The organism is Micromonospora sp. NPDC005205 (assembly GCF_040608275.1).
GTDB lineage: Bacteria > Actinomycetota > Actinomycetes > Mycobacteriales > Micromonosporaceae > Micromonospora.
This window is the reverse complement of record NZ_JBEXHV010000019.1, coordinates 55,596-111,956: the sequence shown is the minus strand read 5'-3', so window position 1 is coordinate 111,956 and position 56,361 is coordinate 55,596. Positions and strand designations below refer to the sequence as shown.

The following is a 56,361-nucleotide window of genomic DNA, read 5'->3' as shown; positions in this document are numbered from 1 at the left end:
GGGCGCGTACGTGAAGCGGACGCCCGACTCGCGCAACCGCTCGTACGCCGCCTCGATGTCGCTCACCTCAAGGTTGACGTGCACGAGCCGGCGGCTGATGGGCGCCGCCCCGGTCACCTCGCGCAGGACGATCCGGGTCGCCCCGGAGGCCAGGACGGCGTTGTGGGCACCCTGGTCGACCTCGCTGAAGCCGAGCACGTCGCGGTAGAAGTTGAGCGACCGCTGCAGGTCGGTGACCAGCAGGGTGAGGCCCACCCCGCTGATCGGTGCGGCCGGGTCCGCCCCCGAGCCGGCGTCGAATCCGAAGATCGCCTGGTCCAGTTCCTCATCCGTCACTGTGGTGCGTGCGGCCCCGGCCGGCGGGGGATCGTCCAGCGGAAGATCGAGTGGGTCCAGCGGGTCGGGAGTGCCCGGGCCGGAGCGCTGCGCTGGCGGCGGGTCGAAGCGCTGCGCGCTGGGCGGGTCGACGGGTTCCTCGGCGGGCGGGGCGCTCGCGCCGCTCGCCTGCGAAGCGTCGAACCGGTCGGCGGCGGGCTCGTCGAAGCGCTCCTCGGCGGGCGGGCGCGGCGCCGGAGTGGTTGCCCGTCGGGGCAGCCCGCCGGCCTGCGGCTCGACGACCACGCCCTCCAACACCACCGGGCCACCCGGGCTCTGGTGCATCACCACGGGCTCGCGCTCCTCGGGCACGACGCCCGGGTCGTCGCGCCGGAGGTCGTCGCGCGAAGGGTCGGTGCGCAGCGGGTCACCAAGCGGGTCGCGGAACGGGTCACCGGACGGGTCCCGGAACGGGTCACCGACCGGGTCGCGGAAGTCGTCGTCGGGTGCGCGGTCGGCCCACGGCGGCGCGTCCTGCTGGATCAACAGCTCGTCCACCGGCTCCGCGTCGGCGAACTCCGGCGGAAGATCGGCGACGGCAGCGGCGGTCTCGGCATGGGTGAGCACCTCGTCCCAGAGGACCTTGACGTGCCGCTGGTCGTCCAACGCGACCCGGATCGGCAGGGTCTGGCCCAGCGACGGCCACTTGGAGACCGGCACCCTCGGCTCAATGATCTTCTTGGACCGCGGCGGCAGACCAGGGGCGTCGATCACCAGTTGGAGTTCGCAGCGGCCGAACGCGTACTGGGTGGGTGGTTCGGAGGCGCTGTGCACGTGCCCGACGCCGACGACCCACGTGCGACCGCCGCCGCGTACGGTCGCCAGCGCGATCGCCAGCACCAGCAGGGCGACCCCCAGAGCCACGATGGCCCAACTCGTCATGCCGAGCCCGAACAGGACGACGAACGTGGCAACGGTGCCCAGCACCGCGCCGATCAGCTTGCGTACCGGCGCGATGGGTCGGTTCCCGCCATTCGCCACAGTGGACCTCCCGGGGTCAGGACCAGGCTAGGCCGGATCGGCCACCGGGGGAAAGACCGGCCGCCGCGCCGGTGCCGGGACCGGGTCGCTAGGCTGACCGTACCGATCCCAAGCGTTCATCGCGTACAGGAGGAACCCAGCGTGTCCAGCAACAGCCCGGATGAGCGCAGCCTCGTTCTGATCAAGCCCGACGCGGTCCGCCGCGGCCTGGTCGGCGAGGTCCTCTCCCGCTTCGAGCGCAAGGGGCTGCGGATCGACGCGATGGCGCACCGGACGATGGATGCCGCGCTCGCCGACGAGCACTACGCCGAGCACGTCGACAAGGCGTTCTACCCGCCGCTGAAGGACTTCATGACCGGCGGCCCGCTGGTCGCCCTGGTGCTCTCCGGCGACCAGGTCATCGACGTGGTCCGCGGGCTGGTCGGCGCCACCGACGGACGCAAGGCCGCCGCCGGCACCATCCGGGGTGACCTGTCGCTGTCCAACCGGGAGAACCTGGTGCACGCCTCCGACTCGACTGACAGCGCCAAGCGCGAGATCGCGCTCTGGTTCCCCGAGCTGGGCTGACGCCCACCGGCCCGGGGTCGACCGACGACGCCCGGGTTCAGCCGACCGCCGGCACCTTCGCCGGGTTGCCGACCACGTAGATCCCGGTGATCCGTCCGTCGGCCGCGGCGATGGTCAGCGTGTACCGACTGCCGTCCGCGCGGGTGATCAACATCGCCGGTTCCCCGTTGAGCTCCACCGGATCCATCGCCACTCGGTGACGCGGGCCGTAGACCCCGGCGTAGAACCGGGCGATCCGGTCGGCGCCGCTGACCGGGTTGAGGGCGGCCCGCACCCGACCGCCGCCGTCGTTCCAGGCGGTGGCGTCGGCGGCCACCAGGTCGGTGAGCCTCGCCAGGTCACCGTCGCGGGCCGCGGCGAGGAACGCGTCCAGCAGCCGCTCCCGCTCCGGGCGGCTGGCGGTGAACCGACGCTGCTCCTGCCGTACCCGCGCGGTCGCCCGGTGGTACAGCTGCCGACAGTCGGCGACGGACCGCTCCAGGATCTCGGCGATCTCCGCGTACGGCAGGTCGAAGGCCGTGTGCAGGACGTACACCGCCCGCTCCGGCGGGGTGAGCCGCTCCAGGACGTGCAGCAACGCGGTGGAGAGCGAGTCGCGTAGCTCCACCCGGTCCAACGGCCCGAACGGCGAGGGCGCGGTCGGCACCGGCTCGGGCAGCCACGTCCCGACGTACGTCTCGCGGGCCGCCTGCCGCGCGCGCAGCCGGTCCAGTGCCAACCGGGTGACCACCCTGGACAGGTATCGGCGCGGCTCCTCGACCCGGGCCCGGTCCACACCGAGCCAGCGCAGGTACGCCTCCTGGAGCACGTCCTCCGCGTCGTGCCGGCTGCCGAGCAGGCGGTACGCGAGACCGAGCAGCATCGGCCGGTGCGCCTCGAGCGCACCGCCCGCCTCCGCTGCCGCCTCGGTGGTCACGCCTGGGCTGGAGGCTCCAGCCGCATCGTCACCCCGATCCGATTCCACACGTTGATTGTGGCAATCGCGATGACGAGGTCGGCCAGTTCCTTCTCGGACCAGACCTTCGCGGCGTCATCCCACACCTCGTCCGGCACCCCGTTCTCGCCGAGCCGGGTGACCGCGTCGGTGAGGGCCAACGCGGCCCGCTCCCGCTCGTCGAAGAAGGGAGCCTCCCGCCAGGCGGCTACCGCGAACAGCCGGCGGCTCGACTCGCCGTCGGCGAGCGCGTCCCGGCTGTGCATGTCCACGCAGTACGCGCACCCGTTGATCATCGACGCCCGCAGTTTCACCAGCTCCAGCACTGTGCGGTCGACGTTCGTCTGAACGTACTTCTCCAACCCCAAGACGGCCTTGTACGCCTGCGGTGCGACCTCGGCCGGGTTCATCCGTTGCACGACTACCTCCTGATCGGTCCGACACCGTTACGACGGCCGGACCGGGCCGGGTCGTGACAACCAAGACTGTGATCCCGCGCACGGGCCGTCCCCGACCCCCGGTCGATCATGGAGTTGTTGCCACGACACGCCGTCGAGCGAGGCAACAACTCCATGATCAACGTGGGGTTGGGTCGGGGATGGGGCCCGCCAGCGCCGTCTGGCCCCGGCAGGCCGAACAGCTCCCCGTTGCCGACCGTCAGGTCGACGCCGCGGTCTGCCCGGACCTTCCGACGCTCGTGATCAGCAGGCTAGAAGTGACGGGTACGGGTGGGAAACGGATTCGGATCGAGCCGAATGCTCAGGCCGAGGCGCTCGTCGGCTCGTCACCGACGAGCTGCACCAGTGCCAGACCGGCCGGTTCCAGGCCGTACAACACCCGCCGACCCACCCGGCGCCGGTGTACCACGCCCGCGGCCAGCAGCGCGGAGAGCTGCTCCGACACGGTGCTCGGAGCCAGCCCCAACGTGGCCGCGAGGCCCGCGGTGGTGGCTGGCCTCGCCAGCGCCCGCAGCACCTGGGCGCGACCCCGACCGACCAGCACCGCCAGCCGGTCCGTGGCCGGTGTCGTCCGGGCCGCCGAGACCGGCCCACTCTCGGCGAGCACTGCCGCCCCGCGCGCCTGGTAGGAGACGGCGATGATCTCCGGATGGTCGGTGGCGCAGACGAGTGCCCCCTCCGAGAAGATCAAGGGAAGCAGCAGCAGTCGCTGGTTCACCGCCGTGAACTGCTGCTCCGACGGCTTCACCAGGGTCAGCACCGGCTTGTTCCAGCGCACCCGTTCGTGCAGGTCGGCCAGGAGCGCGTCCGGGCCGTACGCGGCGAGCGCACGGGCCCGATGCAGCACCTCCTCGTCCAGCGCCGCCTGCATCGCCGGCCACCACGGCGCGATGGCCGCGTCCCAGTACGCCTGGATGCCGTCGGCGAGCCGGTCCAGGGCGGCCCGCCGGTCCTTGACGAACGGGCGGAGCCACTCCGGCAGGTCGTCCGGGTGGTAGTAGTGGGGGATCTGCTCGGTGATCACCTCGGCCGGCGTCGCGCGCAGCTCGGCGAGCTGGTCGGCCAGGGTCGGCGCGGCCAACGTGGGGATCGGGCTGAGGAAGTCCGGTGCGGGTAGGCCGCTGGTCAGCAGCCGGGCCGGCGCGGTCGCCGGCACGCCGTCGAGCACCCGCCGTGCGTGCCGCGCCCAGGCGGTGTACGGCCAGGGCGCCTCAATCGGATTGCGGTGCAGCAGTAACAGACTGGTCAGCACCTCCCAGAGCGGGCTGGTGGCGATCCGGGTCCGGAGCAGCGTCGGCTCGTCCAACTCGATCCGGATCACCCGGTGAGCCTAGGGTGCCGGCGCGGGCGTTCACTCGGCGGCGGGGCGGTCGGCGGGTCGAGTATCGTTGAGCACTGTAAGGCGATGACCCGGCCATCACCGGTGAGCCTCCGGAAGAACAGCCGGGCAACCGGCTCAGTAGAACCGGACGGATGCGGCCCGTCACAGCCGACAATGAGCGGGCGGTCGATCCTGACCGCCAAGCGGGGTGGTACCGCGGGCCACCCGGGAGCGCCGTTCCAGGCGTACCCGGAGGTTCGTCCTCGCAGACCCACGTTGAGTGAGCTGCATGAGGAGAGCGACCCCCGATGGCCTATCCGTTGCACGACGCGACCGCCGCCGGTGTTCCGGCGAGCCCGGACCTGCCCGCGGTCGAGCGCCGCGTGCTGGAGCACTGGACGGCTGACAAGACCTTCGAGGCCAGCATCGAGGCCCGCCCCGCCGGCACCGACGGCAAGAACGAGTACGTCTTCTACGACGGCCCGCCGTTCGCCAACGGCCTGCCGCACTACGGTCACCTCTTCACCGGCTACGTCAAGGACGTGGTGCCGCGCTACCAGACCATGCGCGGCCGGCACGTCGAGCGGCGTTTCGGGTGGGACTGTCACGGCCTGCCCGCCGAGGTGGTGGCCGAGAAGCAGCTCGGCATCACCAGCAAGGCGGAGATCATCGACCTGGGCGTGGACCGGTTCAACGAGGCCTGCCGTGCCTCGGTGCTGGAGTTCACCCAGGACTGGGAGCGGTACATCAACCGGCAGGCCCGCTGGGTCGACTTCACCAACGACTACAAGACCCTCGACCTGGACTACATGGAAAGCGTCATGTGGGCCTTCAAGACCCTGCACGACAAGGGTCTGATCTACGAGGGCTTCCGGGTGCTGGCGTACTGCTGGCGCTGTGAGACGCCGCTGTCTAACACCGAGACCCGGATGGACGACGTCTACCGGGACCGGCACGACCCCACGCTGTCGGTGTGGTTCGAGCTGACCGCCGACGAGTCCGCACCGGAGCTGCTGCGCGGGCCGGTCAAGCTGGGCGTCTGGACCACCACGCCGTGGACCCTGCCGTCGAACCTGGCGCTCGCCGTCGGGCCCGACATCGAGTACGCGGTGCTCGAACGCGACGGCGACCGCTACCTGGTGGGGGCGGCGCGGCTGGCCGCGTACGCCAAGGAGCTGGAGGGCTACGAGCAGGTCGGCTCGGTGTACGGCCGGGACCTGGTCGGACGCCGCTACACGCCGCTGTTCGACTTCCTCGTCGAGCAGGCAGGGGAGAACGCCTACCAGGTGCTCGGCGCGGAGTTCGTCACCACCGAGGACGGCACCGGGATCGTGCACCTGGCCCCGGCCTTCGGTGAGGACGACCAGAACGTCTGCAACGCCGCCGGCATCCCCACCATCGTCACTGTCGACGACCACACCCGGTTCACCGCGCTGGTCCCGCCGTACCAGGGTGAGCAGGTCTTCGACGTCAACAAGCCGGTGATCCGGGAGCTGAAGGACCGGGGGGTGGTGCTCAGGCAGGACACCTACACCCACTCGTACCCGCACTGCTGGCGTTGCGACACCCCGCTGGTCTACAAGGCGGTGTCGTCGTGGTTCGTCGCGGTGACGCAGTTCCGGGACCGGATGGTCGAGCTGAACCAGGAGATCAACTGGACGCCGGGCCACATCAAGGACGGCTCGTTCGGCAAGTGGCTGGCCAACGCCCGGGACTGGTCGATCAGCCGGAACCGGTTCTGGGGCTCGCCGATCCCGGCGTGGAAGTCCGACGACCCGAACTACCCGCGCCTGGACGTCTACGGTTCGCTGGCCGACATCGAGCGGGACTTCGGCGTACGCCTGACCGACCTGCACCGGCCGGCGGTGGACGACCTGGTCCGCCCCAACCCGGACGACCCTACGGGTGCGTCGATGATGCGCCGGGTGCCGGAGGTGCTGGACTGCTGGTTCGAGTCCGGGTCGATGCCGTTCGCCCAGGTGCACTACCCGTTCGAGAACGCCGACTGGTTCGAGCACCACTACCCGGGTGACTTCATCGTCGAGTACATCGGGCAGACCCGTGGTTGGTTCTACACGATGCACGTGCTGGCCACCGCGCTGTTCGACCGGCCGGCGTTCCGTAACTGCCTGAGCCACGGCATCCTGCTCGGCTCGGACGGGCGCAAGATGTCCAAGAGCCTGCGCAACTACCCGGACGTCTACCACGTCTTCGACGCGTACGGCTCGGACGCGATGCGCTGGATGCTCATGTCCTCGCCGGTGCTGCGCGGTGGGGACATGGCGGTCACCGAGGCGGGCATCCGCGACGCCGTCCGGCAGGTGCTGCTGCCGCTGTGGAACGTGTACTACTTCTTCACGCTCTACGCCAACGCCGACGGGTATCAGGCCCGGCGACGTACCGACTCCACCCACCTGCTCGACCGGTACGTGCTGGCGAAGACGAACGAGCTGGTGTCCACTGTCGGCGCGCAGATGGACGCGTACGACATCTCCGGTGCCTGCGCCACCGTCCGGTCCTACCTTGACGCGCTGACCAACTGGTACGTGCGCCGGTCCCGGGACCGGTTCTGGTCCGGTGACGCCAACGCCTTCGACACCCTGTCGACGGTGCTGGAGACGCTCTGTCGGGTGGTGGCGCCGCTCGCGCCGCTGACCGCGGAGGAGATCTGGCGTGGCCTGACCGGGGAGCGTTCGGTGCACCTGACCGACTGGCCCTCGGCGGAGGCGTTCCCGGCCGACCACGATCTGGTCCGCGCGATGGACAACGTTCGGGCGGTCGCCTCGGCGGCGCTGTCGCTGCGCAAGGCCAAGGGGCTGCGGGTGCGACTGCCGCTGTCGACGCTGACAGTGGCCTCGCCGGCCGCGGAGCAGCTGCGGCCGTTCGCCGACCTGGTCGCCGACGAGGTCAACGTGAAGACCGTGGAGTTCAGCGCGGAGCTGTCCGCGTACTGCGAGCAGGTGTTGACTGTGGTTCCCCGGGCGCTCGGCCCACGCGTCGGCAAGCAGGTGCAACAGGTGATCAAGGCGGTCAAGGCGGGCGAGTGGGAGCTGGTCGACGGCGCCCCGGTGGCCGCCGGCGTCACCCTCGCCGAGGGCGAGTACGAGTTGCGCCTGGTCGCCGCCGACGCCGAGCACTCCGCGCCGCTGCCCGGCGGCGAGGGCGTGGTGGTGCTGGACACCGACGTCACACCGGAACTGGCCGCCGAAGGGCTGGCCCGCGACGTGGTGCGGGTGGTGCAGCAGGCCCGCCGTGACGCCGACCTGGACGTCTCGGACCGGATCGTGGTGTCGGTGTCGGCGTCCGACGAGGTACGCGCGGCGGTGTCGGCGTACGTCGACTTCGTCTCCGCGGAGGTGCTGGCCGACTCGGTCGACTTCGTCGAGGGCCCGGACGGCTCCGTCGTCGAGGGTCGGGACGGCTCCGTCGTCGAAGGGCTGGAGGGCTTCGCCGGCGAGGTCGGCGATGGTGAGCGGGTAACGGTGGTCGTCCGCCGGGTGTAACGGACCATCGCCAGGGTGCGGGCGCCTCACCACCTCCGTCGGGGAGGTGTGGAGGCGTCCGCTACCGTGACACCGCCTGCTCGCATTTCATCTGCCGGAGGACCAGTGCCGCTGCTCTACACCATCGGCAAGCTGACCGTGGGCCCCACGCTGCGGGTGGCGTTCCGCCCGACCGTGGAGGGTCTGGAACACGTGCCGGAGACCGGCGGCGCGATCTTCGCCGGCAACCACCTCTCGGTGGCCGACGAGTTGTTCCTCGGCACGGTCGTGCCCCGGCACCTGGCTTTCTGGGCCAAGTCGGAATATTTCAACGGCACCGGCGTGAAGGGTGCGATCTCCAAGTTCGTCCTCACCGGCCTGGGTGCGATCCCGGTCGAGCGGGCCGGTGGCCGGGCGGCGCTGTCCGCGTTCGACGCGGCGATCCCGGCGCTCAAGGGCGGTGACCTGGTGGTGGTCTACCCGGAGGGCACCCGCTCGCCGGACGGCAAGCTCTACCGGGGGCGGACCGGCGCGGCCCGGCTGGCGATCTCGGCCGGCGTGCCGATCATCCCGGTGGGCATGATCGGCACGGACAAGGCGCAGCCGATCGGCGCCCGGGTGCCCCGGCCGGGCACTGCCAAGATCACGGTTCGATTCGGCAAGCCGCTGGACTTCACCGGCCGACCGGACGACCGCGCCTCGCTGCGGCAGATGACCGACGAGTTGATGAGCGAGATCCAGAAGCTCACCGGCCAGGAGTACGTGCCCCGCTACGCCCCGCCGCGCGCCCACCCGGACCCGACCCGCGACGCCTGACCCCGCCGGCCGCACCCCGGCCGGCGAGGGTGCGGCATCAGCCCCGCTCGGGTTGGACGATCTGGGCGCGCAGGGTGCCCAACAGGTCGGAACTGTCGGCGACGGAGAGTCGGGTGAACACCCCGGTGGCGATGCTGCCGTGGTCGACCGACGTGCAGACGACCACGGCGCCGCCGTCGGCGCTGCCCACCGCGCACCGTTCGTGCCGGCCCCGTACACCGGTGTCCACGCTCTCCGGGGCACCCAACGCGTACCGATCGGTGAGCCGGCTGATCTCGGCCTCCGCGTCCGACTCCGGAGTCAGCCGGAAGCCGGTGCCGCCGAAGACCGTTACCCGCTTGCCGCTCGTCGTGGCGTAGACGCCAGCGAAAGTCTCCTCGGCCAGCCAGTTCTCCTTGCGTACCTCGCTCTCCAACTTCTGGGCCGCCTCGGTGCTGCGGCTGTCCTGCCGCAGGTTGAGGTCGTCCACCTGGACGGGCAGGGCCGCGCGCGCCGGGTACTGGGCCGAGATCGGGAACCCGTAGTAGGCGGGGCAGCCACAACAGCAGGCCAGGGTGAGCAGCAGCAGCCACGGCCAGCGGCGTCGTCGGCGGACCGGAACCGGCACGTACCCCTTGGGGGCCTGCCAACCGGGCGGCGGTGATGGCGGTGGCGTGGTGGATCGCCGACCCCGGCGCTGCTTCGGCACCTTCGGCGGCGCGGGTGGTGCGGGTGGCGACATCGGCCGGGCCGGCACCATGGGCCCGATGGCCCGGGGTGCGCCCGGTGCCGCCGGCGGCGGCACCGGGTGCGACGAGGCCGGGGGAACGGGCGGCCCGGACCACTGCCGGGTGTCCGGTGGCGTCGGATACGACATCGTGGGCGGCAGCGGGGGCAGTTCGGCGGAGGGCAGGTCCCAGCCGCCGGTGTCCACGCCGGCCCACGGGTCGACCGGGGTCTGGTCCTCCGGCGGCCCGACGGCCACCGGCGGGGGAGGGGTCGGCTCGGCCGACTCGCCCCAGGCCTGTCGGCGGGGCAGCGGAGGTGGAACCGGGGCCGAACCACTCCACCTGGGCGCCGGGACCTCCGCGGCCGGGACCTCCGAGGCCGGGACCTCCGCGGCCGGGACCTCCGCGGTCGGGGCAGGCTCCGGCTGGTCCGGGGGTTCCGGCTGGTCCGAGTGGTCCGAGGGTTCTGGCTGGTCCGAGGGGTCCGGCTGGTCCGAGGGTTCCGGCTGCTCCGGGGGTACGGGTGGGGAGGTCGGCTCGTCGGCGACCGTCCGGTCCCGCTCCGGCTCCGGCTCCGGGGTGCTCCCGTTGGCCGGCCGTGCTCCCGGCTGGGTCTCCGGCATCGCGGCAATCTCCTCTCGCGCCGAACCGAGGTTAGTACCGCGCCGCCACCCCCGCCGATCGGGCGTGCGCGCGATCGGCGGCGGACGAACGCGTACCCTTGGGCATCATGAGTGCCCCGTCCACGAGCCCGCACGCGGCCGCGACCAACTCTCGCGACGACTCCAGCTCGGCCCCTCTGACGCCGCGTCGCGGCGCGGAGCCGTCGGTCTGGCCCCAGCTCGAGCCGCTGCTGCCCCAGATCTCCAAGCCCATCCAGTACGTCGGGGGCGAGTTGGGTGCGGTGACGAAGGACTGGGACGCGGCGACCGTGCGTTGGGCGCTGATGTATCCCGACGCCTACGAGGTGGGTCTGCCCAACCAGGGCGTGCAGATCCTCTACGAGGTGCTCAACGAGCTGCCCGACACCCTCGCCGAGCGGACGTACGCGGTCTGGCCGGACCTGGAGACGCTGATGCGCACGCACGGCGTGCCGCAGTTCACCGTCGACGCGCACCGGTCGGTGCGCGGGTTCGACGTGTTCGGCATCTCCTTCTCCACCGAGCTGGGTTACACGAACATGCTCACCGCGATCGACCTGGCCGGCATCCCGCTGCTGGCCGCCGACCGCACCGACGCCGACCCGGTGATCGTGGCCGGCGGGCACGCCGCGTTCAACCCGGAGCCGATCGCCGACTTCATCGACGCCGCGGTGCTCGGCGACGGCGAGGAGGCGGTCCTGGAGATCACCGCGATCGTTCGGGAGTGGAAGGCCGAGGGCTCGCCGGGCGGCCGCGACGAGCTGCTGCTGCGGCTGGCCCGCACCGAGAGCGTCTACGTGCCGCGCTTCTACGACGTCGACTACCTGCCGGACGGCCGGATCCAGCGGGTCGTACCGAACCGGGCCGACGTGCCGTTCCGGGTGCACAAGCGCACGACGATGGACCTGGACGCCTGGCCGTACCCGAAGAAGCCCCTCGTGCCGTTGGCCGAGACGGTGCACGAGCGGTACGCGGTGGAGATCTTCCGGGGTTGCACCAGGGGTTGCCGGTTCTGCCAGGCTGGAATGATCACCCGTCCGGTGCGGGAGCGGTCGATCACCACTGTCGCGCAGATGGTCCGCGAGGGCCTGGAGTTCTCCGGCTTCTCCGAGGTCGGCCTGCTGTCCCTCTCCTCGGCGGACCACTCCGAGATCGGCGACATGTGCTCGGGCCTCGCCCAGCAGTACGAGGGCACGAACGTCTCGCTGTCGCTGCCCTCGACCCGGGTGGACGCCTTCAACATCGACCTCGCGCAGGAGCTGTCCCGTAACGGGCGGCGCACCGGCCTGACCTTCGCCCCGGAGGGCGGGTCGGAGCGGATCCGCAAGGTCATCAACAAGATGGTGTCGAAGGAAGACCTGATCCGTACGGTCGTCACCGCGTACACCAACGGGTGGCGGCAGGTGAAGCTCTACTTCATGTGCGGCCTGCCCACCGAGACCGACGAGGACGTCCTCGAGATCGCCGAGATGGCCCACGAGGTGATCAGGGCCGGCCGGGCCGCGACCGGCTCCAAGGACATCCGCTGCACGGTCTCCATCGGCGGGTTCGTGCCGAAGCCGCACACCCCGTTCCAGTGGGCCGCGATGGACCGTCCGGAGGTCATCGACCACCGGCTCAAGATCCTCAAGCAGGCCATCAACGCGGACCGTTCGCTGGGCCGGGCCATCGGCTACCGGTACCACGACGGCGAGCCGTCGCTCATCGAAGGGCTGCTCTCCCGGGGTGACCGCCGGGTCGGGTCGGTCATCCGCAAGGTCTGGGAGAACGGCGGCCGGTTCGACGGGTGGAGCGAGCACTTCTCGTACCAGCGCTGGGTGCAGGCTGCGGCCGAGACGCTGCCCGCGTTCGGGGTGGACCTCGACTGGTACACCACCCGTCAGCGCGACGAGCTGGAGGTCCTGCCCTGGGACCACCTCGACTCGGGCCTCGACAAGGACTGGCTCTGGCAGGACTGGCAGGACGCGTTCAGCGAGTTCGAGCAGGACGACTGCCGGTGGACGCCCTGCTTCGACTGCGGCGTCTGCCCATCGATGGACACCGAGATCCAGATCGGCCCCACCGGCAAGAAGCTGCTACCGCTCACTCCGCTGGGCGGCAACGGCATGAAGGTCCCGTCGGGCCACTCGCACTCGCACCCCTGACCGCGGTGCTGTGACGTAGCGCCGGCTGGCGGTGACCCGCCACCACCCTCCACATCCGACATGTCGCCCAACGGGTCCGCGTCTCGCGGGCCCGTTGGCGTTGTTCGGGCTCGGCCCGCCCGGTGGCCCGCACCGGACCTTCAGCGAGATCGGCCGCCATCTGTACCACGTGCCGGTGACTGGGGCTGCCTCGACTAGGTCAGACTCGATACGCTGCGTCTGACATGGACCGACCCGGCGGGTCGGGGACGGGGGAGGAATCGCATGGGTAGCATCCCGCCGCCGAGCATCGGCGATCTGCACGTCAGCGTCGAGGACCTGGACGCCGCCGCCACATACGTCGAGCGGCTCCGGCAGTACATCGACGACACCATCAAGTACGAGATGGAACGCATCAAGACGCGGATGAAGGGCGACAGCAACAACGCCCAGACCGTCCCCGGCGGCACGCCGTTCGGCGCGTACGAGGACGCCGTCATGCAGTGGCGGGCCCTGGAGACGTCAACGGTGAACATGGAAGCGCACCTCAACACGCTCTCCCAGAAGCTCGCCGCGCTCAAGGAGGGCACCGAGGAGATCGCCAAGGCGTTCCGCGACACCGAGGCGCGCAACGGCGCCAACGGCAAGGAGATCGAGCGGCTGCTGGAGTCGGCGGCGCCGCCGCCCACGGCCAGCGGCGCACCCACCTACCCGTACACGGCCTGAGGGGGACGTCATGGCTGGAGGAACCTGGGAGCGGTGCGTCCGCGAGGTGACGCTCTCCGCGGACCCGGAAACGGTCGGATCGGTCGGAGCGGGCTGGAGCAACCTCTCCAGCGGCCTGCAACAGCTGCGGGACGCGCTCGTCGGTCGCTCGTTCGTCGGCCCGATCGCGACCGGCCAGGAGCGCCCGCACGTCGGCGGGCTGCCCGGGATGCTCGCCGGTTGGAAGGGCGGCGGTGGTGACGCGTACCGCGAGCACCTGGGCAAGATAGGCAAGCAGATCGAGGATCTGATCACCGACGCGACCAACGTCAGTGGCGCGTTGACGCGGATCGAGGGCGACATCCGCAAGTCGGTCTCCACGATCCCGATTCCGCTGATGGACGACTTCGGCTTCAACGAGTGGAGCCTGCCCAACGGCACCGAGCTCGACGATGCCCGCGACGGCGAGAGCTCGTCGGGGTTCCTCGCCGCGCTGCGCAAGGACTACCAGAGCAACCCCGGCTCGTACGCCGACGGCGCGTTCCGGGACAAGGCCGACGACCTGGAAGCGACGATGAAGGTCGACGGTCAGGCCGGTGACCAGAAGCGGGGCGGCTGGTGGGACACCGGAGCCCACCTGGACAACTGGTACCGGGACAATCAGAACGCGGCGAACACGGCGATGGCACCGCTGCCCCAGGCCGTCTACACGGAGCGCCCCAAGCTCACCGTCAACAGCCCGGACAGATCGGGCGGCGTGGACGAAATCCGTCGGGACCCCCGGGTCCCGCCCTCGGGGCGGCCCGACATCAGTGGTGGCGAATTCGGCGGGAAGCCCGACATCGGTGGTGGCGGCCCCACGATCGGCAGCAGGCCGCCGGGCATCGGCGACACGGGCGGTCCGACGTCCACCGTCGACCCGTTCTCCCCGACCAAGCCCGGTGGGCTCGGCGAGGGCTCGCCCACCGGCGGCACGGGTCAGTTCACACCCCCGTCGACGGGCTCCGGCTTGCCGGGCTACGCGGACGACGACGCTGGCTACAGCAGCGGTCTGGCCGGCGCCACCCCGGGCGGGGTCGGCGGCCTGGGCGGCGGCATCAGCGGCGGCGGGGTCGGCAGCGCCGGTCTCGGTGGCGCCGGCGGTGGTTTCGGAGGCGGTGCCGGGGTCGGCTCGGCCGGCGGGATCGGCGGCGGCGCCGGTGGTGGCCTGGGCGGCGGTGCCGGGATCGGCGTGGGCGGCATCCCCGGCATGGTGGGTGGCGGCAACGGAAAGATTCCGCCGATGACGAGCGCGGCGAACGCGTTGCGCACGGCTCAGGCTGCCGGCGGTGCCGGGATGGCGGGCGGCGCGCGTGGTGCCGGCGTCGGCGGTGCCGGAATGATGGGCGGCGGAATGATGGGCGGCGCGGGTGGCGCCGGCCAGGGTGGCTCCACCGGCTCCGAGCACTCGTCGTGGTTGACTGAGGATGACGATCCGTGGGGCCCCGGTGACGGGGCGTCCCCGGGTGTCCTTCGATGAGGATGGACGGATGAGGGTGAACGTCGCAGGCCTCCGGCCGGTAGTCGCCTGTCTGCTGGCGGGGTTCCTGGTGGTGGGGGCCGCTCAACCGGCGGCCGCCGCTCCCCGTCGGGCCGAGCAGTGGTATCTGGACGAGCTCCGGATCGACCAGGTGCACAAGATCTCGACCGGGCGGGGCGTGGTCGTCGCCGTGATCGACAGTGGCGTCGAGGCGAGCCACCCGGACCTACGCGGTCAGGTGCTTCCCGGTGGTCGCAGCTACGGCGCCTCCGGAGACGGCCGGTCCGACGAGGACGGGCACGGCACCCACATGGCCGGCATCATCGCGGCGAAAGCCAGCCGCGACGGGGTGGACGGCATCGCCCCCGGCGCGAAGATCCTGCCCATCAAGTTGCGCAAGGAGGACGGCTTCTACACCGACGCCGGGATTGCCCGGGGCATCCGGATGGCCGTCGACGGCGGGGCCAAAGTGATCAACATGTCCGTTGGTGGCCCCGGCTTCGCCAATCCCGTGCAGAAGAGCGCAATCCAGTACGCGTTGGACCATGACGTCGTCCTGGTCGCCTCCGCGGGTAACACCGCCCAGGGTGGAACCACAGTGGGCAAGCCCGCCAACACCCCCGGTGTGATCGCGGTGACCGGGACGACCAGGGGCGGCGCGTTCTGGTCCGGCTCCGTCCAGGGGCCGGAGGCGGTGGTCGCCGCTCCCGGCGACAGCGTGTACAACGTCACCAACGAGGGGGGCTACGGCTGGGGTGACGGCACCTCCGACTCCGGTGCGATCGTCTCCGCTCTGGCCGCGTTGATCCGAGCCAAGTACCCGGACCTCAACGCTCCGAGCGTGATCAACCGGATCATCCGGACCGCGCGGGACGCGGGCCCGTCCGGGCGGGACCCGCAGTACGGCTTCGGGGTGATCGACCCGACGCGGGCGCTGACCGCGAACGTGCCACCGGTCACCGCCAATCCGCTGCTCGACCCAGCCGTCGCGGCGACCGACCCGGGGCCGGGCCGTGCCGAGGGTGCGGACGAGGAGTTCGACGTCACCCAGCACGGCGATCGTGGTGGCCCCACCGACCAGCAGGTCATGGTGATCGGCATCGGCATCGCAGTGGTGTTGGTGTTGCTGCTGGGTCTGGTGGTCTTCCTGATCTGGAACCGCCGCCGGTACCGGCGGGAGGCGGCCCGAGCCGCCGACATCCCGGACGAGGTGCTCGACCGGGTGGCCCAGGGGGCGTACCCGCCGCCTGACGCGGGTTACGCCCCACCGCCGGGCTACCCGCCTCCACCCGGTTACGCCCCTCCTGGCGGGTACGCGCCGCCTTCCGGCTACGCCCCTCCCTCGGGGTACGCCCCGCCCTCGGGCTACACCCCGCCCTCCGGCTACGGTCCACCGCCGGGCGGGTCACCGCCCGCGCCGCCGACGGAGCGGTAACCGGTTCCGATCATGGTGGCCGGCTGGTGACCTCCGCGTCGCCGGCCGGCCATCGGCTTCCGCGGCGGGTGGTCGCGACGGGGGCGACCGGTTTGTGCCCGTCCGTCAGGGCGGTTTCGGCCGCCCCGGCTGCGTACCGTCACGAGCCCTGCGCCAGGATGGGCGGACACGCAGGTACACCCGAGGAGCCCACGATCGCCAAAAAGCCTCAACCCGAGGGCGGCCAGGCACCGGTCGTTCAGCGCGTCCGCATCCGGTACGCCAAGCGCGGGCCGCTGCGATTCACCTCGCACCGGGACTTCGCCCGGGCGTTCGAGCGCGCGCTAAGGCGGGCGGCTGTGCCGGTCGCCTTCTCCCAGGGTTTCCACCCGCACCCGAAGATCTCCTACGCCAGCGCCGCCCCGACCGGGGTGGCGAGCGAGGCGGAGTACCTGGAAATCGCCCTTCAGGCGGCGGTCGACCCGGAGGCGTTGCGCGCCGCGTTGGACGCCGCGCTCTCGCCGGGGCTGGACGTCCTGGACGCCGTGATCGCCGAAGGGGGCAACCTGCCGGACCGGATCGAGGCGTCGCACTGGCACATCGAGTTGCCTGAGGTCGACACGGCGGTGCTGCGCGACGCCGTGGACGCCTTCGTCGCGGCCGAGGAGGTGCTGGTCGAGCGGATGACCAAGCAGGGTCGACGTACTTTCGACGCCCGCGCCGCCGTGATGTCGATCGATGTCCAACTGCCGACGCCGACGCCTTCCGGGGCGCCGGCCGTACCGTGTGCGATACTCGAACTGGTCGTGCGGCAGGTCACCCCGTCCGTACGGCCCGATGACGTCCTTTCCGGCCTCCGCGTGGTGGCCGACCTGGAGCCGCCGGTTTCGCCGAGGGTGACACGGCTGGCTCAGGGCACGTTGACCGCGCAGGGTGCGATCGTGGATCCGTTGGATGCGGACCGCGACGGGGCAGCCATCGTTGGGCACTGACCGACGGTCGGTGTTCTGGCAGGCAGACTTCGGCGGTCGCGCACCACGCGCGCCCGGCGGAAACACTTTTGCGGCGACCCTGCGTGGCAGCGCTCACCCGCGCCCGGGCTAGCCAGAACTGGAGAACGTCCATGCTCGAGAACGAGCCCGAGGGCGGCGAACGGGCCGGTTCACAGCCGGCCGGTGCAAACGCCGACCAGAGCACCACGGCCGACGGCGGCGCCGTCGAGACCCCTACCACGGCTGTCGGTTCGGCTTCGGTGGAACCGGCCGGCGCGGAGAGCGCTTCCGCTGAGGCCGCCGAACCCGCCGCGCCGGTGCGGCGCACCCGGGCGACCCGTCGTCGGGCCGCCCCGCTCAACCAGCCGGAGCAGACCGACGCGCCGATCGAGGCGCCCACCGGTGGCGCCGGCAACGTCGAGTCGCCGCAGGCGGAGGTCTTCGCCCCGATCTCCGGCGACCTGGACGTCGCACCGAAGACCCCCCGGCGTCGCCGCAAGGCCACCCCCGTCGAGACGACCGCCGAGGAGCCGCTGGTCGCCGCCGCTGCGGAGGCGGCCTCGGCCGAGGTGGTCCCGCCGGTCAAGGTGACCCGTACCCGGCGCAAGAAGGCCACGCCGGCGGCCGTCGAGGAGCCGCCCGCCGCCGAGCAGCCGGCCGCGGCCGACGAGCCGCTCGCGGTCGAGGAGCCGGTCGTCGAAGAGCCGGACGTCACCGAGGAACCGGCGGAGTCCGACCTGCGCGAGGCCGAGGCCGAGTTGAACGACTCCCCGGCCCTCCCGAGCACGTCCGCTGCCGAGCTGGCCTGGAGCAGCGGTGCGCAGGACCGCTCCGGCGAGGTGCCACCGGGTGTGGCCGTTTCCGGTGTGACGGATGAGCCGAACGAGCCGGCCGAGATCGAGCCGGAGCAGCCGCGTACCCGTCGCCGGCGCGCTGCGCTCTCCGCGCCCACCGTGCTCTTCATGGCACCCCAGCCGGACGCCGTGCCGGTGACCCGACCGGTGGAGCCCGCCGCGGCGACCGAGGAACCGGCCGTCGAGGAAGCCGCCGAGCCGTCCCGCCGCCGTCGGCGTGGTCGCCGTGAGGCCGAGCCGGTGGAGCCGATCGAGGCCGTCGAGGCCGAAGAGGAGCCGACCGAGGAGGCCGACGAGGCCGCCGAGGCGGATGAGGACGACGAGGACAGCGCCGCCGCGCGCCGCCGCCGCCGACGTGGTCGCCGGGGCCGTGGCCGGGGCAAGGGCGGCGCCGACGACGCCGAGGACGAGGAGTCCGAGGAGGCGGCGCAGGCCGACGAGGAAGAGACCGCCGAGGTCGAAGCCGAGGGCGACGAGGACGAGGAGTCCGAGGGCGGGGACGGTCTGACCCGTCGTCGTCGTCGCCGTCGCCGTCGTGGCGCCGGTGACACCGAGAGTGCGGCGGACGACGGCGTGCCGACCGTGGTGAAGATCCGCGAGCCGCGCCGGACCGTCGACGAGGTGCAGGGTGTGTCCGGCTCGACCCGGCTGGAGGCCAAGCGCCAGCGCCGCCGGGACGGTCGGGAGCAGCGCCGTACCCGCCCGCCGATCCTCAGCGAGTCGGAGTTCCTGGCGCGCCGCGAGGCCGTCGACCGGGTGATGGCGGTCCGCCAGCGCGGTGACCGCACCCAGATCGCCGTCCTGGAGGACGGCGTGCTGGTCGAGCACTACGTCACCCGCAATTCCTCCGGGACGATGGCCGGCAACGTGTACCTCGGCAAGGTGCAGAACGTGCTGCCGAGCATGGAGGCCGCGTTCGTCGACGTCGGTCGGGGCCGTAACGCCGTGCTGTACGCCGGCGAGGTCAACTGGGACACCTCCGGGTTGGAGGGGCGGGCCCGCTCGATCGAGCAGGCGCTGCGCTCCGGCGACTCGGTGCTGGTCCAGGTCACCAAGGACCCGATCGGGCACAAGGGCGCACGGCTGACCAGCCACATCGCGCTCTCGGGCCGGCACCTGGTCTACGTGCCCAACGGCAACGCCTCCGGGATCAGCCGCAAGCTGCCGGACAACGAGCGCAAGCGGCTGCGGGACGTGCTCAAGAAGCTGGTCCCGGACGGCGCGGGCGTGATCGTCCGGACGGCCGCCGAGGGCGCCACCGAGGACGAGTTGGCCCGCGACGTCAAGCGGCTCCAGGCGCAGTGGGAGGACATCCAGGCCAAGGCCGCCGAGGGTGGCGCTCCGGCGCTGCTCTACGGGGAGCCGGACCTGGTCATCCGGGTGGTCCGGGACCTGTTCAACGAGGACTTCCGCGAGCTGGTGATCGAGGGCGAGCAGTCGTACGACATTGTCGAGTCGTACCTGTCGCACGTCTCCCCGGACCTGGTCGACCGGGTGCGCCGGCACGTCGGCACGAGCGACGTCTTCGCCGAGTACCGGATCGACGAGCAGATCATCAAGGGCCTGGACCGCAAGGTCTTCCTGCCCTCCGGCGGCTCGCTGGTGATCGACCGTACCGAGGCGATGACTGTCGTCGACGTCAACACCGGCAAGTACACCGGCTCCGGGGGCAACCTGGAGGAGACCGTCACCCGTAACAACCTGGAGGCGGCGGAGGAAATCGTCCGTCAGCTCCGGCTGCGGGACATCGGCGGCATCGTGGTGATCGACTTCATCGACATGGTGCTGGAGTCGAACCGTGAGCTGGTGCTGCGCCGACTCACTGAGTGCCTGGGCCGGGACCGCACCAAGCACCAGGTCACCGAGATCACGTCGCTCGGCCTGGTGCAGATGACTCGTAAGCGGATCGGCGCGGGCCTGCTGGAGGCGTTCAGCGAGACCTGCGAGTGCTGCAAGGGTCGGGGCGTCATCATCCACACCGAGCCGGTGCCGGAGAAGCCCCGTCCCGCTGGCGCGGGGGAGAAGGTCAAGGCGGTCGCCTCAGCTGTGGCTCCCGCTCCGGCGGCCGAGCAGGGTGCCCCCTCGTCCCGTCGCCGGGCGCGCAAGAACGCCCCGGTCGCGGCCGAGCGGACCGCTGTCGAGGTCGTCGACACCGACACCGACACCACGGCCGAGCCGGACGCCGACTACCAGGACACCATGGGCTACGACCTGTCCCGCTACGAGTCGGACGCCGCCGCCGCACCGGCGATCTCCGACGCTCAGCAGGGTGAGTCGGCTCGGTTGGCCGCGGCGGACGACCCGGACGCGCTCGCCGACGCTGAGGGCGACGAGGAAGGCACCGAGGGCGGTGGCGGCCGTCGCCGGTCGCGTCGCGGTGGCGCCCGTCGGCGGACCCGCCCCTGAGCGCCTGACCGGCCACGTGTTTGACGAGGTCCCTCTCCCGGCAAAGTGACGGGGGAGGGACCTCGCCGTTGTGGCCACCCGGTCCTCGGTCGGCTGTCCCCGGTCAGGAGAAGAAGATGCGCCGTCTGCTCGCGGTCACCGCGCTGCTCACCATGCTCTCCGTCGCGGCCGGCTGCTCCACCGGTGGGACCGCCGAGGACGCCGGCTCGGCGGTCGCTGGCACTCCTGGGGGCCCGACCGGCATGCCGGCCAGCGGTGGTGTGGCGGGCGGCAACGCCACCCAGGTGTGCGCCGCCGCACAGGAGGCCAGCACCACTGCCGTTCGGACGTACGTGGCTGAGCTGGGTCGGATGCTCGCGGCGGTGGGCGCCGGGGACAGCCGCACGGCCGAGGCCGCCCGGGGCCGGGCCGAGGGAGCGCTGGCGGGCTGGCGGACCGTCCTGCGGGAGCAGTCGGAGCGGACCGACGATCCGCAGCTCAGGACGCTGCTCACCGACCTGGGCACCGAGGTTTCGGCACTCGGTGCCGACGTCGAGTCGATCGACGAGACCGAACTCGACCGGCTCCAGCAGCGCCTCGACCAGCTCTGCGAGCGCTGACCAGGGCGGGCCGGTTTGGGGTCCGGGCCAGCGATGGCGTACTCTTGCCTGCGGCCCACCTTTGGTGTGCCGAGTTCCCGTGTGCCCGCGCCGCCGTGCACTGCTACCCGGCGAGCCGCTGCGGGAACGACCGCCAGCAGCCTCAACGACAGGGAGTCCGCCTCCGATGTACGCGATCGTCAAGACCGGCGGCAAGCAGTACAAGGTCGCCGAGGGCGACGTGATCGAGGTCGAGAAGCTCACCGGTGCCCCCGGTGACGCGGTGAAGCTCACCGCGGTGCTCCTCGTCGACGGTGACGACCTGGTGACCGACGCGGCGAAGCTTGCCGAGGTCGCGGTGTCCGGCGAAATCGCCGCGCACACCAAGGGCCCGAAGATCCGGATCCACAAGTTCAAGAACAAGACTGGCTACCACAAGCGCCAGGGTCACCGTCAGCCGTTGACCCAGGTCAAGGTGACCGGCATCTCCAGCGGGAAGTAGGTCGTCCTCCAATGGCTCACAAAAAGGGTGCGTCCAGCTCGCGTAACGGTCGTGACTCCGCGGCCCAGCGACTCGGCGTGAAGCGCTTCGGTGGTCAGGTCGTCAGCGCCGGTGAGATCATCATCCGGCAGCGTGGCACCAAGTTCCACCCCGGTGACCTGGTCGGCCGTGGCGGCGACGACACGCTGTTCGCGCTGTCCGCCGGTGCGGTCCTGTTCGGCACCAAGCGCGGTCGCAAGACCGTCAGCATCGTTCCGCAGCAGTAGTTCTCGGGCTTAAGCGGGCCGCGGACCTCCGGGTCCCGGCCCGCTTAGCCTTTTTCGCGAAGTGCGAGGTTGGACCTCGCTGGAAGGATTGACGCCGTGGCAACGTTCGTTGACCGGGTCGTTCTGCATCTGCAGGCCGGCGATGGCGGGCACGGTTGTGTCTCTATCCACCGCGAGAAGTTCAAGCCCTTCGGCGGACCGGACGGCGGCAACGGTGGGCATGGGGGCAGCGTGTCCCTGGTGGTCGACCCGCAGGTGACCACGCTGCTCGACTTCCACTTCCACCCGCACGTCAAGGCCGACAACGGCAAGGGCGGCGCTGGCTCGAACCGGGACGGGGCCAACGGCCGCAACCTGGTGCTCAAGGTGCCCAACGGCACAGTGGTGCAGACCTCCGACGGCACGGTGCTGGCCGACATGGTCGGCGCCGGCACCACCTTCGAGGTCGCCCGTGGTGGGCGCGGCGGGCGGGGCAACGCCTCGCTGGCCAACGCCAAGCGCAAGGCGCCCGGCTTCGCCGAGCTGGGGGAGCCCGGCGACCAACTGGACATCGTGCTGGAGCTGAAGAGCGTCGCCGATGTGGGCCTGGTGGGCTTCCCGTCCGCCGGCAAGTCGTCGCTGATCTCGGTGATCTCCGCCGCGAAGCCGAAGATCGCCGACTACCCGTTCACCACCCTGGTGCCCAACCTCGGCGTGGTCCGGATGGACAACCACACCTTCACCGTCGCGGACGTGCCGGGCCTGATCCCCGGCGCGGCCACCGGTAAGGGCCTGGGCCTGGAGTTCCTGCGGCACATCGAGCGCTGCGCGGTGCTGGTGCACGTCATCGACTCGGCGACCCTTGAGCCCGGCCGCGACCCGGTGGCCGACATCGACGCCATCGAGGCGGAGCTGAGCCAGTACGGCGGCTTGGCTGACCGCCCACGTCTGGTCGCCGTCAACAAGGTCGACGTGCCGGACGGTCGCGACCTCGCCGAGATCGTGCGCCCCGACCTGGAGGAGCGCGGTTACCAGGTGTTCGAGGTCTCCGCGGCCACCCGGGAAGGGCTCAAGGAGTTGACCTACGCGATGGCCGAGCTGGTCGACGCGGAGCGTAAGGCCGCTCCGCCGGCCGAGCCGACCCGGATCGTCATCCGCCCGATCGCGGTGGACGACGACGGGTTCACCATCACGGCCGAAGCTGACGGCTCTTTCACTGTGCGCGGTGTGCGGCCGGAGCGCTGGGTCAAGCAGACCAACTTCGACAACGACGAGGCGGTCGGCTACCTGGCTGACCGGCTGGCCCGGCTCGGGGTGGAGGACAAGCTGGCCAAGGCCGGCGCGCAGCCCGGTGATCTGGTCCGGATCGACGCGCGCGAGTTCGACTGGCAGCCGACGCTCTTCGCCGGCGTGGAGTTCGTGCCCGGTAACCGAGGCACCGACGTCCGCCTGGAGGAGAAGTCGAACCGGGCCTCCGCCGCGGATCGGCTCGCCGCCCGGAAGGCTCGCCGCGTGCGGCCGGAGGACGAGGTGGGCGCGGACCTCTCCGACGACGACATCGACGACGACATCGACGACGAGGACGACGCCGAGTAGTTCGTTGCGCTCCGTGGTGGGGTTGATTTCCGGAAACCTCCCCGAAATCCACGCGTCCTAGCGTGGGGTGATGCTGATCGAGTCCCGGCCTGCCACCGATCCGGAGATCGCCGCCATGGTCATCGCGCAGCAGCGTGAGCTGCGCGAGGCCGATGGCGGGTTGGACGGGCAGGTCTTCGTCCCCCATGACGACGTCAGCTACCTGGCGGTGGTGCTGAACGGTCGGGCGGTCGCCTGCGGCGGGCTCCAGGCGCTCGATGCCGAGACCGGCGAGGTCAAGCGGATGTACGTCCGGCCCGCGTACCGGGGGCGGGGGATCGGTCGTCAGTTGCTGGCCGCGCTGGAGGAGTGCGCGTTCCGGCAGGGGCAGTCGGTGGTCTGCCTGGAGACGGGCACCTACCTGCCGGCCGCGATCGCTCTCTACTCCGCGTGTGGCTACCAGCAGATCCCGGTGTACGGCGAGTACGTGGGCAACCCGTACAGCGTCTGTTTCGCCAAGCGGTTGCCGGTCGCGGCCTGACGGCCGCGTCGCCGGTGCTGGCGTACTCGACGGTCACCGGCTTCGGCCCGGCCGAACCCCGCTGCACCGAAACCCAGGTCAGTGCCGGTCGGCGGGGTTGTCCAGGCGTCCGCCGGTGCCGGCCTGGTTCGACAGCAGCAGCCCGAGCGCGAGCATCCCGAAGCCGAGCGCCAGGTGCAGCCAGTTGTCGGCGTCGTTGACAGGCAGGATGTTCGCCCCGCCCTCCGGGTTGACCGCCTCGATCGCCAGGCCGTACAGCCAGAGAGCGAGGTAGACCGCGCCACCGGCGGCCAGGAAGACGCGGGCACCGGCGACGCTGCGGGCCAGCACCAGGCCGACCAGCCCGAAGAGCAGATGGACCGCGTTGTGCAGGATCGACACCTGGAACAGCCCGAGTAGCTGGGCGTCCGAGTGGTGCCCGGCGAACCGCAGCTCGCCGTAGTCGGTGGTGATGCCGGGGATGAAGCCGAGGACGCCGATCAGCAGGAAGACCCCGGCCACCACCAGCGCGGCCAGCTGGACCCGAGGTCGGGGACCGGCCGCTCGGCCGCCTCGTGCGTCTCGTGCCATCGCTGCCCCCTCCGTGGATGTGCCGATCTCGCGAACCTCACTGTCCGCAGCGGCGACGTGACGCAGCCCGACGATCCTCCATTTTGAAGACCAACCAGGGGGCCGCGCAGATAAATGCACGAAGAGGTATGGAAGCCGAAACGCAGGGTAGGTCAATGGTCAGCGGCCGCAGCAACGGGCCGCATCCCCCCAGCACAACCGCTACGACTTTCTGAGCGGAAGGACATCATGACTTACGATCTTTCACCTACGTCTTCCACGTACGGGCAGCAGTCGACCAACGGCGGCGGCGTCCGTGACCAGGCGCGCCAGGTTGGTTCTGAGGCTGCACAGGCTGGCGGCGCGGTCGCTCAGACCGCCAAGGAGCAGGGCACCGAGGTTGGCCGCGAGGCGGCCCGGCAGGCCCGCAACCTGTACGGCGAGGCCCGCAGTCAGCTGGCCAGCCAGACCGGTGAGCAGCAGCGCCGGGCTGCCGGCGGGTTGCGTTCGCTGGCCGACGAGATGCGCTCGATGGCCGAGCAGGGTGGCCAGGCCGGCCCGGTGAGCGAGCTCGCCCGCCAGGCCGCCGACCGGGTGCACGGTGTCGCCGGCTGGCTCGAGGAGCGTGAGCCCGGCGACCTGATCACCGAGGTACGCGACTACGCGCGGCGTAACCCGGGCACCTTCCTGGTCGGCGCGGCGGTGCTCGGTGTGCTGGCCGGCCGGCTGACCCGTGGCATCTCGGCTTCCGGCGGCGACTCCGGCAACGGTTCCTCGAACTTCCGGGGCGCCGGGGCGTACGACCCGGAGCAGACCGCCGTGATCCCGACGCCGCCGCCCGCGCCCCGCGCGGTGCCGGACGCCGTCCCGGCGGGCGGCTACCTCGACCCTACCCCCGGTACGCACACCCCGCCGACGTCCGGTGGCTACGCCGACCAGACGTCCGGCGGCTACGCCGACCCGGCGCCCGGCGGCTACGCCGACCCCACTCGGGGCGACACCCCGGAACACTCCGGCACCGGCCAGCCGCTGCCGCCGGTGACCCAGACCGACCCGCTGCCGGGCGTGCCGTCCAGCGGCAACCCGCGCCCGTGAGCCACCGAGTCATCCGAAGGGAGGCGACGGCATGAGCATGCCGACGCAGGGGTCCGGACTGGACTCCGGTTACCACCCCGACGCGGGTGCCCCGCACACCGCGGCGGAGGTGAAGGGCAGCTCGCTGGGCGACCTGATGCGTCAGGTCACCACCGACCTGTCGACGCTGATGCGTCAGGAGGTCGAGCTGGCCAAGGCTGAGATCCGCCAGGAGGGCAAGAAGGCCGGCAAGGCCGCAGGCCTGTTCGGCGGTGCCGGCTTCGGCGGCTACATGGTGGCCCTGTTCGTGTCCATCGCCATCTGGCAGTTCCTGGACAACGTCATGGACTCCGGCCTGGCCGCACTGATCGTGGCAGTGATCTGGGCAGCGGTCGCCGCGGTTCTCTACTCGAAGGCCAAGAAGAACGCCCAGCACGTACGCGGGCTCAAGCAGACGAACGACAGCGTGCAGCGGATTCCCGACGCGCTCAAGCCGCACCCGGAGGGAGTCACCCGATGAGCACCGATCCCGATCAGATCCGCCGGGAGATCGAAGCCACCCGTAACAGTCTCAGCTCCGACGTGGACGCGCTGGCGTACAAGGTCAGCCCGAGCCGCATCGTCGACGACCGCAAGCAGCGGGCCCGTTCCGCTCTGCAGAATGTGAGGGACAAGGTCATGGGAACCGCGTCTGACCTCGGTCACGGCACCGGCCAGGCCGCCCACTCGGTGGGTGACCGCGCCTCGTCGGCGGCCTCCAGCGTCAGCGACGCCGCGCACTCGGCGGCGACCACTGTCAGCGACGCCGCGCACAGCGCGCCGCGGGTGATCCGGCAGAAGTCCCAGGGCAACCCTCTCGCCGCCGGCCTGATCGCGTTCGGGGTCGGCTGGCTGGCCTCGTCACTGATCCCGGCCTCCCGCCGCGAGCAGGAGGCCGCCGCCCAGGTGAAGGCCAAGGTCAGCGAGCACAGCGGGGCGGTGAAGGAGAAGCTGAGCGAGGTGGCCAGCGAGCTGCGCGAGCCGGCCCAGCAGGCCGCCGAGTCGGTGAAGTCCACCGCTCAGGACGCCGTGCACGCGGTGAAGGACGACACGAAGTCCGCCGCCCACCAGGTCAAGGACCACGCCACTCCCTGAAACACCCCCAACCAGCACGACAGCTCGCGGTCACCTTCGGGTGCCCGCGAGCTGTCGCGTTGAGGTCAGCGCCGATCTTGCGGTTTCGGCTGGGGTTCTGTGCGTCTACCGGCAGTAATGTCCCAACCGGAAGTGCAAGATCGCGGCGAGTCGTGGGTTGCGCGGGGCGGGGTTGGCGGCTCGACGGATTCGGGTGTCGCCGTAGCGGACGCCGCCCAGCAGGAGGCGTCGGGTGACCGCCAGCCAGCCACACACACCACGTTCCAGCAGCCAGAGTGGGGCCGCCAGCGCCGTGCCCGGCGGGAACACCCGGGTGCCGCCGGCGCGGCGGCGACCCGTCTCGGCCAGGGCGACGACACCGGCCACCGCGCCGAGCAACAGCCCGGGGCGGCGCGACGCGACCGCCGCCGCCACCGCTGGCAGCACCGCGAGCGCGGTCAGCAGGCGAGCCGGCTGAGCCAGATCGTCGTACGCCTGCCGCACTCGCTGACCACGGAAATGCGCGGCGTCCGGAGGCAGCCGGCGGACGTACAACCAGGCCGGAGTCGCCTCGGTGCCGCCGTACCCGCGCACCGTGCGGATCAGCTCCAGGTTCTCGAAGAGCACGTCCGGGTCGTACCCGCCCATGGCGAGGAAGGTGCTGCGCCGCACGGCGAGGGTGCCCGGGTAGTCCGCCCCGAGCGCCCGGTTGAGCAGGGTGCGGCCGGTGTCCCACCAGGCGTGCCAGGGCAGCGGGTGGAAGTAGTTCTGCGGTCGTACCAGGTCGGCCCGGTCCAGCAGTCGGTGTACCGCGGTCAGCGCGGACTCGTCGTACCGGACGTCGTCGTCGGCGATCACCACGTGCTGGTGCCCGGCCGCGCGGACGCCGGTGTGAACGCCGCGCACCTTGCCGTTGAGCCCACGCTCACCCGGATCCGGTGGAAGGTGCCGAACCAGCCCTCGCCACGCCTCGGCGTGCCTGGCGAAGACAGACGGAGGCGAGCCGTCGACCACGAGCACCTCCACCCGGTCACCCAGCCAGCGCAGGTAGTCGGTCAGCTCGGTCAGGCCGGTGTCGGTGTGCCAGCGCAGCGGCAGCACGTACGTCATCGGTAGGCGGGTCGGTGGGGCTTCGGTCCGCCGTGTCACGTCGTCACCTCGACCACGCTCGATCATCGTCCGTTCGGGAGGAATGGCGGACGTTGGTGAGGGTCAGCCCGAGGGGCGGCAGCGCGGGCATCCGGTGCAGATCCAGGGCCAGGTTCTGGACCGGCACGTCGTAGCGCATGGTGGTGGTCAGGTTGGTGACCGCCCGCTTCATCAGGTCGATGGTGATCCACTCGCCGGCGCAGCGGTGCCCGGCCCAGTGGTCGCCACCGCCCTGCGGGATCAGCTCGAACGGGTCCACCCGGCGGCCGGCGAACCGCTCCGGGCGGAACAGCTCCGGTTGTGGCCAGAGCGTCGGGTGGTGGTTGGTGCCGTAGAGGTCGAGCAGCACCCGTCGACCCTTCGGGAAGTGGTGGCCCTGCCAGTCGAAGGACCGCCGGACCCGGGCCGCCGCCATCGGAAAGAACGGGTAGTAACGGCGTACCTCCTGGACGAAACGCTCGGTGGACTCGTCGTCGTCGCGGACCCGTTCCCGCCAGGCCGGATGATCGTGCAGGGCGAGCGCGGCGAAGGTCATGTACTGGTCGACGGCGACCACCGGGCGCAGCACGTTGAGCAGCTCCACCGCAGCGATCCGCCGGGGCAGGAGGTTGCCGCGCCCGTCCCGGTGTTCGGCGATCACGGCCAGGGCGCTGCCGGCCGGCGCCGGGGCGAAACCGACCCGGGTCCGTTCGACGAGGTCGGCGAGCCAGCGTTCGACGCGGTACCGGGCGATCCGTCCCCGCCAGTGTCGGGGTCCCATCACCGCCGGGGCCTCGATCATGGCGTGCAGTTCGACGGCGCGGCGTTCGACCTGTGACGCGGGCAGCGGTACCCCGGCCCAGGCGCAGACCACCCGGGTCAGCAGCCGACCCAGCTCGTCGTAGAGCGACACCGGACCGGCACGTTCCCAGGCGGCGACCCGGGTCCGCCACTCGTCGTCGAAGAGCTGACCGAGCCGCTGGATCGCCGCCGGCGTCATGATCGACATGATCATGGCCTTGCGGTCGACGTGCTCCGGCCCGTCCAGCCCCTGCACCCCGCCCCTCCCGGTCAGGGTCCGCTGCACGCGCAGCGGCATCGCTGTGGCGCGCTGGAAGCGGTCGTTGTCGTAGAACAACTCCGCCGCCGGCCGGCCGCGCAGGCAGATGGTCGGGGCGAGCAGGATCCGGGTCGTGAAGACGTCGCTGCCGTACCGCTCGCAGCGCTCGCCGATGAACCGGTAGCCGGCGCGGAGCAGCGCGAGGGTGCTGTCCGGGCTGGGGTCGGCCGGCATGGTCGCCATCGGGTCTCCTCACGCGCGGGTGGGGCTGGTCGCGTTTGCCGCTGCGCTTACCCCGGCCGTCGCCGCTGAACCCCGCTCGGCTGGCCCCTCCCAGGCACGGCGGAACCTGGTTTGCTGGTGAAACGAGCACGGGGAGGGCGGATGCGCGACAACAGAGCGCCGCACTGGCGGCAGCGGCGAGTGGCCGGGGCACTGGGCGGAGGCCGCGACGGGCGGTCCCTGATCGGGCCGCCTCGGCGGCCCACCCGTCCGCATCGGTTCTTCACGGTGCACCTGGGCTTCACCGCGCCCGGCCTGGCCGAGGCCCGCGAGCTGGCGGTGGCGTACGCGGAGGCGCTGAGCCTGCTGCGCTCGGAGGTGGCACTCGGTGCGGCGGCCCTGTCACCGGCGGACGCCTGGCAGCGGGCCGAGCGGCTGTTCTGCGGGGCGGTCGGCCCGGACGGGGAGCGCTGCGTCGACGTCGCCGACCATCCCGGTTTCCACCACGCCCCGGGCCCGGGGGGCCTCGGTTGGGGCGACGGCGACGGCCCCGGCGATGGTTGACCACCAGCCCTGGGTGGCCGATCCGGGAGTGCGCCAGCCAACCCGCCAGCGTGGCCGTGCCGGTGTCCCGACCACGGGCACCGGCACGGCGATCCACCACCGACTGTTCGGCGGGCGCGGTCAGTCCAGGTCGAACTCGCCGTCCTGCGCGCCGGCCACGAAGGCGTCCCACTCGGCCTGGGTGAAGACCAGCACCGGCCCGCTCGGCTCGGCCGAGTTGCGCATCCCGATCAGGTCGTCGACGAAGGCGACCTCGACGGCGCTGTCGGAGGTGTCCCCCTCGGCCCGCTGCCAGACCGCTCGAGAGAGGTCGAAGTCGCCCTTGGGGTGCTGCGCCATGGTTCTTTCCTCCAGTGCCGAGGGTCGTGTGGTGACCGGGTGCCGATCCCCATCGGGCAGGATAAGCGGATGCCGAGCCTGACCCGTGTAGAGGCGACCGCGCGTGGCGCGGCGATTACTGTCGAGTCCTATCAGGTGGACCTCGACCTGACCGCTGGCGGCGACCTGTTCCGCTCCCGCGTCGAGATCCGGTTCCGGGCCACCGCCGGCGCCGCGACCTTCGTCGAGGTCAGGCCCGTCAAACTGCACGGTGTACGCCTCAACGACCGTGACCTGGACCCCGGCCTGCACACCGACAACCGGTTGCCGCTCGACGGGCTGGCCGAGGAGAACACGCTCGTCGTCGAGGCCGACATGGCGTACTCGAAGACGGGGGAGGGGATGCACCGCTTCGTCGACCCGGCCGACGGCGAGACGTACCTCTACGCCATGTCGTTCCTCGAAAACGCGCAGCGCATCTTCGCCGCCTTCGACCAGCCCGACCTCAAGGCTCCGATGACCCTCTCGGTCACCGCGCCGTCGCAGTGGATCGTCGCGGGCAACGCCGAGCTGGCCGCCAACCCGGCCCCCGGGCGTTGGGAGTTCGCCCCGAGCGAGCCCCTGGCCACGTACTTCTTCTCGCTGATCGCCGGGCCGTACCACGTCCGGCGGGCCGAGCACCACGGCGTGCCGCTGGGCATCTACTGCCGCCGGTCGCTCGCCGAGCACCTGGACGCCGACGCCGACGAGATCTTCGACGTCACCCGGCAGTGCCTGGACCGGTTCCACCAGCTCTTCACCGAGCGCTACCCGTTCGGCAAGTACGACCAGGCGTTCGTGCCCGAGTTCAACGCCGGGGCGATGGAGAATCCCGGCATCGTCACCTTCCGCGACGACTATGTGTTCCGTTCGGCGGTCACCGACACCGAGCGCGAGCAGCGGGCCACCACCATCGCCCACGAGATGGCGCACATGTGGTTCGGTGACCTGGTCACCATGCGCTGGTGGGACGACCTGTGGTTGAACGAGTCCTTCGCCGAATACCTCGGCACCCGGGTCACGGCCGAGGCGACCCGCTTCGACCAGGCCTGGACGACCTTCGCGATGCGGCGCAAGGCCTGGGGCTACGCCGCCGACCAGCGGCCCTCCACCCACCCGATCGCTCCGCCGGAGGTCGTCGATGCCGAGGCGGGCCTGCTCAACTTCGACGGCATCTCGTACGCCAAGGGCGCCAGCGTGCTGCGGCAGCTGGTCGCGTGGCTCGGCGACGAGGCTTTCCTCGCCGGCCTGAACGCGCACTTCGCCGCACACCGCTTCGGCAACGCCACCCTCGCCGACCTGCTGGCCAGCCTCTCCGCCAGCAGCGGCAGGGACCTTTCCGACTGGGCCGAGCTGTGGTTGCGCCGCCCGCAGGTCAACACGCTGCGTGCCGAGGTCGCCGTGGACGCGGACGGTCGCTACAGCGAGGTGGCGGTGGTGCAGACCGCGCCCGAGTCGTACCCGGTGCTGCGCCCACACCGGATCGGCGTGGGCCGCTACTCGATGGACGGCAGCGCGCGGCGCGACGAGGTGGACCTCGACTCGAACGCCGACGGGGGCCGTACCGTTCTCGGTGCGTTGACCGGCGAGCCGGCGGCCCGGTTGTTGCTGCTCAACGACGGTGACCTCACCTTCGCGAAAGTTCGCCTCGACCCGGCGTCGGCGGATGCCGTCCCGCAGGTGCTGCCCGCTCTGACCGATCCGCTGGCCCGGGCGGTGCTCTGGCGCGAGGCACTGGACGCGACGACCGACGGCGAGCGGCCGGTCACCGGCCTGGTCGACCTGATGGCCGCCGCGCTGCCCGCCGAGACCGAGGTGATCATCGCGGAGGACGTCCTGACGTTGAGCCGGTCCCTGGTCGACCGCTACCTCGACCCGCTGACCCGCTCCGCGGCGCTGGCCAGGGTCGCGGGGACGTGCCAGCGGCTGCTCGACGGCGCACCGGCCGGGCAGTCGTTGCAGCTCGCCGCCGCACGGGGTTGGATCGCCGCGACCAGCGACGCGGATCTGCTCGTCGGCTGGCTCGCCGGCCGGGACGTGCCAGCCGGTCTGAAGGTCGACGCGGAGCTGCGCTGGGCGGTGCTGCGTCGCCTGGTGGTGCTGGGCGCCGCCGGCGAGGCGGAGATCGCCATCGAGGCCGCCGCCGACAACAGCTCCACGGGCGCGGAACGGGCCGCCCACTGCCGGGCGGCACTGCCCGACCCGGTGGTGAAGCAGGCGACCTGGGAGATCATCGTGCGGGACACCGCGCTGTCCGGTCGGCTGCTGGAGGCGATCGCCGAGGGGTTCTGGCAGCCCGAGCAGGCCGACCTGACCGCCGCGTACGTCGATCGGTACTTCGCGGAGATGCCGGCCGCCGCGCATCTGCGTACCCCCTGGACGGCCGACCGGGTGGCAGCCTTGGCGTTCCCCCGCTACGCCGTGGCGCAGCCCACCCGGGAGGCGGCCGCGGCGCTGCTGGCCCGCGACGACCTGACCCCCGGTCTGCGCCGGGTGGTGACCGACGCCGACGACGACCTGCGTCGCGCGCTGGTCGCCCGGACGGCGGTGGCAGCCGCCTCGGCCTGACCGCTGCCCGTGCCTCCTGACGCCGTGGGTGCCGGCCCGCGATGGCCGCTGCGGGGTGGCCGGCCGGCCACCCCGCAGTCACCGCCGCTCAGCGCAGGGCGGGCTCCGCCGTGACCGGCGCGTCCCAGTCGATGACGTAACGCTGCTCGTCGGCGACGGTCTTCTCCGGGTCCAGCACCGTGCGCACCATCAGCGGCATCAGCAACGGCATCAGCGTCCGCGCTACCGCGCCGGGGGCCTTCGCGTGGTTGATCCGGGCCGCGCGGGCCGCGACCTTCTCCACCCGGGCACGACGAAGCCGCACGTACGCGGCGAACGCCGCCTGGACGTCCGGCAGGTCCCGCAGGCAGCGGGCGAGTTGCACGGCGCTCTCGATGGCCAGCGACGCGCCCTGCCCCGAACTGTTCGACGGTGCGTGCGCGGCGTCGCCGACCAGCACCATCCGGCCCCGGTACCAGTGCGGCACGGGCGGCATGATCTGCAACGACCCGACCACCTGGAGGTCGTCCGCGTTGCTGGTCGCCATCAACTCCCGACCCGGGTCGTCGTCGCCGTAGGCGGCGCGCAGCGTGTCCAGCCACTGCTCCGCCGGCAGCGCCCGGGCCTCGACGAGGCTCATCGGCCGCTGCTGCGGCAGGTTGGCCCCCCACCGGGTGCCGCCGCCCGGCTCCGGCCAGTACAGGTAGTAGCCGCGCCGGCCGAACGCGAACGTCATCGTGCCCGGCTCGGCGTCCACGTCGTGCCGGGCTACCGCCTCGAAGCCGAGCAGCCCGGTGAACCGGGGGCTGGGCGCGGCGGGGTCGATGAGACCCCGGACCGTGGAGCGGATCCCGTCCGCGCCGACGAGGATGTCCGCGGTCGCGGTGCTGCCGTCCTCGAAACGTGCGATCACGCCGTCGCCGGTCTGCTCGGCGTCGACCAGCCGCTTGCCGTACGCGAACGGCACGCCCTCGGCGAACGCCTGGTCGTGCAGCACCTGGTACAGCTCGGCCCGGTGCACCACGCGCAGCGGCGGCACCCCGGTCAGCGTGGGCATGGCGATGCGACGCCGACCGACGGCCAGAGCGCTGCGTTCGATCGGTGTGGCGATCGCCGTCACCGCCTCGTGCGCGCCGACCGTACGCAGAGCCGCCACGCCGTTGGGCGCGAGGGCGAGGGTTCCGCCGATGCCGCTGGCCGTGGTCGGGTACGCCTCGTAGACGGTTGCGGTGATGCCGGCGCGGCGCAGCGCGAGCGCTGTCACCGGCCCGGCGATGCCACCGCCGATGACGATCGCGGTTCGTACAGTGGTCATGCTCTCTCCCTGGTGTGGTCGTGGGTGCGCGGGCGCGCGGACCTGGTGTGGTCGGTGCGCGGGCGCGCGGACCTGGGAGGGAGCCCGGTTATCCTCGTGGTTGCCGCTTCGGGCCGGGTGCCTTCCCAGGCGTCGGTTCGGGGTCAGGGCCCCGGTGAGGTGTTGGCGCACCTCGCCGGGGCCGCTCTTCAGCCGGTGGTGTCGGTGCCTGCCTCCGGGGTGAGGGTGTCGGGGTTGGATTTCGGGGCGGCCGTTCTCTCGGCCAACTCGGTCAGTTCGGCCGGCATCTCGCCCGTCTCATGGAAGGCCCGCCAGGTGTCCAACCCGGGGTAGGTCCCCGAGGTCAGCTCCGCGAGCAGTGCCCGCAGCCAGTCGGCCTCCGCGTTCCGGATGGCGAGGTCGTACTCCGACTCCACCAGGAACAGCCGAGGGATCTCCCGCAGGTGCGTGTCGAGCGTCTCGCGGTCCTGGCGAAGCGCGGCCTCCAGCAGGTCGAGTCGTTGCCGCAGCAGGCCGGTGGCCTCGTCCGGGTGCAGCGCGGCGAGCACTGACAACCCGGCCCGGAAACGGGGATGCTCCGCCATCGGGGTGGAGACCAGCTCGCGGGCCCAGTCGACAAGCTCCGTCCGACCGGCGTCGGTGATCCGGTAGACGGTTCGTTCCGGGCGTCGGCCCTCGCGCACGTTCTCCACCGCCTCGATGAGGTGGTGTTTGTCCAGGTTGCCGATCACCGTGTAGAAGGACCCCCACTTGAAGTCCATGTCCTGGTCCTTGCCCCAGGCCCGCAGTGCGGTGGCGATCTCGTACGGGTGCATCGGCCGCTGGACCAGGGCGGACAGCACGGCCAGCGCCAGCAGGTTGCCGACCTTGCGCCGCTTCGGCACTGTGACCCCCTCGCTCGTCAACGGTTACTCGTCGACGAATATACGCTGACGGGCGAATAACTGCGACCCGTTGCAACCTGAGCCGAGTCGATCACCGTGCGGCGTCGGGGTGGTCCCGGCGCGCTGGACCGTGGGGGTGGAGTGAGGTGACGTACGGCGGGGACGGGCCGGGACGCTCGGCCACGACGCTCGGCCTACGATCATCGGGTGGAGGAAGATATCCGGCGGATCGGGATCATGGGTGGCACCTTCGACCCGATCCACCACGGGCACCTCGTCGCGGCCAGCGAGGTGGCGGACCGGTTCGGCCTGGACGAGGTGGTCTTCGTGCCCACCGGGCAGCCGTGGCAGAAGGCCGACGAGCCGGTCAGCCCGGCCGAGGACCGCTACCTGATGACGGTGATCGCCACCGCCTCCAACCCCCGCTTCCAGGTCAGCCGGGTCGACATCGACCGTAGTGGGCCGACCTACACGGTCGACACGCTGCGTGACCTTCAGGCCGAGTACGGCCCGAAGGTGCAGTTGTTCTTCATCACCGGCGCGGATGCCCTGCAACGCATCCTGTCCTGGAAGGACCTGGATGAGATCTTCGAGTTGGCCCACTTCGTCGGCGTGACCCGGCCCGGTTTCCCGCTGAGCGACAAGCACCTACCGGCGGACACCGTCAGCCTGATCCAGGTGCCCGCGATGTCCATCTCGTCGACCGACTGCCGCGCCCGGGTCGCCCGAGGTGAGCCGGTCTGGTACCTGGTGCCGGACGGTGTGGTGCAGTACATCGCCAAGCGGAGCCTCTATCAGCGCTGAGCGCGCCCGTTATGACCAGGTTCATGGCGCTAACCGACCAGAACTGGACGATCGGGGTGCCGCCGGGTATGAGACGCTTGGAGCATCGCACGCTTGATCGAAGGAGAACGGTGACGATTTCCGAACGCGCTCACGAGCTGGCTATCGCGGCTGCCCAGGCCGCCGCCGACAAGAAGGCGCAGGACATCACGATCATCGACGTCGGCGACCAGCTCGCCATCACCGACGCGTTCGTGCTCGCCGCTGCCCCCAACGAGCGTCAGGTGCTGGCCATCGTCGACGCCATTGAGGAGAGCCTGCTGGAGCTTCCGGAGAAGGCGAAGCCGGTGCGGCGCGAGGGCGAGCGTGGTGGCCGCTGGGTGCTGCTCGACTACGTCGACGTCGTGGTGCACGTCCAGCACACCGAGGAGCGCGAGTTCTATGGGCTCGACCGCCTCTGGAAGGACTGCCCCACCATCCCGTTCGTCGATCGCGACCTGGTCGAGGCCGACGCCAGCGGGTCCGCCGCCGCCGAATGACCCGACTGATCGTCTGGCGGCACGGCAACACCGACTGGAACGCCGCCAACCGCGTCCAGGGGCAGCTCGACGTACCCCTCAACGAGCGTGGTCGCGACCAGGCTCGCGCCGCGGCGCCGCTGCTCGCGGCGCTGCGGCCCGACGCCATCGTCGCCAGCGACCTGAGCCGCGCCGCGGAGACCGCCGCCGCGCTCGCCGCGCTGACGGGCCTGCCGGTCCGCACCGACGCCCGGCTGCGCGAGCGGCACTTCGGCCAGTGGCAGGGTCTGCACCTCACCGAGGTCGCCGAGCGATTTCCCGACGAGTACGCGCGCTGGCGGGCCGGCGACCCGGACCCGGGCGCGGATCTGGAGCCCCTGCACGACCTCGGCGAGCGCGTCGGTGCCGCGCTGCGGGAGGCGGCCGAGGCCGCAGCCGGCGGCACGGTGGTGATCGCCACCCACGGTGGCGGCTCCCGACAGGGCATGGGCCATCTGCTCGGCTGGGACACCGGTGTGCTGCGCTCCGTCGGCTCGTTGGCCAACTGCCACTGGAGTGAGCTACGGCACGACGACCGTGCGCCGGCCATCGGGCGTCCGCAGGACGTCAGTGGCTGGCAGTTGCGGGCGCACAACGTCGGCCTGATCACTGCCCCGGTCGCCGTCGACGCGGTCTGAGCACTCGCGCCTCGGCGTTCGCGGCCTCGATCGGCTAGCGTGCCGGGCATGCCCGTCGCGGTTGTCATCGACTCCACCGCCTACCTTCCGTCCGAGCTGGTGCAGGCGCACCGGCTGACCGTCGTGCCGTTGACCGTCGTGCTCAACGGCGCGGAGGGGCTGGAGGGGGTGGAGACCCAGCCGGCCGACGCCACACGGGCGTTGAGCGCCCGCCGGGTCACCGCGACCACCTCCCGCCCGGCACCTGAGCAGTTCGCCCGCACGTACCGCCGACTGCTCGACGCCGGCGCCGACGGGATCGTCTCCGTGCACATCTCCGCCGCGCTGTCCGGCACGGTGGAGGCCGCCCAGCTCGCCGCCGCCGACCTGGACGGCCGGGTCGAGGTGGTGGACAGCCGCTCGGCGGGCATGGGGCTGGGCTTTCCGGCCATCGCCGCCGCCACCGCCGCCGAGGCCGGCCACGACCTTGCCGCCGTACGCGACGCGGCGCTCGCCGCCATCGCCCGCACCACTGTCTGGTTCTACGTCGACACGCTGGAGTTCCTCCGTCGGGGCGGTCGGATCAACGCCGCCGAGGCGTTGGTCGGCACCGCGCTGTCCGTCAAGCCGATCATGCACATGCCGGACGGGGCGATCGTGCTGCGCGAGAAGGTTCGCACCGCCAGCCGGGGAGTGGCCCGTCTCGTCGACCTGGCCGTCGAGGCGGCCGACGGCGACGACGTGGATCTCGGGGTCCACCACCTGGCCGCGCCGCAACGGGCCGAGGCGTTGCGCGCCGCACTGACCGAGCGGTTCGGCGACCGGCTGCACGACACGTACGTCTCCGAGGCCGGTGCCGTCGTCGCCGCGCACGCCGGACCGGGCCTGGCCTGTGTGGTCGTCCACCGCCGGCCGGAGGGCTGAGCGGTGTCCACCTCACAGGTGGTGACCGGAGGCGGTCGCGGAGTCGGCCGGGCCGTGGTGGAACGGCTGCTGGCGACGGGCGCCACCATCGTCGTACTGGAACGCGACGCCGACGCGGTCGACTGGTTGGCCGACCATCCGGCCGCCGATCGGCTCGTCGCGGTGGTCGGCGACGCCGCCGACGAGCAGGTGGCCGAGCACGCCGCCGAACTGGCGGACGGCGCCGCGCCGCTGACCGGCTGGGTGAACAACGCAGCGGTGTTCCGCGACGCCACGCTGCACTCCGCGTCGGCCGACACGGTACTGGACCTGATCGGGTTGAACCTGCGGCCAGCCGTGGTGGGCGCCGCGGTCGCCGTCCGCCGCTTCCTGGCCCGCGAGACCGGCGGCGCGATCGTCAACGTCTCGTCGCACCAGGCCCGTCGACCGGTGTCCGGTGCCCTGCCGTACGCGACGGCGAAGGCCGCGGTGGAAGGGCTGACCCGGGCGCTGGCAGTCGAGTACGGGCGGCACGGCATCCGGGCCAACGCGGTAGCGCTCGGCTCGATCGCCACCGAGCGGCACGCCGCATTCCTCGCCACCCAGGAGCCCACCCAGGCCCAGTGGATCGACGCCGAGCTGACCCGACTGCACCCGGTGGGCCGCATCGGGCGGGCCGACGAGGTGGCCGAGGCGGTCGCGTACCTGCTGTCACCCGCGGCGAGCTTCATCAACGGAGTGACGTTGCCGGTGGACGGCGGACGGGCCGTGCTCGGCCTCGACCCAGAGGCCCGCTGACCGTCTGGATCGCTCAGCCTCTAGCTGTCGGCGACGAAGACGCCCTGGCCTTGCTGGCCGTAGATCAGGTTCCGCTCGTGCAGCTCTTTGACGGCTCGATAGGCCGTTGAGCGTGCCACGTTGTACAGCTCGCCGATCTCGGACACCGATGGCAGTTGTTGGCCAGGCGAGTATTCGCCCGAGCGGATCTTCTGCTCGATGTCATCCGCCACGCGGCGGTAGTGCGGTGGTCTCGTCGGCATGAGCGGCTCTCCCGGACTTCAGCGGAGATCATGTTTCCAGCCCGGGCGTGATCGGGACAAGGCGGCAACGCGGCAAAGTGGAGATAGTGAGAACTTGACTACAGTGAGACAGTAGATACAGTGAGACAGTGGCCGGGTGCTCCTGGACTTCAGCACTCCTGAGGTATCCGGTCTGCCCGCCCTGAGGGAGAGCATCGCGCAACGCCTCGGCCCTCAGGGCGGGCTACTTCGGACCGGGCGGAGGCGCCGAACATGCCAATCGATGAACCGGTGTCTACGGCGACCGAACTGTTCGTGGCCAAGCGGGTGCTGGATGCTCACTGGACCCGGGCGCTCGACCGGCCGTGGCGGGCGGGCGGGTGCCTGGAGTGCCGAGGACACAGCGACTGCCGACAACTCGACTGGGCGTTGGCGCTCATGGCGGAAGTCGCCTCGGTCATGCTCCAAAAACGGTGAATGAACCTGCCCGCGCCGCTGTGTTAGCCTCCGTACGCGCCCCAGATGGGCCTACCCCCCGGAGGTTCTGGCTACTTCAGCCACCACGCCGAGATCGACGCGACGTACGCGTCTCTCGTGCGGGATCCGGGGCGTCGGTGCCCTCGGGGCTTCGTCATCTGCGTGGTTGGGTGAACGCTGTTGGGCCTCCGGTCGGGTCTTCGGATCGACCGGGAAGAAGACGGTACGGATGACAGTCACGTTCAACCACACCATCATCGCCAGCAAGGACAAGAGCGCCTCGGCGGCGTTCTACCGGGAGCTGTTCGAGCTGCCGGAGGCACCGTCGTGGGGGCCGTTCGCCAACGTCCAGCTGGACGAGGGTGTGCTGCTCCAGTTCGCCGAGCCGCCGGTGGACATCCAGATGCAGCACTACGCGTTCCTCGTCGACGACGAGTTGTTCGTGCGGTGCCTGGCGTTCGTCGAGGGGCGTGGCATCACGTACTGGGCCGACCCGCAGCTGAAGCGGGAGGGGGAGACCAACACCGAGCACGGTGGGCGGGGCTTCTACTTCTTCGACCCGGCCGGCCACGCCATCGAGATCATCACCCGGCCGTACCTGTAGCAGGCCCGTCGGCCGGTCGGGCGCTTTCGCCCCACCGGCCGTCAGCCTTACGCATAACAGATCGATGCATGATCAGGGCGTTGTCCACAGTGGCGGTGGTTGTCCACAGGACGAGCCGGTCACCCTCCACCGTCCCGGCCGCCGCCATAGCGTCGCGCTGTGTCGCACGACGAGGAGACAGAGGTACGCCAGCGCCTGCGTCGGCTGACGGAGCCGGCCGTCGCACCGCCGCCCCGGCCGGAGATGCCGCACGCGGGCGTACCCCCGTCGTCCCTGATCGGTGCGCTGCCGGCGGACGTGTTGTCCTTCCCGCCTTCCCTGCCGGTCGTGGCGCCGGCTGCGGACGGCCCGGCGGTCCGGCCGGAGTCGCGGCTACCCGGCCCGGGCGCGTTCGACCCCGGGCGGCGGGGTGTGCGGGCGTTGGCGGTCGTCGCCGTGGTGGTGGTGTTGGGCGCTGCCGGTTGGGCCTGGCGCTCGCGGCCGCAGTCGGAACCGGTCGCCCCGCTGGTCGCCGAGGCCGCGCCGGCCGCACCCTCGGGTGACCCGAGCGTGTCCAGCTCCGGCGAACTGGTGGTGGCGGTCGCGGGCAAGGTCCGAAAACCCGGTCTGGTACGCCTGCCGGCCGGGTCCCGGCTCGCCGACGCGGTGCAGGCGGCCGGCGGCGCGCTCCCGGGGGTCGACGTGGCGCTGCTCAACCCCGCCCGCAAGGTCACCGACGGTGAGCTGATCGTGGTCGGGGTGACGCCACCGCCGGTGCCGGGCGGTGCGGCCGGGCCTGCGGCGGGTGGAGGGGCCCCCGCCGCAGGGCCGGTGAACCTCAACACCGCGACACTGGCGCAGCTCGACGCGCTGCCCGGGGTGGGGCCGGTGCTCGCCCAACGGATCCTCACCCACCGGGATCAGCACGGCGGGTTCACGTCCGTTGGCGACCTACGCCAGGTCGACGGGATCGGCGATGCCCGTTACGAGCAGCTCAAGGACCTGGTGACGGTGTGAGCGAGTCCGCCGTCGCCGCTGACCCACCGCAGGTCGGCGGACCCCAGCCCCCGCCGCCGGCTGGGCCGGCTCAGGCCGCGCCGCTGGCCGGCGGGACCCGGTCAGAGCCGCCGGATCTGCGACTGGCGGGGCTCGCCGTGGCGGCGTGGCTCACCGCGCTCGCCGGTCTGCACCTCGGCAGCCGGGCGGTTCTGCTGGTGGCCGGCGCGGCGGTCGGTCTGACGGCGATCGGTGCTGTGCACCTCCTCGGCCGTCTCGGCCGTCCCCGAGCCATGGCGCTGCGCTACGGGTGGGTGGCCGTGGCGGTCGGCCTCGGTGTGGTCTGCGGGGGTGCGGCCACCGCCGCCCAGCTCGCCGCGCGCGACGCGCCGGCGATCCGTGCCCTCGCCGAGCAACGCGCGCCGGTCACCGCCGACCTGGTGGTCCGGGACGACCCGCGCCCGATCCGGAGCGCCGGGCGACCGGGGATGCTGCTGGTGTCGACCGAGCTGGTCCGGCTCACCGGCCCGGATGGTCGACGGTTCCACGCGTCGGTGCGGCTACTTGTCCTGGCGACCGACCCGGCGTGGCGGGGCCTGCTGCCCGGGCAGCGCCTCACCGTCGACGGTCGGCTCGGCGTTCCGCGCGGCGGCGATCTCACCGCAGCGGTGCTCAGCACCAATGGCCCACCGGAACGGCACGGCAAGTCGTCCTGGGCGCAGCGCGCCGCCGGGACGCTGCGTACCGGCCTGCAACGGGCCTGCGCGCCGTTGCCCGACGACCCCGGCGGGCTGCTGCCGGGTCTGGTGGTGGGCGACACCAGCCGACTCCCACCCGCCGTCGAGGCGGACTTCCAGGCCACCGGGATGACCCACCTCAATGCGGTTTCCGGCTCCAACGTCGCGATCGTGGTGGGTGCGGTGTTGTTGCTGGCCCGGTGGTCGCGCGCCGGTCCGTGGCTCGCCGCCGCGCTGTGCGGGGTGGCGCTGGTGGGGTTCGTCATTCTGGTCCGTCCGTCGCCGAGCGTCGTACGGGCCGCCACGATGGGAGCGATCGGGCTCGCCGCGCTCGCCGCCGGTCGACCTCGGGCGGCGCTGCCCGCGCTGGCCGCCGCCGTGACCGTGCTGGTGCTCGTCGACCCCGAGTTGGCCGGGGATCCCGGGTTCGCCCTCTCCGTGCTGGCCACCGGTGGCCTGCTGTTGCTCGCGCCGCGTTGGCGGGACGGACTGCGTCGGCGAGGCGTTCCGCCTGGGCTGGCCGAGGCGTTGGCCGTCCCGGCGGCTGCCCAACTTGCCTGCGGCCCGGTCGTCGCCGGGATCTCTGGCACCGTGAGCCTGGTGGCGGTGCCGGCGAACCTGCTGGCGGTGCCGGCCATCGCGCCAGCGACAGTGCTGGGCGTGCTGGCGGCCATGGTGTCGTCGATCTGGCCGGCCGGCGCCGAGTTCGTCGCGTGGCTGGCGAGTTGGCCGGCCTGGTGGCTGGTGGTCATCGCCCGGCATGGAGCCCGACTGCCAGGCGGCACCCTGCCGTGGCCGGGCGGGGTGCCCGGTGCCCTGCTGCTGACCGGGCTGACCGTCGCGCTGCTGATCGCGGTGCGCCGGCCACTCGTACGCCGGCTGGTGGCCGTGGTCGGGGTCGCCGCCGTGCTGGGTGCCCTGCCGGTTCGACTGGTAGCCGCCGGCTGGCCGCCCGCCGGTTGGGTGGTGGTGGCCTGCGCAGTGGGGCAGGGCGACGCCCTGGTGCTCCCGGTCGGCCCCGGTCGGGCCGTGGTGGTGGACGCCGGGCCGGAACCGGGTCCGGTGGACGGTTGCCTACGTCGGCTCGGCGTACGGGAGGTGCCCCTGCTGGTGATCAGTCACTTCCACGCGGACCACGTGGGCGGGGTGGCCGGGGTGTTCCGGGGACGGCGGGTGGGCGCCGTGCTGACGCCGTCGTCCACCGACCCGGAGAGCGGTCGGGACCTGGTTCGGGCGGCGGCCGCCGGAGGGCGGGCCGCGCTGCTGACCACCGTGGCCGGCGCTCGTCACCCGGTGGGCGGGGTCGACCTGCTGGTGCTCGGCCCGCCGTACCCGCTGGCCGGGACCAGGTCCGACCCGAACAACAACTCGCTGGTGCTGCGCGCCACAGTGGCCGGGGTGCGGATCCTGTTGGCCGGCGACGCGGAGACCGAGGAGCAGCACGCGATGGTGGCGCGGGCAGCCCCCGGCCAGTTACGCGCGGACGTGTTGAAGGTCGCGCACCACGGTTCGGCGTACCAGGACCAGGGTTTCCTCGATGCGGTGCGGCCGGCGGTGGCACTCGTGCCGGTGGGCACGGGCAACACCTACGGGCACCCGAGTCCGCAGCTGCTCTCCCAACTGGGCAGGGGCGGCGTGCGGGTGCTGCGTACCGACACGGACGGCGACGTGGCGGCGGTCCGGACGGACGGCGGTCTGGCGGTAGCCCGGCGAGGTGTACCCGCCGGCCGGCAGCCCTGACCCCGGTGGGACGACGGGCCGCTGATCAATCGGGCGACTTGCGAATTAAAAGGGAATTGAGTTGGATGTCTGGATTTGCGCTGTGTGCGGGCTGCGCCGATCAAGCAGCGAATGAGCAGGCACGATCCCGCCGCAGGCCGTGCGAATATGGGCGGCGTGACCCCCGCCAGCCTCGCCCCCATTCTGCTCGTCCTCGGTGACGAGGAGCTCCTCGCCACGCGCGCGGTCACCGAAGCTGTCGCGAAGGTTCGCAGTGTCGACCCCGAGGTGGACGTCCGCGAGTACCAGGCCAGCGCGCTCACCGTCGGCGAGATCGCCGAGATGCTCAGCCCTTCGCTGTTCGGCGGGCGGCGGCTGCTGATCCTGCGCTCGGGCCAGGACGCCCGCAAGGACCTGGTCGCCGCGCTGTTGGCGTACGCGAAGAATCCCGACCCGGAGGTCCAGCTGCTGGTGCTGCACCTGGGCGGTGCCAAGGGCAAGGCGTTCGCAGACGGTCTGCGGGCGGCTGGCGCGACGGTGGTCCCGGCCGCCAAGCTCAAGGGGCACCGTGACCGGTTGGCCTTCGTCCGCGACGAGATCCGCCGGGCCGGCGGAAAGTGCACCGACGACGCCGCCGAGGCGCTCATCGCCGCGGTCGGCAACGACCTGCGTGAGCTGGCCGCCGCCTGCTCCCAGCTTGTCGCCGACACCGATGGGCGGATCAGCGCCGAGACGGTCTCCCGTTACTACCGGGGCCGGGTCGAGGTGACCGGCTTCACGGTGGCGGACGCCACAATGGTCGGCGACGTGCCGGCGGCGCTCGAAGCACTGCGCTGGGCCCTGCACGTCGGGGTCGACCCGGTGCCCATCGCGGATGCCCTGGCGGACGGGGTGCGCACTGTGGCCCGGGTGGCATCGGCCGGCCGGGGCAGCCCGTACCAGCTCGCCAGCAGCCTCGGAATGCCCTCGTGGAAGATCGAGCGGGCGCAGCGGCAGGGGCGGGGCTGGACACCGGAGGGCCTGGTCCGGGCCATGCAGGTCGCCGCCGAGTGCAACGCGGCCGTCAAGGGCGGCTCCGACGACCGGGCGTACGCCCTGGAGCGTGCGGTCTTCTCGGTCGCGGCGGCCCGGCAGGGCAGCGCCAGGTGACGGGGGCGAACCGCCCAGCCTGGGCCACCATTCCCGTGGACGAGGCGCGTTACCGGCCGCTCTACGCCCGACTCCTCGGCCTGCGGTTCGTCAACCCCGGCGGCGTGCTGTGCTTCCTCTTCTTCGAGGGTGCCATCGCCCTGGCGGTGCTGCTCGCCCTCGCCGAGTTGGTCAGCTGGTGGGCGGTGCTGGTGCTGCCGGTCGTGGTGGCCGCCATGGTGAAGCTCAACGACATGGTTGCCGCGATCGTGGTCCGCTCCGCCGCGCTCGTGCCCGAGCAGGAACGGGATCGCTTTCGCCGGCAGATGGAACCGGTGGTCGGCCGAGCCCGGGTGGAGTGGGTCTCGCACAGCGTTCCCGGCGTGGTGATCACCGCCGATCCGGTGCCACCGCCCCGTCGGGCCAACCCGTCAGACTGAGCGCCGCCGCCCGTCGGGCCCTCGCCCGCAACGGCCGGCTCGGTTGAACACGGCCGGCCTCTGGACACACGGAAACCCCGGGCCGCGGGCCCGGGGTTTTCCGAATCAGTCTGACTGTGAAATCGTCAGGCGGAGAGCGACACCACGCGCTTTGCGATCGCGGACTTGCGGTTCGCGGCCTGGTTGGAGTGGATCACGCCCTTGCTGACGGCCTTGTCCAGCTTGCGCGAGGCGTCCAGCATGAGCGCGGTCGCCTTCTCGACGTCACCGGCCTCGGCAGCCTCGTGGAACTTCCGGACGGCGGTCTTCAGCGACGACTTGACCGACTTGTTGCGCAGCCGGGCCTTCTCGTTCTGCCGGTTGCGCTTGATCTGGGACTTGATGTTCGCCACGCGACAGCCTCGTCTTGATAGCTCGGGTTGGTCAGCTTATTGCGCGTGATGACGAACGTGCGTCATCGCTGCGCGAAGAGCAAGGTTACCAGGTCGCCCGGGACGAGCCAAAACGGCTCGGCCTTTCGCGCGACGGACCCGGCCCGTCGGGGACCAGGTTACGCCCTCGCACGTCGCGGCGGTTTACCGCCAGCCCTGGCGGTGGGCCAGCCAGTCGAGCGACTGCTCGCCGCTCCACCGCTGGTGGGCGGGCAGGTGCGGCGAGGCCGTCGGCGGTGCCGCCGCGGCGCCGGTGAGGTAGTAGCCGGCCAACGCGGCCAGGGTCGCGTCCAACGCGTCCGGCGGCGCGTCGGCGGTGGCCGGGTGCGCGACGAAGAGCCGGTCCGCGTCCAGCCCGCTGGCGTACACGGTGAGCAGCAGGCCGGCCAGGTCGAACCAGGCCGGCCCGGAGCAGACCCAGGTCCAGTCGCAGAACCAGGCCAGGCCCTCCGAGTCGATCAGCACGTTGTCGACCCGCAGGTCACCGTGGATCAGGCCGGTCGCCCCGGCGGCGTACCGGGGGAGGAGGGACTCCAACTCCACCAGCTCGGGCAGCCGGCCCACGAGCGGCGCGGGCAGTGGTGGGGTCGGCTCCCGACCGGCGGCGACCTCCTCCCACCACAGGATGTCCGACCGGGCCAGGTCGGCCAGGTGCGGCAGGCCGAGCGCGGTCAGCTCGCCCGGCGGGTCGGCCAGGGCTGCGGCGATACGCGCGTATCCGGCGAGGGTGGCGTCCAACTCGACGGGCACCCAGGGCAGCTGCGGGGTGTGCCCGTCGACGGCGTCGGTGCAGAGCACGAACCAACCGGCCGCGGAGAGGGTCCACCGGGGGCGGGGCGCCGGCAGGTCCGCCGGCAGCCGGTCGAGGATCGCGGCCTCTCGGGCGTACCAGTCGACAAGGTGCGGTTGCTCGGCGGCGGGCGCGGCCTTCACGAAGGCCCGACCACCGTCGGCGGTGTCGAGCACGGCGGCGAACCCGCGGGTGAAGCCCGCGCCCGCGACCCGGGCGGTGACCACCGGCGCGCCGAGCCGTTCGGCGACCGCGGCCCGCAGCGCCGCCGGTAACGCCGGCCACGACGGGCGCAGGGCACTCGCGTGGTACGGCGGCAGCGGGGGAGAGGACATCACACCATGCTGCACCGGGGTACGTGCGCGACGCACGGCGACACTGCCAGACTGCCAAGCCATGAGGACCGAGGACTTCTGGCAGCTGATCGACCAGGCGCGGGCCGGCGGCGGGGGTGAGCCTGGCCCGGTCGCCGCGCGAGCCGTGGCGTTGCTCGCCGAGCGCGACCCGGAGGACATCATCGGGTACGCGCGGCACCAGACGCGGGTGCTGGCCGCCTCGCACAAGGCGGATCTGTGGGGTGCGGCGTACCTGATCAACGGTGGCGCCTCGGCTGAGGGCTTCGAACACTTCCGGGGCTGGCTGATGACCCAGGGTCGGGCCGTCTTCGCCGGCGCGGTCACCGAACCGGACTCGCTGGCCGAACTGCCCCAGGTGCGGGCGGCCTCGCTCAGCGGCGAGGAGTTCTCCGCCGAGCAGATGCTCTCGGTGCCGTGGGACGCGTACCGCAAGGCCACCGCTACCGAGTTGCCGGCGGACCGCGAGCCGGTGCGGACGCCGGATCTCAACGACTTCTGGGACTTCGACGACGAGGACGAGGCGCGTCGCCGGCTGCCCCGGCTGGCCGCGCTCTTCGTCGAGCCGCCGATGGAGTGAGGGGTCCTCGGGCCGTTCCATCGCCCGCGCAGTGGGCGCACCCCGGCGGCGTGGGAACATAGAGGGGGTCGGCGGCGCGCCGGCCTGTTCACGTCAGCCGACCAGAACGGACCGCTGTGCCACCGAAGCTCGATCCCGGCGCGAACGCCCCTGGTGCCACCGACCCCGGTCGCATCCGGAACTTCGGCATCATCGCCCACATCGACCACGGGAAGTCGACCCTGGCCGACCGGATGTTGCAGCTCACCGGTGTGGTCGACCCGCGGCAGATGCGCGCGCAGTACCTGGACCGGATGGACATCGAGCGCGAGCGCGGCATCACCATCAAGAGCCAGGCCGTCCGCATGCCGTGGACCATCCGCGAGGGTGAGCGGGCCGGTGAGCAAGCGGTGCTCAACATGATCGACACCCCGGGGCACGTGGACTTCACGTACGAGGTGTCCCGGTCGTTGGCCGCCTGTGAGGGTGCCGTGCTGCTGGTCGACGCCGCGCAGGGCATCGAGGCGCAGACCCTGGCCAACCTCTACCTGGCTCTCGAGAACGACCTGCGCATCATCCCGGTGCTCAACAAGATCGACCTGCCGGCCGCACAGCCGGAGAAGTACGCCGAGGAGTTGGCCCACCTGATCGGCGGCGACCCGGCCGACTGCATCCGGGTCTCCGGCAAGACCGGCGAGGGCGTCCCGTACCTGCTCGACGAGATCGTCCGGCAGTTCATCCCGCCGGTCGGTGACGCGGTGGCGCCCGCCCGGGCGATGATCTTCGATTCGGTGTACGACGTCTACCGCGGCGTCGTCACGTACGTCCGGGTCATCGACGGCCGGATCAGCGCCCGCGACCGGATCAAGATGATGTCCACCGGCGCTGTGCACGAGCTGCTGGAGATCGGTGTCATCTCACCCGAGATGGTCAAGGCCGAGGCGCTCGGCGTCGGCGAGGTCGGCTATCTGATCACCGGTGTGAAGGACGTCCGGCAGTCCCGGGTCGGTGACACCGTCACCATCAACAGCCGGCCGGCGGCCGAGGCGTTGGGTGGCTACAAGGACCCGAAGCCGATGGTCTACTCCGGCCTCTACCCGATCGACGGGTCCGACTACCCCAACCTGCGCGAGGCGTTGGACAAGCTCAAGCTCAACGACGCCGCCCTCGACTACGAGCCGGAGACCTCCGGCGCGCTCGGCTTCGGCTTCCGCTGCGGCTTCCTCGGCCTGCTCCACCTGGAGATCATCCGGGAGCGGCTGGAGCGCGAGTACAACCTCGACCTGATCTCCACCGCGCCCAACGTCGTCTACCGGGCGATCACGGACGACGGCGAGGAGATCGTCGTCACCAACCCGAGCGAGTACCCCACCGGCAAGATCGCCGAGGTGTACGAGCCGGTGGTCCGGGCCACCGTGTTGACGCCCAACGACTACGTGGGCGCGGTCATGGAGCTCTGCCAGGGCCGGCGGGGCAACCTGCTCGGCATGGACTACCTCTCCGCCGACCGGGTGGAGCTGCGCTACACGCTGCCGCTCGCGGAGATCATCTACGACTTCTTCGACCAGTTGAAGAGCCGTACCAAGGGCTACGCCTCGCTCGACTACGAGCCCACCACCGAGCAGGCGTCCGACCTGGTGAAGGTGGACATCCTGCTGCACGGCGAGCCGGTGGACGCGTTCAGCGCCATCGTGCACAAGGACAAGGCGTACAACTACGGCGTCACCATCGCCGCCAAGCTGCGCACCCTGATCCCGCGCCAGCAGTTCGAGGTGCCGATCCAGGCGGCCATCGGCAGCCGGGTCATCGCCCGGGAGACCATCCGGGCGATCCGTAAGGACGTGCTCGCCAAGTGCTACGGCGGCGACATCAGCCGTAAGCGCAAGCTGCTGGAGAAGCAGAAGGAAGGCAAGAAGCGGATGAAGATGGTCGGCCGGGTCGAGGTGCCGCAGGAGGCCTTCATCGCCGCACTCTCCTCCGACTCCGGCGACGGCAAGGCCGCCGGCAAGAAGTAGTTCGCGTCGCCGTACGCGCCCGGGTGCCATCCGCACCCGGGCGCGTCGCGTTTCGGGGTGTGCTCGTCCACTCTGTCCCGGGTGGACCGCGTGTCTGCCGGCCGCCCAACGCTGTGGTGCGGTGCGTGCGACCACCCGTGCGGAGATTTTTTTCGGTCGCTGCCGCGGGGCCGGTGGGCCGAGGAGATGGGCTCCTACCTGTGTGGACGTAGTCCCGGGTCAACCGACGCACCTCCGAAGCATTGACAACTGGCGTTGTCTTTCGAAGTGAGTCGGTTTGGGCTTTCGGTGGGTCGGGCACTTAACCGTCACGACAGGAAGCACACACCTCGTGTGTCAGACATTCTTTCGAAGGAGGGCGACCGTGGAGTTCACCGTGTGGGGCATCATCACTGCGATCGTTGTTGGTCTCATCGTCGGCGCGCTCGGCCGCCTGGTCGTCCCGGGTAAGCAGAACATGCCGATCTGGCTGCACATGCTGATCGGTATCGGCGCGGCCCTGCTGGGCACCGTCCTGGCTCGGGCCATCGGCATCGCGACCGAGACGAGCGGCATCGACTGGGCCGAGCTGCTGGTGCAGGTCGTGCTGGCCGCGATCGCCGTCGCGCTGGTGGCCGGTGTGGGTGGCCGCCGCCGCGTGACCCGGTAACACCAGCAACGCGTATTACCGCAACACCTTCGAGGGGCGCTCGGCCATCAGGCCGGGCGCCCCTCGGTGCTTGATCGAATTTGATCGACGGGCGTCTGATCCGGCGATCTCTGTGTCCGACTCGGCCGCAGTGTCGTCCAGCCCTCCGCGCGCCGCGTCCTGCGTCTTTGTCCGGAGCCCCGTGTCCTGCACCCCCGCATCCGGGCGCCCCGTGTCCTGCCTCCCGCGTCCGGGCGCCCGTCCAGCGCCAAGATCGTGCTCCAACCTGGTTGTAGTGGCCTCCACCTGGCCGCGATACCACTACAACCAGGATGGAGCACGATCTTGGGTGCGATACGGGACGGGCGCGTTGGAGCGTGAGCGCGAGACGCGGTTCGAGCAGTACCGCGGAGTCACGGAGTCACTCCCACCGCGCCGATCTTGCATTTTCTGCTGCGACATTCCGGGCATCTCACTCCTATCGACCACCGAAAGTGCAAGATCGGCGGGCGCGGGGCGCGGGGCGCGGGGCGCGGGGTGCGGGGTGCGGGGCGCGGGGCGCGGGGTGCTGCGGTTTGTGGTCCGTGCCTGTGTTCATCAATTCGTGATCGTCTGGGCCGTGTAGTCGGTTTGGATTTTCGGTGGGTAGGGCAATTAACGGTCACGACAGGAAGCACACGAACCGTGTGTCAGACATTCTTTGAAGGAGGGTGGCCGTGGAGCTCACCGTGTGGGGCATCATCACTGCGATCGTTGTTGGTCTCATCGTCGGCGCGCTCGGCCGCCTGGTCGTCCCGGGTAAGCAGAACATGCCGATCTGGCTGCACCTGCTGATCGGCATCGGCGCCGCGCTGCTGGGCACCGTCCTGGCGCGGGCCATCGGCATCGCGACCGAGACGAACGGTGTCGACTGGGGCGAGCTGCTGGTGCAGGTCGTGGTTGCCGCGATCGCCGTCGCGCTGGTGGCCGGTGTGGGTGGCCGCCGCCGCGTGACCCGGTAACGACCTGGCATCATCTGGCGACACAGCACCACCGGTAGGACAGTACGACTGCAAAGAGCGCCCGGCCGAGAGCCGGGCGCTCTTTCGTGCTGATAGGCCCAACTTTGGACGGATGTTGGAGTGCCGGTCGTCGGGCCGCTGCGGTACGGTCGCCACGCTTCGGCCAGTCCCGCCCACTGTCGTAAAGGAATTCTCCGTACTAGGGTGCGGCGGAGAAGGTTAGTTCCAGGCGGCGCGAGGGGAGAAGTGGCGTGAACAGGTGGAAGCGGCTGGCCCCGGTCACCGCCATGGTGGCCTCGGCCGCGATGGTGCTGACCGGCTGTGGAGGGTCCGGCGACGACGCGGCCGACGACAGCAAGCTCACGGTCTGGATGATGGGTGAGGGCGGGGACGCGCAGAACTCCTTCCTCGACGGGGTCGAGGCCGAGTTCCGCCAGAAGCACCCCGACACCGATGTGGTCGTGCAGTACATCCCCTGGCTGGAGGCGCCCAAGAAGTTCCAGGCGGCGCTCGCCGGCGGTGAGGGGCCGGACATCACCGAGCTTGGCAACACCGAGACTCAGGGTTGGGCCGCCCAGGAGGCGCTCGCCGACGTTAGTGGTCGGATGGGCGGCTGGGCCGACGGCAAGGATCTGCTGCCCGACCTGGTGCGCAACGCTCAGCTCGACGGCAAGCAGTACGGCGTGCCCTGGTACGCGGGTGTGCGCGCGATCTACTACCGCACCGACTGGTTCGCCGAGGCCGGCGTGCAGCCGCCGAAGACCTGGGATGACCTGGTCACCGTTGCCAAGGCTGTGCAGGCGAAGAAGAAGGGCACCTACGGCATCGCCCTGCCCGGCAACTCCGAGCTGCCCTTCTACTCCTTCCTCTGGGGTGCCGGCGGCGAGATCGCCAGCAACCAGGGCGGCACCTGGAAGTCCGGTTACACCACGCCCGAGGCGCAGCGGGCCGTCAAGTTCTGGACCGATCTGGTGACTGTGCACAAGGTCGCCCCGCCGGCGGCGGCGGGTTGGAACGAGATCGACGCGCGTACCCAGTTCGCCACCGGCAAGGCCGCGATGGCCTTCGCCGGTAGCTGGCAGCAGGGCGCCATCAAGAAGGACAATCCCGAGATCGAGAAGGTCTGGGGTACGTTCCCGATCCCCGGCCCGGACGGCAAGGCGGCGCCCGGTTTCGCGGGCGGCTCGGACGTGGCGATCTGGAAGGACAGCGAGCGGCAGGACCTGGCCTGGGACTACCTGACCGTGCTGCTGAACAAGAAGAACGCGCAGAGCTTCGCGAGCAGCCTCGGCTTCTTCCCCGTCTACCAGGACCTGGTCTCCGGTGACGCGTACGCGAACGACAAGGTGATGGCGTCGTTCGCCGCCACCATGCAGAACACCAAGCTCACGCCGCTCACCCCGAAGTGGGTGGAGGTCAGCCGGACGAAGACGGTGACCCAGGCGATGAACAGCTCGGTCATGAAGGGTCAGAAGACGGTCGAGAAGGCTACCGCCGACGCGGCCGCCGAGATGGAAGGCATCTTGAACAGCAAGTGAGCCTACAGACCAAAAACCCGGAGACGTCCGCCGCGCGGGAGACCCCTGCGCGGCGGCGTCGCCGGGTGGACCGCCTGCCCTACCTGCTGCTCCTGCCCGCCCTGCTGATCATCGGAGTGCTGCTGCTCTGGCCGCTCGGCCAGGTGGTGGGGATGTCCTTCTACCGGTTGAACAGCGTCCGGCAACTGCGCGGCGATCGGGAGTGGCCGTGGGTGGGTTTCGGCAACTACGCCGACATCCTCTCCGACCCGTTCTTCCTGACCGTGCTGCGCAACACGGTCCTCTTCGCCGCGGCGAACGTGCTGCTCACCATGGTGCTCGGCACCCTGGTGGGGCTGCTGCTCAACCGGCTCGGTCGAAAGATGGCGACGTTCGTGGCCAGCTGCGTGATGCTCGCCTGGGCCACCCCGGCGCTGACCGGCACCATCGTCTGGAAATGGATCTTCGACGACACGAGCGGCCTGGTCACGTGGCTGTTCAACGCGTTGCCGGACGGGCTCTCGACCAGCCTGTTCGGGCGCAGCGACTGGACCGGTTACGGCTGGTTCAACTCGCCGCTGCTCTTCTTCGCCATCCTCACCCTGGTGGTGGTCTGGCACTCGTTCCCGTTCATCGCGGTGAGTGTGCTGGCCGGTCTCAAGAGCGTGCCGAGCGAGTTGCACGAGGCGGCCCGGGTGGACGGTGCCAGCCCGTGGCGGGTCTTCTGGAAGATCACGTTCCCGCTGCTGCGTCCGGTCTTCGGGATCCTGATCGTGCTCTCCACCATTTGGGACTTCAAGGTCTTCACCCAGCAGTTCGTGCTGGCCGGCGGCACCCAGGACCGGCCGACGTTCATGCTCGCCATCTACTCGTACGCCGAAGCCTTCTCCCCGCCGCCCAAGTACGGGCTCGGCGCTGCCATCGCGGTGATCCTCACGCTGATCCTGCTGGCGGTCACCGGCTTCTACGTACGGATGGTGCTCAGGCAGGAGGACGAGTCGTGAAGAAAATCGCCCTCAACGGCGCCGGGCTGCTGGTCGCGCTCTTCGCGGCGTTCCCGGTCTACTGGATGATCTCCACCTCGCTGAAGCCGAGCAACGAGATCTTCTCGGCCACCCCGCAGCCGGTGCCGACCCATCCGACGTTGGCGCACTACCGGGAGATCCTGACCGGCAACCTGATCCCCGGCGTCAGCTTTCTGGACTTCTTCCTCAACAGCGCGCTGGTCGCGGTCTCCACTGTGGTGCTCAGCGGCCTGGTGGCGTTGCTCGCCGCGACCGCTGTGGCCCGGTTCCGCTTCAAGCTGCGGACCAGCTTCCTGATCATGCTGCTGGTGGTGCAGATGATCCCGCTGGAGGCGTTGGTCATCCCGCTGTTCCTGATGATCCAGCGGCTCGGGCTCTACAACACCCTGCCCAGCCTGATCCTCACGTACCTCGGTTTCTCGCTGCCGTTCGCGGTCTGGATGCTGCGCGGCTTCGTCGCCGCGGTGCCGAAGGAACTGGAGGAGGCGGCGGCGATCGACGGGGCCAGCCGGGCTCAGATCTTCCGCCGGGTGCTCTTCCCGCTGGTCGCGCCCGGCCTCGTGGCGACCAGCATCTTCTCCTTCATCACCGCGTGGAACGAGCTGATCTTCGCGTTGACGTTCATCAACGACCAGGGCAGTTACACCCTGCCGGTGGCGATGACCTTCTTCTTCGGTCGGGACGACACCAACTGGGGGCCGGTGATGGCCGCGTCCACCCTGTTCACCCTGCCGGTCATCATCTTCTTCCTGCTGGTGCAGCGCCGGATGGTCTCCGGCCTGGTGGCCGGCGCCGTCAAGGGCTGAACCGCCGGGGGCGGTGGTCAGCCGCCGGGCAGGACGGTGAGCCCCGACCGGGCGACGATTTGCTGTAACGCCGCCACGTGCCCGTCGAACGCCGCCCGGCCGGCCCCGCTCAGGGTCACCGAGGTACGCGGGCGCTTGCCCACGAAACTCTTGCGGATCTCCACGTAGCCGGCCTGCTCCAGCGTGGTGAGCTGCTTGGACAGCGCCGAGTCGGAGAGCCCGAGATGCTCGCGCAGGTAGCGGAACTCCGCCCACTCGGTGGCCGCGAGCAGGCTCACCAGGGACAGCCGGGTCGGCGCGTGGATCAGCTCGTCGAACCGGGCGGTGCTCACCGGCCGCCGCCCAGCGGTCGGGTGGTCATCATCCGGCGAAGGTAGCGCATCAGCGGCTCCCCGGTGGCGGTCATCGCGCCGCCGGCGGTCGCCGTACCGACCGTCGCGGGCCAGCTCAGACCGGCCGCCTCGGCGGTGAACCCGGTGCCGACGCCGAGCGCGACCAGGGCGAGCGCGTAGACGGCGATGACGGCAACCCCCCGTACGCCGATGATGTGGGCGTGGACCTGGGCGCGGTGCCGCACGAGGAGCAGGCCCACGACGGCGGTCAGGCCGATCGCGTACGCCACCGACCCGACCGCGACCAGCCACGGTCGGCGACTTTCCACGGTGGCGGTGAAGGCCACCATGAGCCCGCCCACGGCGGGCCAGAACCAGGCCGGAACGAGGGCGGCCGTGACCGCTTGCTCGCGGCGGGCGTGGATCTCGGCGAGCGCGTTGGCGGCCGCCGCGGGTGTGATGCCAGGCTCGGTCATGGCTGCTCCTGAAGGGAAGGAAACAACTTTCCTGTCAGGCAAGTAAAGCAGTCACTTGCCACCCGGGCAAGTACTTTCCGCTGCGACCGTGAGGGCCCCTCCAGGCGGCGACGTGCGGTTAGGCTGGCCGTCATGACGGGCAGGGTGGCAGCGGTGAACCTCGGCGTGGTGACCGTGGCGGAGTGGGCCGGCGATGCGAGCGGTCGCAGCGGCATCGACAAGCGGCCGGTGGACGGCCCCGTGCCGATCCGCTTCGACGGGGTGGTCGGCGACTTCATCGGAGAGCGAGCCCATCACGGCGGCCCCGACCAGGCGGTCTACGCCTACGCGGAGGAGGACGCCGCATGGTGGGCGGCGGAGCTGGGCCGCGACGTCCGGCCGGGTGGCTTCGGGGAGAACCTGTCGACCTACGCGGTCGACGTGACCGGCGCGGTGATCGGTGAGCAGTGGCTGGTCGGTTCGGCCCTGCTCCAGGTCACCAAACCGCGTACGCCGTGCACCACCTTCGCCGGGTTCTGGGGCGTACCGGATCTGATCAAGCGGTTCACCGCCCGGGCGCTACCCGGCGCCTACCTGCGGGTGCTGCGCGAGGGGGAGGTCGGCCCGGGCGACCCGGTCGAGGTGGTGGAACGGCCGGCGCACGGTGTGACCATCGGCGAGGTGTTCCGGGCGACCAGCCTGGAGCCGGAGTTGCTGCCTCGGTTGCTCAAGGCGGAGGAGCTGCCGGAGTCGATCCGGGAGAAGGCCCGCCGCCGCCTCGCCGCCCGTGGCTGACTGGTCGGCGTAAGCCCACGCGGCCGGCGACCGCCGGCGTCGACATGCGGAACGGCCCCCCGTCATCGCTGAGCGTGACGGGGGGCCGTTCCACGAGCAGGGATCAGCGGAGCCAGGGGATGTTGCGGTCGAGCAGACCGCGCTCCTTGAGCTCCTTGCGCAGCGGGATCTCGTCGTCGACGTACCCGTCCCAGTTGATGCCCCAGTAGTTGGCGGTGTGGGTGCCCTCGCCGATCAGCTGGCGCTGCACCGGGGTGCGGTTGCGGTACCACTCGCCGTTCAGGTCGGGGTGCAGCTCGTCCAGCGGACGGATCCACCGGTAGGTGTAGCCGACGAAGAGCATCTTGCGGGTGATGGTCGACAGGTTCGTCGACCGCGAGTGCCACTGCCGGCGGTCGAAGATGAAGGCGTCGCCCGGGTTGGCGGTGATCTCCACCGTGCCCTCCGGGTCGGGGTTCTGCACGGTCAGGTCCGCCGGCCGGGGCAGCGAGTTCTTCAGGTGGCTACCCGGGATGACCTTGGTGGCGCCGCGGCCGGTCTCGGAGAGGTCCGACAGCACGTACGCGACCTTCAGCGAGAACATCGGGCGAGGCAGGTTCGGGTCCATCGTCTCCGGGTCGGAGTTCTGCCGGTACCCGTCCTGGTGCCAACCCCAGTACGGCTTCTCCGGCTCGGCGGCCGGCGGGGTGACGTCCAGGTGGTTGTGGTGGGTGTAGATGTTCCAGCCGGCCAGCCCCCACATGTACGGGAAGGCGATCGGGTGGGTCAGCAGCTCACCGAAGAGCTCGTCGCGCTCCAGGAAGCCCAGCAGGTGCAGGGTGCCGTCCTTCTTGGTGGTGCCCTTGGCCTGCTCCTCCGCGTAGACGCGGTCGACAGCCGCCTCCAGCGCCGCCCGGTGGTCCTCCGTCAGGACGTTGCGCAGCAGGAGGAAGCCCTGCTCGTGGAACTCCTTGCGGTCAGTGTCGCTGATCGGTTCGTAACCGGTCCGGTCGCCGTAATCGAACACCGCGTCGTACCCCTCCCCATGAGGTGAAACCTTTTCTGGCACAGGCCGCCGATCGTAACGCGGCGGTCCAGGCCTCGGGGAGGGCGTGGTGCGGGATTGGGCCAGGGCGGGACCCCATGCAGTGAGAGAAACGCACAGAG

Annotated in this window: 55 protein-coding genes (1 of these 55 cut by a window edge); 38 read left to right on the top strand and 17 right to left on the bottom strand. The window is 71.2% G+C overall.

All coding sequences use genetic code 11. The features are described 5' to 3' along the window. Positions 1 to 1,356: the 5' portion of a VOC family protein gene (locus ABZU43_RS27450; protein WP_355009329.1), read on the bottom strand. The gene continues 108 nt to the left of window position 1, outside the view; the window shows 1,356 of its 1,464 coding nt (coding positions 1-1,356); the start codon lies at positions 1,354 to 1,356; its stop codon lies beyond the left edge, outside the window. A gap of 141 nt (positions 1,357 to 1,497) precedes the next feature. Here ABZU43_RS27450 and ndk point away from each other — a divergent pair, with 141 nt between their 5' ends. Continuing rightward, entirely contained in the window at positions 1,498 to 1,923 is a 426-nt protein-coding gene (gene ndk, locus ABZU43_RS27445) for a nucleoside-diphosphate kinase (RefSeq protein WP_088949743.1), read from the top strand. 37 nt (positions 1,924 to 1,960) lie between these two features. Here the strand turns inward: ndk and sigJ are convergent, their stop codons facing one another. From sigJ to ABZU43_RS27430, 3 genes are all read right to left on the bottom strand, one after another. Then, entirely contained in the window at positions 1,961 to 2,839 is an 879-nt protein-coding gene (sigJ, locus tag ABZU43_RS27440) for an RNA polymerase sigma factor SigJ (RefSeq protein ID WP_355009328.1), read from the bottom strand. Then, positions 2,836 to 3,276: a carboxymuconolactone decarboxylase family protein gene (locus ABZU43_RS27435; RefSeq protein ID WP_355009327.1), complete on the bottom strand. Its 441-nt coding sequence runs from the start codon at positions 3,274 to 3,276 to the stop codon at positions 2,836 to 2,838. The genes sigJ and ABZU43_RS27435 overlap by 4 nt, the downstream gene beginning before the upstream one ends. A gap of 340 nt (positions 3,277 to 3,616) precedes the next feature. After that, on the bottom strand, positions 3,617 to 4,636 hold the full coding sequence (locus ABZU43_RS27430) for an ArsR family transcriptional regulator (RefSeq protein WP_355009326.1): 1,020 nt from the start codon (positions 4,634 to 4,636) through the stop codon (positions 3,617 to 3,619). Between the two features lie 308 nt (positions 4,637 to 4,944). Here ABZU43_RS27430 and ileS point away from each other — a divergent pair, with 308 nt between their 5' ends. Both ileS and ABZU43_RS27420 read left to right on the top strand, forming a co-directional pair. Next, positions 4,945 to 8,139 (top strand): isoleucine--tRNA ligase, encoded by a 3,195-nt coding sequence (gene ileS, locus ABZU43_RS27425; protein WP_355009325.1) that lies wholly within the window; start codon positions 4,945 to 4,947, stop codon positions 8,137 to 8,139. A 105-nt stretch (positions 8,140 to 8,244) separates the two neighbouring features. Beyond that, positions 8,245 to 8,934: a lysophospholipid acyltransferase family protein gene (locus ABZU43_RS27420; RefSeq protein ID WP_355009324.1), complete on the top strand. Its 690-nt coding sequence runs from the start codon at positions 8,245 to 8,247 to the stop codon at positions 8,932 to 8,934. Positions 8,935 to 8,971: 37 nt separating this feature from the next. Here ABZU43_RS27420 and ABZU43_RS27415 read toward each other — a convergent pair whose 3' ends face one another. Then, positions 8,972 to 10,264 (bottom strand): hypothetical protein, encoded by a 1,293-nt coding sequence (locus ABZU43_RS27415; RefSeq protein ID WP_355009323.1) that lies wholly within the window; start codon positions 10,262 to 10,264, stop codon positions 8,972 to 8,974. A gap of 107 nt (positions 10,265 to 10,371) precedes the next feature. Here ABZU43_RS27415 and ABZU43_RS27410 point away from each other — a divergent pair, with 107 nt between their 5' ends. From ABZU43_RS27410 to ABZU43_RS27360, 11 genes are all read left to right on the top strand, one after another. Then, positions 10,372 to 12,426, top strand: coding sequence for a TIGR03960 family B12-binding radical SAM protein (locus ABZU43_RS27410; protein WP_355009322.1), 2,055 nt, complete (start codon positions 10,372 to 10,374; stop codon positions 12,424 to 12,426). A gap of 264 nt (positions 12,427 to 12,690) precedes the next feature. Further along, the gene (locus ABZU43_RS27405) at positions 12,691 to 13,131 is read left to right on the top strand and encodes a hypothetical protein (protein WP_355009321.1); all 441 of its coding nucleotides are present in this window, start codon (positions 12,691 to 12,693) and stop codon (positions 13,129 to 13,131) included. Positions 13,132 to 13,141: 10 nt separating this feature from the next. Next, complete coding sequence (locus ABZU43_RS27400; RefSeq protein WP_355009320.1) at positions 13,142 to 14,629, top strand: hypothetical protein; 1,488 nt, start codon at positions 13,142 to 13,144, stop codon at positions 14,627 to 14,629. Between the two features lie 10 nt (positions 14,630 to 14,639). Further along, positions 14,640 to 16,064, top strand: a complete 1,425-nt coding sequence (gene mycP / locus ABZU43_RS27395) for a type VII secretion-associated serine protease mycosin (RefSeq protein WP_355009319.1) — start codon at positions 14,640 to 14,642, stop codon at positions 16,062 to 16,064. A 158-nt stretch (positions 16,065 to 16,222) separates the two neighbouring features. Beyond that, entirely contained in the window at positions 16,223 to 17,035 is an 813-nt protein-coding gene (locus tag ABZU43_RS27390) for a TIGR03936 family radical SAM-associated protein (RefSeq protein ID WP_355009318.1), read from the top strand. A 131-nt stretch (positions 17,036 to 17,166) separates the two neighbouring features. Beyond that, complete coding sequence (locus ABZU43_RS27385; RefSeq protein WP_355009317.1) at positions 17,167 to 20,295, top strand: Rne/Rng family ribonuclease; 3,129 nt, start codon at positions 17,167 to 17,169, stop codon at positions 20,293 to 20,295. 116 nt (positions 20,296 to 20,411) lie between these two features. Further along, positions 20,412 to 20,894 carry a hypothetical protein gene (locus ABZU43_RS27380; RefSeq protein ID WP_355009316.1) on the top strand — a complete coding sequence of 161 codons (483 nt, stop codon included), beginning with the start codon at positions 20,412 to 20,414 and terminating at the stop codon, positions 20,892 to 20,894. Positions 20,895 to 21,060: 166 nt separating this feature from the next. Continuing rightward, complete coding sequence (gene rplU / locus ABZU43_RS27375; protein WP_007464063.1) at positions 21,061 to 21,375, top strand: 50S ribosomal protein L21; 315 nt, start codon at positions 21,061 to 21,063, stop codon at positions 21,373 to 21,375. 11 nt (positions 21,376 to 21,386) lie between these two features. After that, positions 21,387 to 21,641: a 50S ribosomal protein L27 gene (gene rpmA / locus ABZU43_RS27370; RefSeq protein WP_007464062.1), complete on the top strand. Its 255-nt coding sequence runs from the start codon at positions 21,387 to 21,389 to the stop codon at positions 21,639 to 21,641. Between the two features lie 96 nt (positions 21,642 to 21,737). Next, positions 21,738 to 23,216, top strand: coding sequence for a GTPase ObgE (obgE, locus tag ABZU43_RS27365; protein ID WP_355009315.1), 1,479 nt, complete (start codon positions 21,738 to 21,740; stop codon positions 23,214 to 23,216). A gap of 70 nt (positions 23,217 to 23,286) precedes the next feature. After that, on the top strand, positions 23,287 to 23,736 hold the full coding sequence (locus ABZU43_RS27360; RefSeq protein ID WP_355009314.1) for a GNAT family N-acetyltransferase: 450 nt from the start codon (positions 23,287 to 23,289) through the stop codon (positions 23,734 to 23,736). 78 nt (positions 23,737 to 23,814) lie between these two features. On the opposite strand, the gene ABZU43_RS27355 is transcribed toward ABZU43_RS27360, so the two are convergent. Further along, complete coding sequence (locus ABZU43_RS27355; RefSeq protein WP_355009313.1) at positions 23,815 to 24,306, bottom strand: DUF4383 domain-containing protein; 492 nt, start codon at positions 24,304 to 24,306, stop codon at positions 23,815 to 23,817. 228 nt (positions 24,307 to 24,534) lie between these two features. On the opposite strand from ABZU43_RS27355, the gene ABZU43_RS27350 reads away from it, so the two are divergent. From ABZU43_RS27350 to ABZU43_RS27340, 3 genes are read left to right on the top strand one after another with little or no spacing between them, the layout of a single operon-like run. After that, positions 24,535 to 25,380 (top strand): hypothetical protein, encoded by an 846-nt coding sequence (locus ABZU43_RS27350; protein ID WP_355009312.1) that lies wholly within the window; start codon positions 24,535 to 24,537, stop codon positions 25,378 to 25,380. Positions 25,381 to 25,411: 31 nt separating this feature from the next. Continuing rightward, positions 25,412 to 25,879 carry a phage holin family protein gene (locus tag ABZU43_RS27345; RefSeq protein WP_355009311.1) on the top strand — a complete coding sequence of 156 codons (468 nt, stop codon included), beginning with the start codon at positions 25,412 to 25,414 and terminating at the stop codon, positions 25,877 to 25,879. After that, entirely contained in the window at positions 25,876 to 26,493 is a 618-nt protein-coding gene (locus tag ABZU43_RS27340; protein WP_355009310.1) for a DUF3618 domain-containing protein, read from the top strand. The genes ABZU43_RS27345 and ABZU43_RS27340 overlap by 4 nt, the downstream gene beginning before the upstream one ends. Positions 26,494 to 26,598: 105 nt before the next feature. Here the strand turns inward: ABZU43_RS27340 and ABZU43_RS27335 are convergent, their stop codons facing one another. Continuing rightward, a complete protein-coding gene (locus ABZU43_RS27335) occupies positions 26,599 to 27,621 on the bottom strand; it encodes a glycosyltransferase (RefSeq protein WP_355009309.1) in 1,023 nt (340 codons plus the stop codon). 4 nt (positions 27,622 to 27,625) lie between these two features. Continuing rightward, on the bottom strand, positions 27,626 to 28,903 hold the full coding sequence (locus ABZU43_RS27330; protein ID WP_355009308.1) for a cytochrome P450: 1,278 nt from the start codon (positions 28,901 to 28,903) through the stop codon (positions 27,626 to 27,628). 141 nt (positions 28,904 to 29,044) lie between these two features. On the opposite strand from ABZU43_RS27330, the gene ABZU43_RS27325 reads away from it, so the two are divergent. Then, on the top strand, positions 29,045 to 29,446 hold the full coding sequence (locus ABZU43_RS27325; RefSeq protein ID WP_355009307.1) for a hypothetical protein: 402 nt from the start codon (positions 29,045 to 29,047) through the stop codon (positions 29,444 to 29,446). A 120-nt stretch (positions 29,447 to 29,566) separates the two neighbouring features. Here the strand turns inward: ABZU43_RS27325 and ABZU43_RS27320 are convergent, their stop codons facing one another. Next, positions 29,567 to 29,785: a DUF397 domain-containing protein gene (locus ABZU43_RS27320; RefSeq protein WP_355009306.1), complete on the bottom strand. Its 219-nt coding sequence runs from the start codon at positions 29,783 to 29,785 to the stop codon at positions 29,567 to 29,569. A gap of 69 nt (positions 29,786 to 29,854) precedes the next feature. On the opposite strand from ABZU43_RS27320, the gene pepN reads away from it, so the two are divergent. Continuing rightward, the gene (pepN, locus tag ABZU43_RS27315; RefSeq protein ID WP_355009305.1) at positions 29,855 to 32,371 is read left to right on the top strand and encodes an aminopeptidase N; all 2,517 of its coding nucleotides are present in this window, start codon (positions 29,855 to 29,857) and stop codon (positions 32,369 to 32,371) included. Positions 32,372 to 32,459: 88 nt separating this feature from the next. Here the strand turns inward: pepN and ABZU43_RS27310 are convergent, their stop codons facing one another. Together ABZU43_RS27310 and ABZU43_RS27305 are read right to left on the bottom strand one after the other, a co-directional pair. Beyond that, positions 32,460 to 33,665, bottom strand: coding sequence for an NAD(P)/FAD-dependent oxidoreductase (locus ABZU43_RS27310; protein ID WP_355009304.1), 1,206 nt, complete (start codon positions 33,663 to 33,665; stop codon positions 32,460 to 32,462). Positions 33,666 to 33,853: 188 nt separating this feature from the next. Beyond that, positions 33,854 to 34,570, bottom strand: coding sequence for a PadR family transcriptional regulator (locus ABZU43_RS27305; RefSeq protein WP_355009303.1), 717 nt, complete (start codon positions 34,568 to 34,570; stop codon positions 33,854 to 33,856). Positions 34,571 to 34,756: 186 nt separating this feature from the next. Between ABZU43_RS27305 and nadD the strand changes: the two genes are divergently transcribed. The 5 genes from nadD to ABZU43_RS27280 all read left to right on the top strand — a co-directional run bounded on the left by nadD (position 34,757) and on the right by ABZU43_RS27280 (position 38,207). Beyond that, on the top strand, positions 34,757 to 35,353 hold the full coding sequence (gene nadD, locus ABZU43_RS27300; protein WP_355009302.1) for a nicotinate-nucleotide adenylyltransferase: 597 nt from the start codon (positions 34,757 to 34,759) through the stop codon (positions 35,351 to 35,353). A gap of 110 nt (positions 35,354 to 35,463) precedes the next feature. Continuing rightward, positions 35,464 to 35,871 (top strand): ribosome silencing factor, encoded by a 408-nt coding sequence (gene rsfS / locus ABZU43_RS27295; protein ID WP_355009301.1) that lies wholly within the window; start codon positions 35,464 to 35,466, stop codon positions 35,869 to 35,871. Beyond that, positions 35,868 to 36,527 carry a histidine phosphatase family protein gene (locus tag ABZU43_RS27290; RefSeq protein WP_355009300.1) on the top strand — a complete coding sequence of 220 codons (660 nt, stop codon included), beginning with the start codon at positions 35,868 to 35,870 and terminating at the stop codon, positions 36,525 to 36,527. The genes rsfS and ABZU43_RS27290 overlap by 4 nt, the downstream gene beginning before the upstream one ends. A gap of 48 nt (positions 36,528 to 36,575) precedes the next feature. Further along, complete coding sequence (locus tag ABZU43_RS27285; RefSeq protein ID WP_355009299.1) at positions 36,576 to 37,430, top strand: DegV family protein; 855 nt, start codon at positions 36,576 to 36,578, stop codon at positions 37,428 to 37,430. A gap of 3 nt (positions 37,431 to 37,433) precedes the next feature. Beyond that, positions 37,434 to 38,207: an SDR family oxidoreductase gene (locus ABZU43_RS27280; RefSeq protein WP_355009298.1), complete on the top strand. Its 774-nt coding sequence runs from the start codon at positions 37,434 to 37,436 to the stop codon at positions 38,205 to 38,207. Between the two features lie 20 nt (positions 38,208 to 38,227). Here ABZU43_RS27280 and ABZU43_RS27275 read toward each other — a convergent pair whose 3' ends face one another. After that, complete coding sequence (locus tag ABZU43_RS27275; RefSeq protein ID WP_244236754.1) at positions 38,228 to 38,419, bottom strand: GntR family transcriptional regulator; 192 nt, start codon at positions 38,417 to 38,419, stop codon at positions 38,228 to 38,230. A gap of 282 nt (positions 38,420 to 38,701) precedes the next feature. On the opposite strand from ABZU43_RS27275, the gene ABZU43_RS27270 reads away from it, so the two are divergent. The 6 genes from ABZU43_RS27270 to ABZU43_RS27245 all read left to right on the top strand — a co-directional run bounded on the left by ABZU43_RS27270 (position 38,702) and on the right by ABZU43_RS27245 (position 44,508). After that, entirely contained in the window at positions 38,702 to 38,905 is a 204-nt protein-coding gene (locus ABZU43_RS27270; protein ID WP_355009297.1) for a hypothetical protein, read from the top strand. Between the two features lie 229 nt (positions 38,906 to 39,134). Further along, entirely contained in the window at positions 39,135 to 39,509 is a 375-nt protein-coding gene (locus ABZU43_RS27265) for a VOC family protein (RefSeq protein ID WP_112604312.1), read from the top strand. Between the two features lie 159 nt (positions 39,510 to 39,668). Further along, on the top strand, positions 39,669 to 40,505 hold the full coding sequence (locus tag ABZU43_RS27260) for a ComEA family DNA-binding protein (RefSeq protein WP_355009296.1): 837 nt from the start codon (positions 39,669 to 39,671) through the stop codon (positions 40,503 to 40,505). 83 nt (positions 40,506 to 40,588) lie between these two features. Then, entirely contained in the window at positions 40,589 to 42,961 is a 2,373-nt protein-coding gene (locus ABZU43_RS27255; RefSeq protein WP_355009336.1) for a ComEC/Rec2 family competence protein, read from the top strand. A gap of 147 nt (positions 42,962 to 43,108) precedes the next feature. Beyond that, positions 43,109 to 44,089 (top strand): DNA polymerase III subunit delta, encoded by a 981-nt coding sequence (holA, locus tag ABZU43_RS27250; RefSeq protein WP_355009295.1) that lies wholly within the window; start codon positions 43,109 to 43,111, stop codon positions 44,087 to 44,089. Then, a complete protein-coding gene (locus ABZU43_RS27245) occupies positions 44,086 to 44,508 on the top strand; it encodes a hypothetical protein (RefSeq protein ID WP_238670907.1) in 423 nt (140 codons plus the stop codon). The genes holA and ABZU43_RS27245 overlap by 4 nt, the downstream gene beginning before the upstream one ends. 125 nt (positions 44,509 to 44,633) lie before the next feature. Here the strand turns inward: ABZU43_RS27245 and rpsT are convergent, their stop codons facing one another. Next, positions 44,634 to 44,900 (bottom strand): 30S ribosomal protein S20, encoded by a 267-nt coding sequence (gene rpsT / locus ABZU43_RS27240; protein ID WP_030491765.1) that lies wholly within the window; start codon positions 44,898 to 44,900, stop codon positions 44,634 to 44,636. A 183-nt stretch (positions 44,901 to 45,083) separates the two neighbouring features. Further along, the gene (locus ABZU43_RS27235) at positions 45,084 to 46,064 is read right to left on the bottom strand and encodes an aminoglycoside phosphotransferase family protein (RefSeq protein WP_355009294.1); all 981 of its coding nucleotides are present in this window, start codon (positions 46,062 to 46,064) and stop codon (positions 45,084 to 45,086) included. Between the two features lie 61 nt (positions 46,065 to 46,125). Between ABZU43_RS27235 and ABZU43_RS27230 the strand changes: the two genes are divergently transcribed. The 7 genes from ABZU43_RS27230 (at position 46,126) to ABZU43_RS27200 (ending at position 53,633) form a co-directional block, all read left to right on the top strand. After that, positions 46,126 to 46,662 carry a DUF4240 domain-containing protein gene (locus tag ABZU43_RS27230; RefSeq protein ID WP_355009293.1) on the top strand — a complete coding sequence of 179 codons (537 nt, stop codon included), beginning with the start codon at positions 46,126 to 46,128 and terminating at the stop codon, positions 46,660 to 46,662. A 116-nt stretch (positions 46,663 to 46,778) separates the two neighbouring features. After that, positions 46,779 to 48,656, top strand: coding sequence for a translation elongation factor 4 (gene lepA / locus ABZU43_RS27225; protein WP_238670910.1), 1,878 nt, complete (start codon positions 46,779 to 46,781; stop codon positions 48,654 to 48,656). A gap of 364 nt (positions 48,657 to 49,020) precedes the next feature. Further along, on the top strand, positions 49,021 to 49,305 hold the full coding sequence (locus tag ABZU43_RS27220; RefSeq protein WP_355009292.1) for a GlsB/YeaQ/YmgE family stress response membrane protein: 285 nt from the start codon (positions 49,021 to 49,023) through the stop codon (positions 49,303 to 49,305). Positions 49,306 to 50,000: 695 nt separating this feature from the next. Continuing rightward, positions 50,001 to 50,285 carry a GlsB/YeaQ/YmgE family stress response membrane protein gene (locus ABZU43_RS27215; protein ID WP_355009291.1) on the top strand — a complete coding sequence of 95 codons (285 nt, stop codon included), beginning with the start codon at positions 50,001 to 50,003 and terminating at the stop codon, positions 50,283 to 50,285. A gap of 251 nt (positions 50,286 to 50,536) precedes the next feature. Continuing rightward, positions 50,537 to 51,823: a sugar ABC transporter substrate-binding protein gene (locus tag ABZU43_RS27210; protein WP_355009290.1), complete on the top strand. Its 1,287-nt coding sequence runs from the start codon at positions 50,537 to 50,539 to the stop codon at positions 51,821 to 51,823. After that, positions 51,820 to 52,806, top strand: coding sequence for a sugar ABC transporter permease (locus tag ABZU43_RS27205; RefSeq protein ID WP_355009289.1), 987 nt, complete (start codon positions 51,820 to 51,822; stop codon positions 52,804 to 52,806). Before ABZU43_RS27210 ends, ABZU43_RS27205 begins: the two co-directional genes overlap by 4 nt. Continuing rightward, positions 52,803 to 53,633, top strand: coding sequence for a carbohydrate ABC transporter permease (locus ABZU43_RS27200; protein ID WP_238678492.1), 831 nt, complete (start codon positions 52,803 to 52,805; stop codon positions 53,631 to 53,633). The genes ABZU43_RS27205 and ABZU43_RS27200 overlap by 4 nt, the downstream gene beginning before the upstream one ends. 17 nt (positions 53,634 to 53,650) lie before the next feature. Here ABZU43_RS27200 and ABZU43_RS27195 read toward each other — a convergent pair whose 3' ends face one another. Together ABZU43_RS27195 and ABZU43_RS27190 are read right to left on the bottom strand one after the other, a co-directional pair. Continuing rightward, complete coding sequence (locus ABZU43_RS27195; protein ID WP_355009288.1) at positions 53,651 to 53,965, bottom strand: transcriptional regulator; 315 nt, start codon at positions 53,963 to 53,965, stop codon at positions 53,651 to 53,653. Continuing rightward, positions 53,962 to 54,441, bottom strand: a complete 480-nt coding sequence (locus ABZU43_RS27190) for a hypothetical protein (protein WP_355009287.1) — start codon at positions 54,439 to 54,441, stop codon at positions 53,962 to 53,964. Before ABZU43_RS27190 ends, ABZU43_RS27195 begins: the two co-directional genes overlap by 4 nt. Positions 54,442 to 54,573: 132 nt before the next feature. On the opposite strand from ABZU43_RS27190, the gene ABZU43_RS27185 reads away from it, so the two are divergent. Further along, the gene (locus ABZU43_RS27185) at positions 54,574 to 55,215 is read left to right on the top strand and encodes an MOSC domain-containing protein (protein ID WP_355009286.1); all 642 of its coding nucleotides are present in this window, start codon (positions 54,574 to 54,576) and stop codon (positions 55,213 to 55,215) included. A gap of 103 nt (positions 55,216 to 55,318) precedes the next feature. Here the strand turns inward: ABZU43_RS27185 and ABZU43_RS27180 are convergent, their stop codons facing one another. Further along, positions 55,319 to 56,221: a phytanoyl-CoA dioxygenase family protein gene (locus ABZU43_RS27180; protein WP_124820442.1), complete on the bottom strand. Its 903-nt coding sequence runs from the start codon at positions 56,219 to 56,221 to the stop codon at positions 55,319 to 55,321. Positions 56,222 to 56,361 lie beyond the last annotated feature (140 nt).

Excerpts from the sequence above, each read along its gene's own strand:
- ileS (WP_355009325.1), top strand. The coding sequence starts at position 4,945 with ATGGCCTATCCGTTGCACGACGCGACCGCCGCCGGTGTTCCGGCGAGC.
- ABZU43_RS27415 (WP_355009323.1), bottom strand. The coding sequence starts at position 10,264 with ATGCCGGAGACCCAGCCGGGAGCACGGCCGGCCAACGGGAGCACCCCG.
- ABZU43_RS27410 (WP_355009322.1), top strand. The coding sequence starts at position 10,372 with ATGAGTGCCCCGTCCACGAGCCCGCACGCGGCCGCGACCAACTCTCGC.
- ABZU43_RS27405 (WP_355009321.1), top strand. The coding sequence starts at position 12,691 with ATGGGTAGCATCCCGCCGCCGAGCATCGGCGATCTGCACGTCAGCGTC.
- ABZU43_RS27400 (WP_355009320.1), top strand. The coding sequence starts at position 13,142 with ATGGCTGGAGGAACCTGGGAGCGGTGCGTCCGCGAGGTGACGCTCTCC.
- mycP (WP_355009319.1), top strand. The coding sequence starts at position 14,640 with ATGAGGGTGAACGTCGCAGGCCTCCGGCCGGTAGTCGCCTGTCTGCTG.
- ABZU43_RS27390 (WP_355009318.1), top strand. The coding sequence starts at position 16,223 with ATGGGCGGACACGCAGGTACACCCGAGGAGCCCACGATCGCCAAAAAG.
- ABZU43_RS27385 (WP_355009317.1), top strand. The coding sequence starts at position 17,167 with ATGCTCGAGAACGAGCCCGAGGGCGGCGAACGGGCCGGTTCACAGCCG.
- ABZU43_RS27380 (WP_355009316.1), top strand. The coding sequence starts at position 20,412 with ATGCGCCGTCTGCTCGCGGTCACCGCGCTGCTCACCATGCTCTCCGTC.
- rplU (WP_007464063.1), top strand. The coding sequence starts at position 21,061 with ATGTACGCGATCGTCAAGACCGGCGGCAAGCAGTACAAGGTCGCCGAG.
- rpmA (WP_007464062.1), top strand. The coding sequence starts at position 21,387 with ATGGCTCACAAAAAGGGTGCGTCCAGCTCGCGTAACGGTCGTGACTCC.
- ABZU43_RS27360 (WP_355009314.1), top strand. The coding sequence starts at position 23,287 with ATGCTGATCGAGTCCCGGCCTGCCACCGATCCGGAGATCGCCGCCATG.
- ABZU43_RS27355 (WP_355009313.1), bottom strand. The coding sequence starts at position 24,306 with ATGGCACGAGACGCACGAGGCGGCCGAGCGGCCGGTCCCCGACCTCGG.
- ABZU43_RS27350 (WP_355009312.1), top strand. The coding sequence starts at position 24,535 with ATGACTTACGATCTTTCACCTACGTCTTCCACGTACGGGCAGCAGTCG.
- ABZU43_RS27345 (WP_355009311.1), top strand. The coding sequence starts at position 25,412 with ATGAGCATGCCGACGCAGGGGTCCGGACTGGACTCCGGTTACCACCCC.
- ABZU43_RS27340 (WP_355009310.1), top strand. The coding sequence starts at position 25,876 with ATGAGCACCGATCCCGATCAGATCCGCCGGGAGATCGAAGCCACCCGT.
- ABZU43_RS27330 (WP_355009308.1), bottom strand. The coding sequence starts at position 28,903 with ATGGCGACCATGCCGGCCGACCCCAGCCCGGACAGCACCCTCGCGCTG.
- ABZU43_RS27325 (WP_355009307.1), top strand. The coding sequence starts at position 29,045 with ATGCGCGACAACAGAGCGCCGCACTGGCGGCAGCGGCGAGTGGCCGGG.
- ABZU43_RS27320 (WP_355009306.1), bottom strand. The coding sequence starts at position 29,785 with ATGGCGCAGCACCCCAAGGGCGACTTCGACCTCTCTCGAGCGGTCTGG.
- pepN (WP_355009305.1), top strand. The coding sequence starts at position 29,855 with ATGCCGAGCCTGACCCGTGTAGAGGCGACCGCGCGTGGCGCGGCGATT.
- ABZU43_RS27310 (WP_355009304.1), bottom strand. The coding sequence starts at position 33,665 with ATGACCACTGTACGAACCGCGATCGTCATCGGCGGTGGCATCGCCGGG.
- ABZU43_RS27290 (WP_355009300.1), top strand. The coding sequence starts at position 35,868 with ATGACCCGACTGATCGTCTGGCGGCACGGCAACACCGACTGGAACGCC.
- ABZU43_RS27285 (WP_355009299.1), top strand. The coding sequence starts at position 36,576 with ATGCCCGTCGCGGTTGTCATCGACTCCACCGCCTACCTTCCGTCCGAG.
- ABZU43_RS27270 (WP_355009297.1), top strand. The coding sequence starts at position 38,702 with ATGCCAATCGATGAACCGGTGTCTACGGCGACCGAACTGTTCGTGGCC.
- ABZU43_RS27265 (WP_112604312.1), top strand. The coding sequence starts at position 39,135 with ATGACAGTCACGTTCAACCACACCATCATCGCCAGCAAGGACAAGAGC.
- holA (WP_355009295.1), top strand. The coding sequence starts at position 43,109 with ATGGGCGGCGTGACCCCCGCCAGCCTCGCCCCCATTCTGCTCGTCCTC.
- ABZU43_RS27235 (WP_355009294.1), bottom strand. The coding sequence starts at position 46,064 with ATGTCCTCTCCCCCGCTGCCGCCGTACCACGCGAGTGCCCTGCGCCCG.
- ABZU43_RS27230 (WP_355009293.1), top strand. The coding sequence starts at position 46,126 with ATGAGGACCGAGGACTTCTGGCAGCTGATCGACCAGGCGCGGGCCGGC.
- ABZU43_RS27190 (WP_355009287.1), bottom strand. The coding sequence starts at position 54,441 with ATGACCGAGCCTGGCATCACACCCGCGGCGGCCGCCAACGCGCTCGCC.
- ABZU43_RS27185 (WP_355009286.1), top strand. The coding sequence starts at position 54,574 with ATGACGGGCAGGGTGGCAGCGGTGAACCTCGGCGTGGTGACCGTGGCG.